Source organism: Pandoraea eparura (genome assembly GCF_902459725.1).
Lineage (GTDB): Bacteria > Pseudomonadota > Gammaproteobacteria > Burkholderiales > Burkholderiaceae > Pandoraea > Pandoraea eparura.
Genome location: NZ_CABPSH010000004.1, coordinates 114608 through 171291, shown reverse-complemented (window position 1 = coordinate 171291; position 56684 = coordinate 114608). Strand labels below are relative to the sequence as shown.

At 64.4% G+C, this 56684-nt stretch carries 50 protein-coding genes, 1 tRNA gene and 3 pseudogenes (2 of these 54 running past the window's edge); 24 read left to right on the top strand and 30 right to left on the bottom strand.

What is annotated here, in order from left to right; all coding sequences use genetic code 11:
- The 5 genes from PEP31012_RS11430 to PEP31012_RS11410 form a co-directional block, all read right to left on the bottom strand.
- Positions 1-907 carry the 5' portion of a hypothetical protein gene (locus tag PEP31012_RS11430; RefSeq protein ID WP_150589464.1) on the bottom strand. The gene continues 302 nt to the left of window position 1, outside the view, so 907 of the gene's 1209 nt are visible here — the first part of the coding sequence; its start codon is at positions 905-907; the stop codon falls past the left edge of the window.
- Positions 908-1049: 142 nt separating this feature from the next.
- Positions 1050-2651, bottom strand: a complete 1602-nt coding sequence (locus PEP31012_RS11425; protein WP_150589463.1) for an acyl-CoA synthetase — start codon at positions 2649-2651, stop codon at positions 1050-1052.
- Positions 2648-3817: an acetyl-CoA acetyltransferase gene (locus PEP31012_RS11420; RefSeq protein ID WP_150589462.1), complete on the bottom strand. Its 1170-nt coding sequence runs from the start codon at positions 3815-3817 to the stop codon at positions 2648-2650. Before PEP31012_RS11420 ends, PEP31012_RS11425 begins: the two co-directional genes overlap by 4 nt.
- Before the next feature lie 35 nt (positions 3818-3852).
- Complete coding sequence (locus PEP31012_RS11415; RefSeq protein WP_246171252.1) at positions 3853-4611, bottom strand: SDR family NAD(P)-dependent oxidoreductase; 759 nt, start codon at positions 4609-4611, stop codon at positions 3853-3855.
- 114 nt (positions 4612-4725) lie between these two features.
- On the bottom strand, positions 4726-5547 hold the full coding sequence (locus tag PEP31012_RS11410) for an SDR family NAD(P)-dependent oxidoreductase (protein ID WP_150589460.1): 822 nt from the start codon (positions 5545-5547) through the stop codon (positions 4726-4728).
- 253 nt (positions 5548-5800) lie between these two features.
- On the opposite strand from PEP31012_RS11410, the gene PEP31012_RS11405 reads away from it, so the two are divergent.
- The 7 genes from PEP31012_RS11405 to PEP31012_RS11375 all read left to right on the top strand — a co-directional run bounded on the left by PEP31012_RS11405 (position 5801) and on the right by PEP31012_RS11375 (position 15030).
- Positions 5801-6694, top strand: a complete 894-nt coding sequence (locus PEP31012_RS11405; protein WP_150589459.1) for an IclR family transcriptional regulator — start codon at positions 5801-5803, stop codon at positions 6692-6694.
- A gap of 70 nt (positions 6695-6764) precedes the next feature.
- Positions 6765-7667, top strand: a complete 903-nt coding sequence (locus tag PEP31012_RS11400) for a PCC domain-containing protein (protein WP_150589458.1) — start codon at positions 6765-6767, stop codon at positions 7665-7667.
- Positions 7664-10006 carry a molybdopterin-dependent oxidoreductase gene (locus PEP31012_RS11395; protein WP_150589457.1) on the top strand — a complete coding sequence of 781 codons (2343 nt, stop codon included), beginning with the start codon at positions 7664-7666 and terminating at the stop codon, positions 10004-10006. Before PEP31012_RS11400 ends, PEP31012_RS11395 begins: the two co-directional genes overlap by 4 nt.
- A gap of 55 nt (positions 10007-10061) precedes the next feature.
- Complete coding sequence (locus tag PEP31012_RS11390; RefSeq protein WP_150589456.1) at positions 10062-11081, top strand: TRAP transporter substrate-binding protein; 1020 nt, start codon at positions 10062-10064, stop codon at positions 11079-11081.
- A gap of 58 nt (positions 11082-11139) precedes the next feature.
- Positions 11140-13002: a TRAP transporter large permease gene (locus PEP31012_RS11385; RefSeq protein ID WP_150589455.1), complete on the top strand. Its 1863-nt coding sequence runs from the start codon at positions 11140-11142 to the stop codon at positions 13000-13002.
- Between the two features lie 145 nt (positions 13003-13147).
- Complete coding sequence (locus PEP31012_RS11380; protein ID WP_150589454.1) at positions 13148-14005, top strand: transketolase; 858 nt, start codon at positions 13148-13150, stop codon at positions 14003-14005.
- Positions 14002-15030: a transketolase family protein gene (locus tag PEP31012_RS11375; RefSeq protein ID WP_425494949.1), complete on the top strand. Its 1029-nt coding sequence runs from the start codon at positions 14002-14004 to the stop codon at positions 15028-15030. The genes PEP31012_RS11380 and PEP31012_RS11375 overlap by 4 nt, the downstream gene beginning before the upstream one ends.
- Positions 15031-15149: 119 nt before the next feature.
- Here the strand turns inward: PEP31012_RS11375 and PEP31012_RS11370 are convergent.
- From PEP31012_RS11370 to PEP31012_RS11345, 6 genes and pseudogenes are all read right to left on the bottom strand, one after another.
- A pseudogene (locus PEP31012_RS11370) lies at positions 15150-15344 on the bottom strand (linear amide C-N hydrolase); the annotation flags it as partial.
- Positions 15345-15438: 94 nt separating this feature from the next.
- Positions 15439-15933 (bottom strand): annotated as a pseudogene (locus PEP31012_RS11365) (gluconate 2-dehydrogenase subunit 3 family protein); the annotation flags it as partial.
- Positions 15934-16143: 210 nt separating this feature from the next.
- Complete coding sequence (locus PEP31012_RS11360; RefSeq protein WP_150589453.1) at positions 16144-17760, bottom strand: hypothetical protein; 1617 nt, start codon at positions 17758-17760, stop codon at positions 16144-16146.
- A 184-nt stretch (positions 17761-17944) separates the two neighbouring features.
- A complete protein-coding gene (locus tag PEP31012_RS11355) occupies positions 17945-18787 on the bottom strand; it encodes a helix-turn-helix domain-containing protein (RefSeq protein WP_246171251.1) in 843 nt (280 codons plus the stop codon).
- A 266-nt stretch (positions 18788-19053) separates the two neighbouring features.
- Entirely contained in the window at positions 19054-20514 is a 1461-nt protein-coding gene (locus PEP31012_RS11350) for a M20 family metallopeptidase (protein ID WP_150589451.1), read from the bottom strand.
- A gap of 203 nt (positions 20515-20717) precedes the next feature.
- Positions 20718-21758, bottom strand: coding sequence for a citrate/2-methylcitrate synthase (locus tag PEP31012_RS11345; RefSeq protein ID WP_174978205.1), 1041 nt, complete (start codon positions 21756-21758; stop codon positions 20718-20720).
- A 344-nt stretch (positions 21759-22102) separates the two neighbouring features.
- On the opposite strand from PEP31012_RS11345, the pseudogene PEP31012_RS23975 reads away from it, so the two are divergent.
- Together PEP31012_RS23975 and PEP31012_RS11340 are read left to right on the top strand one after the other, a co-directional pair.
- Positions 22103-22480 (top strand): annotated as a pseudogene (locus PEP31012_RS23975) (cupin domain-containing protein); the annotation flags it as partial.
- A 30-nt stretch (positions 22481-22510) separates the two neighbouring features.
- Positions 22511-23455, top strand: a complete 945-nt coding sequence (locus PEP31012_RS11340; protein WP_246171267.1) for a PDR/VanB family oxidoreductase — start codon at positions 22511-22513, stop codon at positions 23453-23455.
- A 133-nt stretch (positions 23456-23588) separates the two neighbouring features.
- On the opposite strand, the gene PEP31012_RS23645 is transcribed toward PEP31012_RS11340, so the two are convergent.
- The 6 genes from PEP31012_RS23645 to PEP31012_RS11320 form a co-directional block, all read right to left on the bottom strand.
- Positions 23589-23756, bottom strand: a complete 168-nt coding sequence (locus tag PEP31012_RS23645; RefSeq protein ID WP_174978204.1) for a hypothetical protein — start codon at positions 23754-23756, stop codon at positions 23589-23591.
- Positions 23757-24973: 1217 nt separating this feature from the next.
- Positions 24974-25255: a hypothetical protein gene (locus tag PEP31012_RS11335; protein ID WP_150589448.1), complete on the bottom strand. Its 282-nt coding sequence runs from the start codon at positions 25253-25255 to the stop codon at positions 24974-24976.
- 114 nt (positions 25256-25369) lie between these two features.
- Entirely contained in the window at positions 25370-26302 is a 933-nt protein-coding gene (locus PEP31012_RS11330; protein WP_246171250.1) for a DNA/RNA non-specific endonuclease, read from the bottom strand.
- 51 nt (positions 26303-26353) lie between these two features.
- Positions 26354-26515, bottom strand: a complete 162-nt coding sequence (locus PEP31012_RS23640) for a hypothetical protein (protein ID WP_174978203.1) — start codon at positions 26513-26515, stop codon at positions 26354-26356.
- Positions 26516-26643: 128 nt separating this feature from the next.
- Entirely contained in the window at positions 26644-27288 is a 645-nt protein-coding gene (locus PEP31012_RS11325; RefSeq protein ID WP_150589447.1) for an FMN-binding negative transcriptional regulator, read from the bottom strand.
- A gap of 108 nt (positions 27289-27396) precedes the next feature.
- Positions 27397-29019: a restriction endonuclease gene (locus PEP31012_RS11320; protein WP_174978202.1), complete on the bottom strand. Its 1623-nt coding sequence runs from the start codon at positions 29017-29019 to the stop codon at positions 27397-27399.
- Positions 29020-29414: 395 nt separating this feature from the next.
- Between PEP31012_RS11320 and PEP31012_RS11315 the strand changes: the two genes are divergently transcribed.
- The 3 genes from PEP31012_RS11315 to PEP31012_RS11305 all read left to right on the top strand — a co-directional run bounded on the left by PEP31012_RS11315 (position 29415) and on the right by PEP31012_RS11305 (position 31368).
- On the top strand, positions 29415-30101 hold the full coding sequence (locus tag PEP31012_RS11315; RefSeq protein WP_150589445.1) for a phosphatase PAP2 family protein: 687 nt from the start codon (positions 29415-29417) through the stop codon (positions 30099-30101).
- Positions 30102-30239: 138 nt separating this feature from the next.
- The gene (locus PEP31012_RS11310) at positions 30240-30770 is read left to right on the top strand and encodes a glycine cleavage system transcriptional repressor (protein WP_150589444.1); all 531 of its coding nucleotides are present in this window, start codon (positions 30240-30242) and stop codon (positions 30768-30770) included.
- Positions 30739-31368 carry an SRPBCC family protein gene (locus PEP31012_RS11305; protein WP_246171249.1) on the top strand — a complete coding sequence of 210 codons (630 nt, stop codon included), beginning with the start codon at positions 30739-30741 and terminating at the stop codon, positions 31366-31368. The genes PEP31012_RS11310 and PEP31012_RS11305 overlap by 32 nt, the downstream gene beginning before the upstream one ends.
- A gap of 93 nt (positions 31369-31461) precedes the next feature.
- Here the strand turns inward: PEP31012_RS11305 and PEP31012_RS11300 are convergent, their stop codons facing one another.
- The gene (locus tag PEP31012_RS11300) at positions 31462-32220 is read right to left on the bottom strand and encodes an IclR family transcriptional regulator (RefSeq protein WP_150589443.1); all 759 of its coding nucleotides are present in this window, start codon (positions 32218-32220) and stop codon (positions 31462-31464) included.
- Between the two features lie 244 nt (positions 32221-32464).
- Positions 32465-33373 carry an NAD(P)-dependent oxidoreductase gene (locus PEP31012_RS11295; RefSeq protein WP_150589442.1) on the bottom strand — a complete coding sequence of 303 codons (909 nt, stop codon included), beginning with the start codon at positions 33371-33373 and terminating at the stop codon, positions 32465-32467.
- Between the two features lie 289 nt (positions 33374-33662).
- Here PEP31012_RS11295 and ybgC point away from each other — a divergent pair, with 289 nt between their 5' ends.
- The 9 genes from ybgC (at position 33663) to PEP31012_RS11250 (ending at position 40722) form a co-directional block, all read left to right on the top strand.
- Positions 33663-34145, top strand: a complete 483-nt coding sequence (gene ybgC / locus PEP31012_RS11290; protein WP_150589671.1) for a tol-pal system-associated acyl-CoA thioesterase — start codon at positions 33663-33665, stop codon at positions 34143-34145.
- A 39-nt stretch (positions 34146-34184) separates the two neighbouring features.
- Positions 34185-34859, top strand: coding sequence for a protein TolQ (gene tolQ, locus PEP31012_RS11285; protein WP_150589441.1), 675 nt, complete (start codon positions 34185-34187; stop codon positions 34857-34859).
- A 21-nt stretch (positions 34860-34880) separates the two neighbouring features.
- Entirely contained in the window at positions 34881-35315 is a 435-nt protein-coding gene (gene tolR / locus PEP31012_RS11280; protein ID WP_026132193.1) for a protein TolR, read from the top strand.
- A complete protein-coding gene (gene tolA / locus PEP31012_RS11275; RefSeq protein WP_150589440.1) occupies positions 35312-36361 on the top strand; it encodes a cell envelope integrity protein TolA in 1050 nt (349 codons plus the stop codon). The genes tolR and tolA overlap by 4 nt, the downstream gene beginning before the upstream one ends.
- Before the next feature lie 102 nt (positions 36362-36463).
- Positions 36464-37756 (top strand): Tol-Pal system beta propeller repeat protein TolB, encoded by a 1293-nt coding sequence (tolB, locus tag PEP31012_RS11270; RefSeq protein WP_150589439.1) that lies wholly within the window; start codon positions 36464-36466, stop codon positions 37754-37756.
- A gap of 30 nt (positions 37757-37786) precedes the next feature.
- On the top strand, positions 37787-38284 hold the full coding sequence (locus PEP31012_RS11265) for an OmpA family protein (protein WP_150589438.1): 498 nt from the start codon (positions 37787-37789) through the stop codon (positions 38282-38284).
- 10 nt (positions 38285-38294) lie between these two features.
- Positions 38295-39038 (top strand): tol-pal system protein YbgF, encoded by a 744-nt coding sequence (gene ybgF / locus PEP31012_RS11260; RefSeq protein ID WP_246171248.1) that lies wholly within the window; start codon positions 38295-38297, stop codon positions 39036-39038.
- 386 nt (positions 39039-39424) lie between these two features.
- A complete protein-coding gene (locus PEP31012_RS11255) occupies positions 39425-40540 on the top strand; it encodes a YeeE/YedE family protein (RefSeq protein WP_150589437.1) in 1116 nt (371 codons plus the stop codon).
- Between the two features lie 106 nt (positions 40541-40646).
- Positions 40647-40722, top strand: a tRNA-Lys gene (locus PEP31012_RS11250).
- 154 nt (positions 40723-40876) lie between these two features.
- Here PEP31012_RS11250 and PEP31012_RS11245 read toward each other — a convergent pair.
- From PEP31012_RS11245 to PEP31012_RS11205, 9 genes are all read right to left on the bottom strand, one after another.
- Positions 40877-41248, bottom strand: a complete 372-nt coding sequence (locus PEP31012_RS11245) for a single-stranded DNA-binding protein (RefSeq protein WP_150589436.1) — start codon at positions 41246-41248, stop codon at positions 40877-40879.
- A gap of 122 nt (positions 41249-41370) precedes the next feature.
- Positions 41371-42090 carry an isochorismatase family protein gene (locus PEP31012_RS11240; RefSeq protein ID WP_150589435.1) on the bottom strand — a complete coding sequence of 240 codons (720 nt, stop codon included), beginning with the start codon at positions 42088-42090 and terminating at the stop codon, positions 41371-41373.
- 74 nt (positions 42091-42164) lie between these two features.
- A complete protein-coding gene (locus tag PEP31012_RS11235) occupies positions 42165-43502 on the bottom strand; it encodes an MFS transporter (RefSeq protein WP_150589434.1) in 1338 nt (445 codons plus the stop codon).
- A 30-nt stretch (positions 43503-43532) separates the two neighbouring features.
- Positions 43533-44549: a hydroxymethylglutaryl-CoA lyase gene (locus PEP31012_RS11230; RefSeq protein WP_150589433.1), complete on the bottom strand. Its 1017-nt coding sequence runs from the start codon at positions 44547-44549 to the stop codon at positions 43533-43535.
- A complete protein-coding gene (locus tag PEP31012_RS11225) occupies positions 44546-45355 on the bottom strand; it encodes an enoyl-CoA hydratase/isomerase family protein (RefSeq protein WP_150589432.1) in 810 nt (269 codons plus the stop codon). Before PEP31012_RS11225 ends, PEP31012_RS11230 begins: the two co-directional genes overlap by 4 nt.
- Before the next feature lie 54 nt (positions 45356-45409).
- Positions 45410-46615, bottom strand: a complete 1206-nt coding sequence (locus tag PEP31012_RS11220; protein ID WP_150589431.1) for a CaiB/BaiF CoA transferase family protein — start codon at positions 46613-46615, stop codon at positions 45410-45412.
- Entirely contained in the window at positions 46612-47823 is a 1212-nt protein-coding gene (locus PEP31012_RS11215) for a CaiB/BaiF CoA transferase family protein (protein WP_150589430.1), read from the bottom strand. The genes PEP31012_RS11220 and PEP31012_RS11215 overlap by 4 nt, the downstream gene beginning before the upstream one ends.
- Before the next feature lie 71 nt (positions 47824-47894).
- Positions 47895-49826 carry an acetyl/propionyl/methylcrotonyl-CoA carboxylase subunit alpha gene (locus tag PEP31012_RS11210; protein ID WP_150589429.1) on the bottom strand — a complete coding sequence of 644 codons (1932 nt, stop codon included), beginning with the start codon at positions 49824-49826 and terminating at the stop codon, positions 47895-47897.
- A gap of 56 nt (positions 49827-49882) precedes the next feature.
- Entirely contained in the window at positions 49883-51508 is a 1626-nt protein-coding gene (locus PEP31012_RS11205; RefSeq protein ID WP_150589428.1) for an acyl-CoA carboxylase subunit beta, read from the bottom strand.
- Between the two features lie 194 nt (positions 51509-51702).
- On the opposite strand from PEP31012_RS11205, the gene PEP31012_RS11200 reads away from it, so the two are divergent.
- Positions 51703-52479 (top strand): IclR family transcriptional regulator, encoded by a 777-nt coding sequence (locus tag PEP31012_RS11200; protein ID WP_174978201.1) that lies wholly within the window; start codon positions 51703-51705, stop codon positions 52477-52479.
- Between the two features lie 81 nt (positions 52480-52560).
- Here PEP31012_RS11200 and PEP31012_RS11195 read toward each other — a convergent pair whose 3' ends face one another.
- Together PEP31012_RS11195 and PEP31012_RS11190 are read right to left on the bottom strand one after the other, a co-directional pair.
- Entirely contained in the window at positions 52561-53373 is an 813-nt protein-coding gene (locus PEP31012_RS11195; protein ID WP_150589426.1) for an IclR family transcriptional regulator, read from the bottom strand.
- Between the two features lie 171 nt (positions 53374-53544).
- The gene (locus PEP31012_RS11190; protein WP_150589425.1) at positions 53545-54111 is read right to left on the bottom strand and encodes a VOC family protein; all 567 of its coding nucleotides are present in this window, start codon (positions 54109-54111) and stop codon (positions 53545-53547) included.
- Between the two features lie 145 nt (positions 54112-54256).
- Here PEP31012_RS11190 and PEP31012_RS11185 point away from each other — a divergent pair, with 145 nt between their 5' ends.
- The gene (locus tag PEP31012_RS11185) at positions 54257-55108 is read left to right on the top strand and encodes a fumarylacetoacetate hydrolase family protein (protein WP_150589424.1); all 852 of its coding nucleotides are present in this window, start codon (positions 54257-54259) and stop codon (positions 55106-55108) included.
- Positions 55109-55164: 56 nt separating this feature from the next.
- Positions 55165-56684, top strand: the 5' portion of a protein-coding gene (mhpA, locus tag PEP31012_RS11180) for a bifunctional 3-(3-hydroxy-phenyl)propionate/3-hydroxycinnamic acid hydroxylase MhpA (protein ID WP_150589423.1). 4 nt of this gene lie beyond the right edge of the window; the window shows 1520 of its 1524 coding nt (coding positions 1-1520); the start codon lies at positions 55165-55167; the stop codon falls past the right edge of the window.

The following is a 56684-nucleotide window of genomic DNA, read 5'->3' as shown; positions in this document are numbered from 1 at the left end:
TCGCCACCTCGAACATCCCCGCCCCCTTGGCAGCGGCAAACCATTTGCCCTCCGCGCCAGGCGTGCTGGCAACGAGGTCGCGCAGGATCGCTTCCTGCGGCTTATGCGGATACTTTCTGGCAATGGCGCGAAACGTGGCAAGGTGGGTCGTGCTCTGGTTGGCTTCCCTCGCGTAGCGGCGGTATGCTTCCTCAGCAAGACCAGAGGACAGAAGAATCTCCTCGCAAGCCTGCGCAATTTGCCAGCCTGGATCGTTGTCCCCCCGTGAGGTTTCGGCATAGCGAATCGCTTCGGCCTTCTGCCCCATCGCCGCCAAGGCTTTCACCCCCCAGCGCCGGTCATGCCACCACCGGAAGCGCGCCTTCTCCAACAGGGACAATATGTCTTCATACCGTCCTGCCGTATACAGCGAGGCAAAGCAGGCACCGGTTCCGTTGAAATAGCCATGACCGGCGCTCTGGGGGCTCCACACCCGTTCGACCTCCGGCATCAATTCATCGGCCCAGGTCGATGCCAGTTCCGGCCTCACGCACAGTTCCCCCCAATAATCGCCCAACGTTTCGATGTAGGGCATGTCATCGGCCTGGAGCGCCCGCCATAAACGTCCCAGCCAGCACTGGCGGATGTGCGGCTCAACATCCGCCTTGGCGATAATCGACACCAGGGTCTCAATGGCTTTGTTGACCGCTGAGCCCAAAGCGCCCGATGAACTGTCAACCTGTTCCAGTGCCGGCGACAGTTTTTCCAGCAGAGTGATCGCGCCCTCTGCTGCCAGGACGGGGTCCTTGCGGCCGACCTGCTTGATTTCGGCAAGCGCTTCCTTGATACGTGTGATTGGTGTGTCCGAGCGCCAGCCAAAGGCATGGCGTCGGAATCGGGCAGTGAACTGCCATTTGTGGGCGGCCATGATCGACGCTCCATTGCTATTGCACCGAGTCCTGACCACGACTACGGGCAAGTCTTCGATGATCTAGATTCAGGAAGCGACTTCGTGAGCGGAAACCCTTGGGACCCGCCGGCCCCCCCCTCAACCGCTTCGTCGCCCCGCTTCATCTCCCGGCTTCATCACGCCGCGTCAACTCGTCGAGCACCATCCGCTTCGGCACCTTGCCGTAGCCCGACTTCGGCAGCGCGTCCCAAAAGACAACTCGCTTGGGAACCTTGTACTTGGCGATACGGGTCTTGAGCCAATCCTGCAGCGCCGATTCGTCCAGACTCGCCCCGGCATGCAAAACGCAGACGGCCACGCCCACCTCTCCCCACTGCGCATCAGGCACGCCAACCACCGCAACCTCGGTGATCGCGCCGTGCGTCAGCATCAATTCCTCGATCTCGCGCGGATAGACGTTGGAGCCGCCCGAGATGTACATATCCGACGCCCGACCGGTCAAATACACGTAACCGCTCTCGTCCATATGTCCGATGTCGCCGGTGCGGAACCACCCCTCGCGGAACGACTTGGCGTTGGCTTCCGGGTTGCGGTAATAGCCGGCGAATACCGCTGGACCAATGACGCAGACCTCTCCCGTCTCGCCCGGCCCAAGCTCGTTGCCCTCATCGTCCTGAATCGTCACTTGCATGCCGCTGCGCTCGACCCCACAGGTCCGCGGCCGCAGCGCGATGGTCTCGTCGTTGTGCTCGTCCGGCGGCAGCACCGTAATGTTGCCAGTGACTTCGCCAAGGCCGTAATACTGTACCAGCACAGGCCCCAGCTTCGCCAGCGCGCGCTTCTGATCCTGCTCGTACATCGACGCGCCCGCATAGATCACATAGCGCAGACTTGTGTGATCGTGCGTATCGACAGCCGGGTGCTCGACGAGCATCTTGAGAATCGTCGGCACGGTGAACATATTGGTCAGCCGGTACCGCTCGATCAACGCGAACGCCTGCGCCGGATCAAGCTTCTGCGCCGGCATCATCACTGTCGTGCCGCCACGTGCCATCACGTTGAGCTGATGCATGCCCGCCCCGTGCGAAATCGGCGCGACCACCAGCGAGCCATCCTCGTGCGTCACGCCGGGCATGAGGTCGCACAGATGGTTGTTGATAACGAACGCCAGTTGCCCATGCGTGAGCACCGCCCCCTTTGGACTCCCGGTGGTGCCTGAGGTAAAGAACAGCCAGCACGGCGTGTCACGCTCGACCACCGCGTTAGCCATCGGCGTGGTCATGTGGCGATCGATCAGCGCGCTCACCTGCGGCAATTCGTCTGGCGCTGCGGTGTCGCCGGTGAACCAGACGATGTCACAGTCCGCGCGTTCGGCGACCACCGCGGCGGCGTGATCCGGGTAATCCGTCTGGCACAGAAATACCGTCGGTTCCGCCACACGCGCCATGGTAGCCACCTCGCCCGGCGCGAGCCGGAAGTTGGTCGGCACCCAGACCGCGCCCAGCCGAAACACGGCAACCATCGCCTCGATCATCTCGTTGCTGTTGCGCGAGTGGGCGAGCACGGTATCGCCGGCCCCGACACCGACCGCGCGCAAGCCCGCCGCGAGCGCCGAGACACGCGCGTCGAACGCTTGCCACGTCCATTGCCGCTCGCCGAAGACGATCGCAAGATGATCCGGGAAACGCCGCGCATTGCGCGTCGCAAAATAGGCCAGGTTCATCACCCGTGCCGAGGTCGGCGTCATGTTGACGAAACTCATTTGGCGCGCTCCATGATCGAGACGTAGTTGGCCACCGCTGCGCCCCCCATGTTGAACACGCCCGCCAGCGTGGCATCGGCAATCTGCATGTCGCCCGCGTCCCCCATGAGCTGCATCGCCGCCATCACATGTTGTGACACCCCCGTCGCGCCCAGCGGATGCCCGCGCGACTTGAGCCCGCCAGACGGGTTGACCGGCAGACGCCCGTCACGCATCGTCACGCCCTCCTTGATCACCCGCCAACCTTCACCGGGGGCGGCCAGCCCCATCGCCTCGTATTCGATCATCTCGGCAATGGTGAAGCAATCATGCGTCTCGACCAGACTCAGATCCCCCAGCGCCACCGCTGCGTGGTCGAGCGCCTGGCCCCACGCGCGACGCGCCCCCTCGAACGCGATTGGATCGCGCTTCGCGAGCGGCAGGAAGTCGTTGACCTGCACGCGCGCGCGAAATCGAATCGCGCGCGCCATCGTCATCGCAATCTCGGGCGCCGCGATCACCATCGCCGCAGCGCCATCGGAGACGAGCGAGCAATCGGTGCGACGCAACGGTCCGGCGACGAGCGGATTCTGTTCCGACGCGGTATTGCAGAACGCAAACCCCAGATCCTTGCGCAAGTGCGCGTAGGGATTGCGCACGCCGTTCGCATGGTTCTTGGCCGCGATCATCGCCAACGCGTCGCTGTGCTCGCCGTGGCGCTCGAAATACGCCTGAGCGATCCAACCGAAAATGCCGGCAAAGCCATCAGGATTACTCTCCTCGCGACGATAACACCCGCTCATCAGGATGTCCGGAATGGCCCGCCCCGGCACGGCGGTCATCTTCTCCGCCCCAATCACCAACGCGAGCTTGCCACGCCCTGCCGCAATGAAATCCATCGCCGCATGCAGCGCCGCAGACCCCGTCGCGCAGGCGTTCTCCACGTGCATCGCGGGGGCGAAGCGCAGGCCCGGCTGCGCGAGCGAAGCGAGGGCGCCCTCGAAGCCCTGTGGTGTGAGGCCGTTGTTATAGACGCCGACCATCACCGCGTCGATGTCTTCCGCCACGACACCCGCGTGCGACAGCGCGTCGCCGATCACGTCCCGCATCAGCGCTTCCACATCGGGCGCATCAAGCTTGCCGAAGCGCGAGTGCGCCCAACCAACCAGCATGGGTTGCGTATTCATCTTGTCTCTTCCTTAAGCTTGACCGTAGGCTGGCATCATTCGTCGAGGATGCCCGCGGCAACGAAGCCGCCATCGACCGCGAGCGTCTGGCCGGTCACGAAACTCGCCCCCTCCGACGCGAAGAACGCGACCGCCGCGGCAATCTCGCTCGGCTGGCCGTATCGTTTCATCGGCACCTGGCGCAGATAGGTCTCGCGCGCCTGCGCCGAGTGGTGCCGGGTGAGCGGCGTCTCGACCGGCCCCGGCGCGACCGCGTTGGCCGTGATTCCCGACTGCGCCAGCTCGATCGCGATCTGCCGCGTGAGCCCCATCATCGCCGTCTTCGACGTGCCGTAACCGGTGCGCCCGGCACCGGCACGGATGCCACTCGTCGACGCGATGTTGACGATCCGGCCCCATTGGCGCGCACGCATGCGACGCGCCGCGTGTTGCGCGAGCGCCAGCGGCCCCGTCAGGTTGATCTCCATGATGCGGCGGAACGTGTCGAGCGGAAAATCGAGGAACGGCGTCAGGCTGGCGATGCCGGCATTGTTGACGAGCACATCGCATCGGCCATGACGCTCGTCGAGCGCGGCGAAAAAACGTTCGATCGATTCACCGTCGCCGACGTCGAGCGACATCGCGTCGGCGCGCAGTCCGCGTGCCACGAGCGCCGACGCCACGCACTGCGCCGCCTCCGGCACCAGGTCGCTGACGATCACGGTGAACCCGTCCTCGGCCAGCCGTTCAGCGATCGCAGCGCCGATGCCGCCAGCCCCGCCCGTAATCACCGCGACCCGTGAATCTGCTTGCATGCCTTGCTCCGGTTTGGAATTCGATACGCCCGCGCGAAACGCCGCACGCGCCAATGAACTTGAAGCATCGATGGCGGGCATTCGCGCGACGTCGCGCATCGCCCACGTCTCGCGTCACTTGAGCGGGACCATCGCGCAACTCTGACCGCCATCGACGGGCAAACAAACGCCCGTGATGAACCTGGCCTGGTCCGAGGCGAGAAAGACCGCGGCGTTGGCCACGTCCCACGGGTCGCCCATGCGGCCCATCGGCACCATCTGGTTACGCGCCTCGATCATGGCGTCCACGCTGCTGTATTGCGATGCGATCTGCGTATAGATCAGCGGCGTATGTATCGCGCCGGGAAGCACGCAATTGGCGCGGATGCCGTGGCGCGCGTACTGCATCGCCATGCTGACGGTCGCTTGATTGACCGCGGCCTTCGAGGCCGAGTAAGCGAAATACGGATAGCCGGTCCAACCCAGCGATGCCAGCGACGAGATATTGATGATCACGCCGCTGCCGCGCTCGATCATGTGCGGCAAGACGGCCTTCGCTGTGCGATAGACCGAGCCCAGGTTCAGCTCGATGGCGAGATGCCAGGTCGCTTCGTCAAGCTCGACCGGGCCGCCCATGTGCGTCACCCCGACATTGTTGTGCAGCACGTCGATACGGCCCAGGCGCGACAACGTCTCGTCAACCGCCCGCGCAACCGACGCGCTGTCCGTGACATCGGCACGCAAGGCGAGCGCCGTGCCCCCTGCTCGCTTGATGGCATCGGCCGTGCCCTCGGCCAGTTCGCCGTCGAGATCGACACAGCACACATTCGCGCCGGCGCGCGCATAGGCGGCGGCCGCCGCCTTGCCATTGTTCCAACCCTCGCCGCGGCAGCCCGCACCGAACACAATCACGGTCCTGCCGTGCATCGACGCCGTGGCATTCATGGATTCGTTCATTCGCCGCCTCTCGATCTCGCCAACTTTATTAAATCCATAATGTGGACTTTAAATAAAAGGGAATACGTTGATCGAAGGATAGGAGATTACGCACATTTATGGATAGTGCTCGTTAACCACAATTCATAACAGATCGACAATCCCTATAATTTTCACATGGTTACGCACAACAAGCATCCACAATGTGAATTAAGTACCTGTTAATTCACACATGAAATCCAGAATCGATAGTCCACAATGTGGAGTTATTTGAATGATTCAATCTTCAGCCGATGAGAGACCGCCGCAAGGCGAAGAGACGACGGCCGCTGTGGTGTCGATCGAACGAGACGGTTCGCAAAGCATTGATCGCGCGATGGCACTGCTCAATCTGGTATCGGCACAGAGCCGGGTCGGCATGCCGCTGCGCGAACTGGTCGCGCAAAGCGGCCTGAAGCAGCCCACGGTGCACCGCCTGCTTGGCGCGCTCGTGCGAGCCCGCCTGATCGAGCAGGATCCGCAGAGCAAGCGCTATCACCTCGGCATCGAAAGCTACGTGCTGGGCACGCTGGCGGCCGAGCGCTTCGGTGCGCATCGCATCGCCGTGGGCAGCGTGGTGCGGCTCGCGCATCAGTCGGAAGACACCGCTTTCCTGACCGTACGTCGCGGCGATTACGCCGTTTGCCTCCACCGTGAGGAGGGCGCGTATCCGGTGCGCGCCCAGGTGCTGACGATCGGGGACTGCCACCCGCTCGGTGTGGGCGCGGGCGCCATCGCCCTGCTGGCCGCACTGGACGATAACGAGGTCGAGCAAACGTTGAGCGCGAACGCGGCGAGTTATCGCGAACATTACCCGTCGATCACGCCCGAGGGGCTGTGGGCGCTGGTGCACGAGACGCGCGAACGCGGCTACTCGATGCACCGCGGTTTGGTGCACCCCGGCTCATGGGGCCTGGGCATCGTGTTTCACGACGAATCGGGCACCCCGGCCGGTGCGCTCTCGATCGGCGCGATCGAGAGCCGCATGGGCGAGGATCGCCAGCCCAAATTGGTTCGCATGCTGCAGTCCGAGGTGCGCAACATCGAACTGCGACTGAAACAACGGGCAGAGGCCCACCCTGTCGACGCGTCGACGACGGCGGTCCGCGCCGCCCGCCGCGCGAAGTAAGGCGCATCGCCGCATAGCGACAACGACGAACCGCTCCCTCGCACGCGCCAACCCAACGCCTGGAGACACCGTGACCCTGCCCTCCCCTCGACGCCTGACGCAGCCCGGCCCCCCGGCTGCCGCGCGGATCGAATCCATCGCCGGCGATGCCCTGTCGCTCACCTTTACGCTGGCCAGCGGTGAAAACCTGCGCGATGCCATTCTCGGACCGCTCGAAGCGGCCGGCATGGCCGCGGCCACGGTGCGCATCGAAGGCCTGCGGCTGCGCTCGATGCACTACGTGCGCCCGGCGGCTTCGCCCGACGACGAACACGTGGCGTTCTACAGCGAGCCACACCGCATCGACGAACCCATCACCATCGAGCTGGCCTGCGCGACCGTGGGTCGCCGCGACGGCGGGCCGTTCATTCATTGCCACGCCATGTGGCGCACGGCCAACGGTCATTGGCAAGGGGGGCACATCTTTTCCGATCAGGTGATCGTCGCGCACGACGCCGTGGCGCGCGCGTGGGGCATCGCCAACGCCGAGATGCGCGCCGACTTCGATGCCGAAACCAATTTCACGCTGTTCCGCCCGGTGCCCGTTGATGCGCCGCGCGAACCGGTGTCGACGCCTACCGGCCGCCGATGCGTGGTCGCGCGCATTCGACCCAACGAAGATCTGGTGCAGAGCATCGAGCAGGTCTGCCGCGAACACGGCCTGCGCGCGGCAACGATTCGCGGCAGTGTCGGCAGCATCGTCGGCGCGCGCTTCGAGAACGCCGCACCCGTCGACGACATTGCCACCGAGATCTTCGTCCTCGACGGTGTCGTTGCCGAGGCGGCGAACGGTCCGCGCGCCACGCTCGACATTGCGCTGATCGACCCGCGCGGCAACATTCACCAGGGTCGCGTGGTACGCGGCGACAATCCGGTGCTGATCTGCTTCGAACTGTTCCTGGAGGAGTCTCGCGATGTCGGGACCGGCGCATGACGCGATACACGCTCTCGCACTGGGGCGTCTATGAGGCCGGCGTCGACGACACGGGCAAGACTTGTCTGCACCCCTATGCGAACGACAGCGACCCATCGCCGATCGGCACTTACCAGACCGCCGAGTCCCTGCGCGCCCTGCGCGTTCGGCGCCCCTCGGTGCGGCGCAGCTGGCTGGAGAATGGACCGGGAAGCGCCCCGCACCTGCGAGGCAAGGAGCCCTTCGTCGAAGTGTCGTGGGACGTCGCGCTCGATCTCGTCGCGAAGGAAATCGCACGGGTTCGCGAGACCTACGGCAACACGGCGATTTTTGGCGGCGCCTACGGCTGGGCGAGCGCCGGCCGGTTCCACCACGCGCAGAGCCAGGTGCATCGCTTCCTGAACTGTGTTGGCGGTTACGTCCGTCACCGGGATTCGTACAGCCTCGGCGCGGCGCATGTGATCATGCCGCATGTCGTCGACGACATGGACGCGCTGATCAGCTATCACCATTCGTGGGATGTGCTGGCCCAGCACACCGAACTGTTCGTCACCTTCGGCGGTGTGCCGCAGAAGAATGCGCAGTCGGCGCCGGGCGGCGTCGGCCGACATCGCGTCCCCGGTGGACTGCGCGCGATGCACGACGCCGGCGTCAAGTTCGTCAACATCGGCCCCGTCTCGGACAATCTCGACACCGGCGGCGAGGTCGAATGGATCGCGGCGCGCCCCGGCACCGATACGGCCTTGATGCTGGCCCTCGCCTGGGTGCTGCGTCACGAGAATCTGCACAACCGCGCGTTCCTCGCCTCGCACTGCACGGGATACGACGAATTCGAGCAGTACCTGCTCGGTCGTATCGACGGCATTCCGAAAACGCCCGCGTGGGCGGAACCGATCACCGGCGTGCCGGCAGACACCATCACTGCGCTCGCGCGCCGCATGCACGCGAGCCGCACGATGCTCAACGTCGCATGGTCGTTGCAGCGCGCACATCACGGCGAGCAACCGTTCTGGATGGTCGTCACGCTCGCGGCGATGCTCGGCCAGATCGGCCTGCCCGGCGGCGGCTTCGGCGTCGGCTACGGCTGCGTGAACACCCTGGGCACGCCGCATGACAAACTGGGCGGGCCAACGCTGCCGCAAGGCCGTAATCCGGTCGACGCGTTCATTCCCGTGGCGCGCATCGCCGACATGCTGCTCAAGCCCGGCGAGCCATTCGACTACGACGGCAAGCGCTATCACTATCCCGACACGCACCTGGTCTACTGGGCCGGGGGCAATCCGTTTCACCATCACCAGGACATCAACCGCCTGTTGCACGCCTGGCAGAAGCCGGACACGATCGTCATCCACGAGCAATCGTGGACCGCGAGCGCGCGACACGCCGACGTCGTGCTGCCGATCACCACGTCGCTGGAGCGCGACGACCTGGGCTACGCGTCGCAGGAAGCGATCCTGATGTGGATGGCGAAGATCGCCGAACCGGTCGGCGAATCTCGCGATGACTTCACCGTCTTCGCGGCGCTTGCGCAACGGCTCGGCGTCTTCTCGGCATTTACCGAGGGCCGCAACGCCGACCAGTGGCTCAGGCACATGTATGAGCAGACGCGCGAGCGCTATGCACGCGCCGACGTGGCGTTGCCGGACTTCGACACCTTCCGCGACACGGGCATGGTCGATCTTCATTCGCGCGCGCAGCCGGTCGTGATGCTCGAAGCGTTTCGCGCCGATCCCGCCGCCGCACCGCTGAATACGCCGTCCGGGCGCCTCGAGCTGTATTCGCGCCAGATCGCCTCGTTCGATATTCCCGACTGCCCGGGCCACGCATGCTGGCTGCCGCCCGCCGAATGGCTTGGCGCACCGCTCGCAACGACCTATCCGCTGCACCTGCTCTCGGACCAGCCGCGCAACAAGCTGCACAGCCAGCTCGACGGCAGCCCATACAGCGCCGCCAACAAGATCCAGGGCCGCGAGCCACTCTACCTTCATCCGCGCGACGCCGCCGCACGCGGCATCCACGACGGCGACATCGTCGAGGTGTTCAACGCGCGCGGTCGCTGCCTCGCGGGCGTGCGTATTACCGATCGCATTCTGCCCGGCGTGGTGCGCATGTCCACCGGCGCCTGGTACGACCCGGAACCGGACACCGGGCGCGACAAGCATGGCAATCCCAACGTCTTGACGGCCGACGTGCCGGCCTCGGGTCTGTCGCAGGGCTGCGCCGCGCAGTCGTGCCTGGTCGAGGTCAGTGCGCCGGTTGCCAACCCGCCGCCGGTGAGCGCCTTCGATTTACCCCGCTTCACTACCGCAATCACTACCGACATCACTGCTGCAACCGCCGTACCGACCGAGCGCCACTAGGGTCCGGTCGCATCAGGCCCCCAAATCCAAAAAAGCAATCTTCAGGAGACACATCATGCAGAGCCTTTCCCGCCGTTCGATGCTGAAGCTTTCTCTGGGTACGGCGATCGCAGCCCCGGCGATCCTCAAGCACACGCGCGTCTACGCGGCCGACTTCACGCTGAAGTACGCCAACAACGCGCCGCTCACCCACCCCCTGACAGTGCGCATCACCGAGGCCGCCGAAGCGATCCGCAAGGAGACGGGCGGCAAGGTCGACCTGCGTGTGTTCCCGAACAACCAGCTCGGCGGCGACACCGACATGCTGTCGCAGTTGCGGGCCGGCGCGCTCGACTTCTTCACGCTGTCGCCGATGATCCTCTCGACCCTCGTGCCGAAGGCCGCGATCAGTGGCGTGGGCTTCGCGTTCAAGGGCTACGACCACGTGTGGAGCGCGATGGACGGCGAATTGGGTAGCTACGTGCGTGCCCAGATTGAGCGCGGCGGCCTGCACCCGTTCCCGAAGATCTTCGACAACGGGTTCCGCCAGATCAGCTCGTCAACGCGAACGATCAAGGCGCCCGACGACCTGAAGAGCTTCAAGATTCGCGTCCCGCCGTCGCCGATGTGGACGTCGATGTTCCAGGGCTTTGGCGCGGCGCCGCTCACCATCAACTTCGCCGAAGTCTATTCGGCGCTGCAGACGAAGATCGCCGACGGACAGGAAAACCCGTTGGTCACGATCAACTCGGCCAAGCTCTACGAAGTGCAGAAGTACGTGGCAAAGACCAACCACATGTGGGACGGCTTCTGGTTCCTGTCGAACCGCGCCTCGTGGGCCAGGCTGCCGGCGGAAGTCCGCAAGGTGATCGAAGACCAGATCACGGCTGCCGCGATCAAGCAGCGCACCGACGTCACGGCGCTCAACGATTCGCTAGAGAAGGATCTCACCGCCAAGGGCATCGCCTTCAACTCGGTCGATGCCGGCGCCTTCCAGAACAAGCTCCAGAGCGCCGGCTTCTACAAGGAATGGCAAGGCAAGTTCGGCGAGGAGGCCTGGGCACTGCTGCAAAAGAGTGCGGGCCGCGCGCTCTGAGCCCCCGCAGACCTTTCGAAGGAGACCGGGTATGAACCGCGCCAGGCTGGAGACTCGCATGAACAAAGGCATATTGCCGCTGCCCCCCGCCGAGGGGGGCCTCATCGCCGCGCTGCAAACCACCGTGGCGAGGTGCGTCGAGTTGCCGGCCGCGCTGCTGGTGCTGGCCGAAATCGTCACGCTGTTCGCTGGCGTGGTCAGCCGCGCCGTGTTCCACAGCCCGCTCGTCTGGTCGGATGAACTGGCCTCGATCCTGTTCATCTGGCTCGCGATGCTCGGCTCGGTGATTGCCTTGCAGCGTGGCGAACACATGCGCATGACCGCCCTGGTCGGTCGCATGAACGCCGGCCGGCGCGCCTTCCTCGACGTGCTGGCCATCGCCACGCCGCTCGCATTCTTGCTGCTGTTCATGCCGAGCGCCTACGACTTCGCGGCGGACCAGGCCTTCATCACGACGCCGGCGCTCGAAATTGCTGACTCGTGGCGCGCCGGCGCCATTCCGGTGGGCTGCGCGCTGATGGCGTTGACCGCCCTGCTGCGACTGGCGCGTCACGGCAGCGCGCGCATGGTCGCCACCGCGGCGGTGACGATCGGCGCGATCTTCGGTGCGCTGTTACTCGCGCAGCCGGTGCTGCGCGGGCTCGGCAACCTGAACCTGCTGATCTTCTTCGTCGGCTTCGTGGCATTGATGGTGCTCACGGGCGTGCCGATCGCGTTTTCGTTCGCGCTCGCCACCTTCGGCTACCTGACGCTCGGCACCACCACGCCGGTCGTGATTCTGGCGGGACGCATGGACGAAGGCATGAGTCATTTGATCCTGCTCGCGGTGCCGCTGTTCGTGTTCCTCGGCCTGCTCATGGAGATGACAGGCATGGCGCGCTCCATGGTCGCGTTCCTCGGCAGTTTGCTCGGCCACGTACGCGGCGGCCTGCAGTATGTGCTGATTGGCGCGATGTATCTGGTCTCCGGCATCTCCGGCTCTAAGGCGGCCGACATGGCGGCGGTCGCGCCGGTGCTGTTCCCGGAGATGCAGCGCCGAGGCGCCAAGCCCGGCGACCTCGTCGCGCTGCTTGCCGCCACGGGCGCGCAGACCGAGACGATCCCGCCGAGCCTGGTGCTGATCACCATCGGCTCGGTGACGGGCGTCTCGATCGCGGCGCTCTTCACCGGCGGCCTGCTGCCCGGGGCGATTCTGGGTGTCACGCTGTGCACGCTGGTGTGGTGGCGCTATCGTCATGAGAAGGTGGACAATGGCGCGCGTGCCTCGGGCCGGGAGATCGCGAAAAGCTTCGCGGTCGCGCTGCCCGCCCTCGCGCTGCCGTTCGTGATCCGCGTCGCGGTGATCGAGGGCATTGCCACGGCCACCGAAGTGTCGACCATCGGCATCGTCTATTCGGCCGCGATCGGCGTGCTGATCTACCGCCGCTTCGACCTCAAGCGGCTCTATCCGATGCTGGTCGAGACCGCCTCGTTGACGGGCGCGATCCTCCTGATCATCGGCGCGGCGACCGGCATGGCATGGTCGCTCACGCAGTCGGGTTTCTCGACGATGCTCGCCGCGGCGATGCGCGACGTCCCGGGCGGATCGGTCGGCTTCATGGCCATCTCGATCCTGGCGTTCATCGTGCTGGGCAGCGTGCTGGAAGGTATTCCGGCCATCGTGCTGTTCGGTCCGCTGCTGTTCCCGGTGGCACAGAGCGTGGGCATCAACGAGGTGCACTACGCGATGGTCGTCGTCCTGTCCATGGGCATCGGCCTGTTCGCGCCGCCGTTCGGCGTCGGCTACTACTCCGCCTGCGTCATCAGCAAGGTCCATCCCGACGAGGGCATGCGGCCCATCGTCGGCTACATCGTCGCGCTGGCCATCGGCCTGGTGCTGGTCGCCGCCGTGCCTTGGCTCTCGACGGGCTTCCTCAGCTGAGCTTCCCAGATTTTCCGCGATTCGCACCACAAAACTCACGCCCCACGATTCGCCCCCAATCCGGACCTGCCAACACGGCGCGCGCTGCCATGCAGCGCGCTGTCCGACGCACGCCGGAACACGTTCACTTTGCACAGGAGACGTTATGAGCACCGTTGCATCCCCCCCCACCGATACCCTGAGTACGCTCGCTCAGCGCGCGCATCGCATCCGCCACAACGCCATCACCATGGCCGAGGTCCAGGGCCAGGGCTATGTCGCGCAGGCGCTGGGCATCGCCGACGTGCTGGCCGTCGCCTATCTGCATGCCATGAACGTTCGGCCGCATGAGCCGGAATGGGAGGCGCGCGATCGCTTCCTGCTCTCGGTCGGCCACTACGCCATCGCGCATTACGCCGTCCTCGCCGAAGCCGGCTACTTCCCGAGAGAGGAACTCGTCACCTACGGTTGCGACGACAGCCGCCTGCCGATGTCGGGCATGATGTCGTACACGCCGGGCGCGGAAATGTCGGGCGGCTCGATCGGTCTCGGCCTGCCGATGGCCGTCGGCATGGGACTCGGCCTCAAGCGCAAGCAGTCGGCGTCGTTCGTCTACACACTGATGGGCGACGGCGAGCTTGCCGAAGGACCGACCTGGGAAGCCGCGACGTCGGCCTCGGCGTTCAAGCTCGACAACATCATCGCCATCGTCGATGTCAACGGTGTGCAGGCCGACGGCCCGTCAACGGTCATCATGCCGACCGAGCCGCTGGTGCAGAAGTTCGAGGCGTTCGGTTTCTACACGCAACGGGTGAACGGCAACGACCTGGCCGCCGTGCTGCGCGCCTTCGACAATGCTCGGTCGCACGACAAGCCCGTGCCGCGCATCATCATCTGCGACACCAAGATGGGCAAGGGCGTCCACTTCCTCGAAGCCCGCGAAAAAAACCACTTCATCCGCCTCGACCCGCCCGAGTGGCAACGGGCATTCAACGCGCTCAGCGCGCAAGGGAGTGCAGCATGAACACGTCTGTAGCCGAAACACTCTCGACGACGCCCACCGGCCAGATGCCGGTGCCCACCATGCCGGCGATCATCGCGTCGTCGGTCGACGAGGGACACCGCACGCGCGCCACGCCCTTCGGCAAGGCGCTCGTCGCCCTGGCCGACGAACGTCCCGAGATCGTCGGCATGAGTGCCGATCTCGCGAAATATACGGACATGCACATCTTTGCGCAGGCCTATCCGGAGCGCTTCTACCAGATGGGCATGGCCGAGCAGTTGATGGCGACCGCCGCCGGCGGGCTGGCCAAGGAGGGGTTCATCCCGTTCGCTTCGACCTACGCGACCTTCGCCGCGCGCCGATGCTACGACTTCATCTCACAGGGCGTTGCCGAGCAGGATGCCAACGTCAAGATCATCGGCGGCCTGCCGGGCCTGACCACGGGCTATGGCCCCAGCCATCAGGCCACGGATGACATCGCGATCTTCCGTGCGATGCCCAACCTGACCGTGATCGATCCGTGCGACGCGCTCGATATCGAGCAGATCGTGCCGGCCATCGCCGACCACCCCGGCCCCGTGTACATGCGTGTGCTGCGCGGCAACGTCCCGCTGGTGCTCGACGAGTACGGCTACCGGTTCGAGCTGGGCAAAGCCAAGCCGATACGCGATGGCAACGATGTCCTCATCATCTCGACGGGCTTCATGACCATGCGCGCCCTCGACGCCGCCAAGGCGCTCGCGGCCGATCGCGTCGACGTGGCTGTGCTGCATGTCCCGACGATCAAGCCGCTGGATGAGGCAACTATCGTGCGCGAGGCCGCGCGTGGCGGGCGTCTGGTCGTTGTCGCGGAGAACCACACGGTGGTCGGCGGCCTGGGCGAGGCGGTGGCGGGAGCGCTGATGCGTGCCGAGGTCTCGACACGCTTTCGCCATATCGGTCTGCCCGACCAGTTCCTCGACGCGGGGTCCCTGCCGGTGCTGCAGGATCGCTACGGCATTTCGCGCAAGGCGCTCATCGCCTCGATCAAGCATTGGTTGGGGTGACGCGGCGCAAGTGAGGCGGGTCGGGCGAGCGTACTGCGGGATTCGGCGCTCGCCTTGCCTGCGCGCCAGGCATGCCCCGGTACGTGTCGGGCATGCATCGCTTCGGGACGGGTCGAAGGGCGCGGGATGCCGCGCGGCAGCACATAGAGATTGGTGGCGACATCGAGCTTCCAGTCCATCGAGCGCGCAGTGATGATGTCGTCTTTCGCTCCGAGATACACGACGCGCGTGCAGGCCAACGACGACAGTGGGGACAAGGCAAGCGCCGCGGCGACGGCGAGACACGGCAAGGTTCTGTCGAACTGACGGGGCATGGCGAAACCTCACGTTGGGGCAGACGGTTACGCAAGAACCGTCAGTATAACGATATGACGCATCCCCTCCCCCGCCCGCACGAAAGCGGCGAAGCACCAGCTTCCAGCCGACCATGTCCGTGTTGCCGCCGTGGATGGGATCCGAGAAGAAACGTTGCTTCGCATTGGCCAGCAGATACGAAAAGAAGGTGCGCGCCGGCACGCTGTCGAATTCGACCTTCGCATGCTCGAGATCGCCAAGCGCGGTCTCCTGCGTGGCGTGATCGAGGTCGGCGAACGCCTTGTTGTACTGCTTCTTGCAGTACGCGTCGCAGGCCGCGATGCCGTGACGATAGATGTCGCGCGGCACGAGGCTCAACGGGTAGCCCATTTCCGGCGGCTGATCGGTGTGGAACGGCCCCCGCCTGTACCACAACTTGCCGTGGCCGAAGGGCGTTTCCATCTGACGGTCAATGAACTGCGGCACATCGGCCTGAAGCGCTCCCGGGCCGAGATCGTCGGCGGGAATCAGGCGATCGACGGCGGCATTCACGAAACGCCATTCGTCAGCGGTATAGTATTTGGGTTCGTAGGGCGCACCCGACGCGGCCATTCTACTGACAAGCCCCGGCATGGCAAAACGAGAGTGTTGCGTAAGTCGCGCAAACTGTTGATTAAATAGGCTTGCAGATAATTAAAATATTTACTATCACGCGCGCACGGCGTGTTTCGCCAAATAACATAACTGCCGCGAATGTCTGCATGAAAAAGGCCGCTCCCTTGTCGGGTAGCGGCCCGGCTTGCCTAATGCAGCAGGGGATTACTCACGAATGGTCGGTAGTTCGGACAGGGGCGGCGCGGGCGGCGGCGACAGCGGCATCGCACCGGCTCGCCGGCCGCTGAGCCCCCCGCTCGCGTGCGCCGTCGGTTCACTCGACGACGGCGTGGACAGCATCGATCGTGAAAATATTTCCCGCAAGCTATGTTGCTGGCCCGGATGTGCCTTGCAAAATGCCTCGGCGAACTGCTCGCGCCGGGAGGGTTGCGACGTCGCACTGGCCGACGTCGGCGACAGTTCGGCTCGCGTGACGCGCGCGTATTCGCTGCCGTCCGGCGCGACATAGTGAGGGACGTCCGACGGGGTGTCCGCCCTCACGAGGCGGGCATAACCGCGCGCGTCCGTGTCAGGGGCCTCGGAATCGTCGGAATCGTCGGGCGACGGGCTGGCGGTCGGGTCAGCCGACGCGGGGCGAATGACATCGGCGAGCCGGATCGAACCGACCTGTCGGGTCACCGTCCGATGCGACCGCTCACGGTTCGGACTTCTTGGATCCGCACCTGCGGCGAGGTCATCGCCAAGCCGGCTGTCGTCATGCTCAGACGCCGGCGCTCGCCCCGTCGCGGACGGTGCGAGGCCGTCTCGCACCGCGCCGGTGGCGGCCTTCCATGTGTCGATGTCCAGCGCTCTCGCGGCGAGCCACGAACGCGCGGCCTCGCGGTCGCGAGACCTGGCGTCATTGAGCACCGTCGTGTACTCATGCGCGCCGAACCCACGGGCGCAAATCATCTTGAGCGTGACGGGCCGGTCGGCCGGATAGCCCAGGAGCAGGGCCAACCGGGCGGCATCGTTGGCCGCACGCGTCTTGTTGCGGGCGAACCAGGAAGTCGATGCGGCGGGTTTGAGCACCCAGTTGCCATCGCGCACGGCCAGGCGCAGCGGAACATCAGCGCCGCCGTTGGTCATTTCTCGCTGCGCCTCGCGCGCCATGTCGTTCAGCGCGACCAGGGCATTGAGTTCCGAGCGCAGCAGATCGTCCTTCCTGCCGTGCGAATTCAGGGTCAATTGCGCCATCGCGTCTCTGAGGGTAGCAAGGTCGTCACGATTTCTCAGGGCAATTTTCCTGGCGCTCCCGTCCGGCAACGCCGGAATGGTCGCAGTCAGCTTGCGGACCTCGTCGCTCAGACGCGCAATCTCGCCAAGCTGCGCGCGTACCGCGCCGGTGGCGAACGTCCGCACGAAAGCGGTCGGCTCGGCGGGAATACCGTGACGCACGCGCTGCATGGCGCTCGCGCGAGCACGCTCGAAGGTCACGTCGGCATCGACGGCGTCGACAAACCGGGCGCGCCAGCGCTCAAGCCCCTCACCGACGAACTTGGGCATCAGGGGGTCGGCGCGCAGGCGTTTGGCGTGAAGCACCTCCCGATCGCGCTCGGCGCACCAGGAGCCCAGTGCAATGCCGTTGTTGGCTTGCGTGCTTCTCGGCCGCACGGGATAGGACTGCCAAGGCTTGCCGGTCGATCCAAGCGCCGACGTTGCGACCGATCCCAGTCGCTGAAAGTCCGAGCCGAAGCTGTTTCCGTCGTCTGGCGGCTTCGACCGGTTGATGGAAATGAGGTGCACCGGCAAGCTGCGCGATGCGGCGAAAATGGTTCCCATGATCGTCTCCAAGGAATTCAGACCGGATGGTCTTCAGGCGCAAGGAGACTAGATCGGTTTGCCGGGAGGCGATGTCGATTGTGTGGGAAGTCTTCGTATTGTGGCACCGGCTCGTCGTTTTCCCGCACGCAATGCGCGTACACGACGAGGACGTTCGAGGGACGCACCTCCCTCGCCCGCGCGCTCAGAAACGCGCCAGCAGTTCACCGAGCAATGCCGCGCCTTCCCTGCCCTTGGCCGCGTCAGCCCAGAGCCGGTCAATCATGGCGCGATACATGCCGACGCCGTCGGGGGACGTTGTGATGGTGGCAATGCCGGTACGCAGGTTCGGTAGCTCGCCGAGACGGAACGGCGAGACCGCGACATAGGCTTCGCCCTGCGCCTCGAAGATCTGAAACGACTCATTGGGCATGTTGTCGCTCACGATGCCAATCTGCACGCCCGTCGTGTCGGTCTCCAGAAACGCGACGATACGCGCCACCTCGCGCCGCGCCGCCTGCCGCCGTTCGCGCTGCACCTCGGCAGGCAGTCCGAGGCGTCCGACGAGTCCGTGATGCAGAAACTGTTCGATCTGACGCAGGCCGATGAGACTCGTGACTGCCAGTCGCTGGCGCGAGAAGCTCGACTTGCGCTCCTGCAGGATGGCCAGCACGCGATCGATCGTGTTCGACCAGCGCTGGTCGGCAAGCGTGGGCGGGATGCTCTCGTCGAGCATGTGGCGCAACCAGACGTCGTAGTCGTCGGAGGTGAGCAGGAACGAAATCGGATCGAAATGCGCGACGATGCGCTCGGAGCGGCGCTCCAACTGGCGCATACGCTCGAAGTAGCTCACCGCCGAGTCGTGATACTCGACTTCCACGCCCAGCAGGTTCGCGAGCGACACCCCCAGCAGCGCCGCAAGCCGCTCGAGTGTATCGATCTTGACGATCTCGCCGCGCTCGAGCTTGTAGATCGCGGCGCGCGAGATGGCGAGCTGCTGCGCCACATCCTCGCTGCGCAGATCCGCGGCGAGCCGGTAGGCACGCAAACGTTCGCCGATGGCTCGGAAATTGAAACGCGCGCCTCTCGGCGCGCAGGATGTCGTCGCAACGCGATTCAAATCGTCCTCTCACGGATGCCCGCGTCCGGCGCGGGAGATGGCACCGCGCCCACATCGCAGCGCCGGGATTATACCGGGCGAGCGTACCTGTCCCGAGGCGGCTTGCGCGCTCGCCTGCGGCATGCTTGGCCCGTGGAAGGCCAGTGCCGCGCGCGCGTGCCAGGCATGCCTCGCCACGACGGCGCGGCTGCCGCTTACGGCGCCAGCGCGATGACCTCGGCCACCGCGGCGGTCAGCTTCGTCGCATAGGGCACGTGCAGGAACTCATTGGGACCATGCGCGTTCGACTTCGGTCCGAGCACGCCGCACACCATGAATTGCGCCGACGGGAAACCCGCCTGCAGTGTGTTCATCAGCGGAATGGTGCCACCCTGCCCGATGTATGCCACGTCCTCCCCGTAATGCCGTTGCGACGCCGTGTTCAGTGCCGAGGTGAGCCACGGTGCAACGTCGGGCGCGTTCCAGCCGGAGGCCGCACCGGCGTCGGGTTTGAACGTCACCTTCGCGTTGTACGGCGGATCGAGTTCCAGCAACGACTTGAGTTCGGCCACGGACTGCGCGGCGTCGACCAGCGGCGGCAGACGCAGCGACAGCTTGAACGCCGTGCGCGGACGCAGCACGTTGCCCGCATCCGACAGCGCCGGCAGGCCCGACGCGCCGGTGACCGACAGCGAGGGACGCCACGTCGAATTGAGCAGGGCTTCCTTCGGATCGGTGGTGGTCGGCAGCACCGACAGGCCGTCCTGGCCGCACGCCCACGGCAGCTTCTTCCAGACGTCGTCACCAAGAATGCGCGCCGTCGCTTCCGCCTCTTTCAGGCGCTGCAACGGAATCGGCGAGTGAAAGCCCTGCGGCAGCACGTTGCCGCTGCCCGCATCTTCCAGACGTTCGAACAATTGACGCATGATGCGAAAACTCGACGGCGCAATCCCACCATAGCCGCCAGAATGAATGCCCTCGTCGAGCACCTGCACCTCGAGACTGCCCGAGATCAGGCCGCGCAACGAGGTGGTCAGCCACAACTGATCGTAGTTGCCCGCCCCGGAATCGAGGCAGACGACCAGTCCGACGCGTCCCAATCGCTCGCGCAGCGCGTCGACGTAGGGCAGCAGGTCGTAGCTGCCCGACTCTTCGCAGGTCTCGATGAGACCAACACAGCGCGGGCGCTCCACGCCCTGGGCATCGAGCGCTGCGAGCGCCGTCACGCTGGCATAGATGGCGTAACCGTCGTCCGCCCCGCCGCGGCCATAGAGCTTGCCGTCTTCGAACTTGGGCGTCCACGGGCCCAGGTCGCGACGCCAGCCATCGAACTCGGGTTGCTTGTCGAGGTGGCCGTAGAGCACGATCGTTTCGTCGCTGCCCGAGCGCGTGGCGGGGGCCTCGAAGGAGATGACCGGTGTGCGTCCTTCAAGGCGAATGACCTCGAGCTTCAGTCCCTTGACCGGCTGGCGTTCGGCCCATTGCGCGGCGTCGCGCACGACGCGATCGATGTAGCCGTTGCGCGCCCAGTCAGCGTCGAAGCCCGGACTTTTGGCCGGTACCGCGATGTAGTCGGTCAGCGCGTGCAGGATTTCTTCATTCCACTTGCGTTCGACGAAGTCGCGCAAGGCGGCGGTGTCGAGCGCCGGCTGAGTCGGGGTGACGATGTCGTTCATAGGGGGCGTCCTTGAGGATGGCTTGTTTGATGTGGCAGTTCACGCCGTGCAGATTGAAGGGGGCGCGAGGCGCCATCCGGAGCCCTCGCCGGGAGCGGCAGTGGGCCGAATCCGTATCCGTATCCGTATCCGTATGGCGACATCATAGCCATTCCCGGGGGCGGTGGCGACCGACCCGAAGGCGCCCGTCGCGGCGACTGCCGTCACACGTCGGCGGGTCGGTAGGTCGCTCGGGGCCGCAGCATGAACGCTTGCTCCCGCTGCTCGATCGCGTGAGCACACCACCCACTGGTTCGCGCCACCATCCATAACGCGGCAGCGCTGCCGCCGGGCATGCCCACCGACTGCGTCAATGCTACGAGGGCAAGCGCCAATCCGGGGGAAAGCTGAAGGCGTTCATGCGCATCGGCGAGCAGTCGGAACATCGCTTTGGCCCGGCCGGCGTTGTGGGCGTGTTCAGCGGCCAATCCCAACAAGACCTGCGCGCGCGGATCTCCATTGGGGTAAAGCGGATGATTGAATCCGTACAGCGACTTTCCTTCGGCACGGATCTGGTCAAGATGATCGTCATGGGTCTCTCCAGACAAGTGGGCGACCAATGTCCGTTCCACGACATGTGTGGCACCTCCGACCGACGTCCCCAGATGCGTGCAGATCGCTGCCGCAACGCTGTTGAACAGCGGCGCAGACGTGGATGCTGCGGCGCGTGCGGCCAGTGTGGCAGGCGTGAGTTCGTGATCGGCGCAAACAATCAGCAAGGCATTGATCGCTTTGATCGCATTGCGCGTGGCTCTCGCGCCGCTGGCCCGCAATGCCCATGCGGCCATTCGCTCGTTCGGTCGACGGGGGACGTAGGCTCGCGCGTTCGATAGAAATCCAAGGCATCCGACGAGCGCATGGTAGACCCGTTGTACGCTACCCAAATCTTCTTGCGCGCCTTGCGGCGCATCCGGTGTCTCACGCCCACAAAGGGCGAGTACGCTCATCGCCATCAAATTTCCAATGTCGTCGGGCGGCCCCAGTTCCGCGTGCAGTTGTAGCAATGCGTGCAGGCGATCTGGAATCTCGATCAGAGGCCAAGGTTCCGCCGAGGGGTTCCACGCGCCCGTCACGAGGAGTTCGGCAACGGCCTCGAAGGGGCAGCCCTGCGTCGCCAATTCCAACGCGGCATGGTTGCGGTAGCGCGGACCGTGCTCGTCGATCCGGGTGATCGATGTGGCAACGATCGGCTCGCCCCAGTGCATCGACGTCGCTGCTGTCACGGCACGCGGCACTCGCCCGCGTCCGCGCACGACCATCGCGTCAACGTCAGCGCGGGCGTAAAGGTGTCGATGCGTCCCAGGGACCGGGATGCTTTGTATTTTTCCACGACTCACGTAGGAATAGAGCGTCTTTGCCGTCACGCCCAGCGCACTGAGGGTTTCGTCCCGAGACAAGTAGTCATGCCGATACTTCATGGTCGATTATCAGAATCAATCTTGAGGCAACAAGGGGGGGTACCTAGAATATTCACACATCGGCCACACCGCGCAACGGCCGGCAGAATAGTCCCGAGCGGGGACGAACGTCAATCGAAGGAGACCATGACATGCCCCCTGCAACCACAGCCTCGGCGGACAACGTCGTCGATGGCGAAAAGCCTGTAACGTGGAACGTCAACGATATTCCATGGATCCCCCTGACCGGCCTGTTTATCAACAAGTCCGGTTACAAAGCCGTCACCGAGCCCGCGTACACGAATGATGCCTACAGCATCGAGCTGACCAGTGTCGGACCGGGAGGGGCATCGCCCACCCACGTCGAGCCGCACGCGCATTTGTTCTATGTGTTGTCCGGCGTGGGCGAAGTCACGGTGGGTGACGAAACGTCCCCCGTCTGTGCAGGGTCCGTCAGCCCAATCTCTGCCGGCGTTGCTCACTCGTTCCGGAATCTGGGCGAATCGGCGTTGGAAATGCTGGTCATTTACCACCCGCCTCGCGTTCGCACAAAGCCACCGATGCCGACGCTAAGAACGACAGTGGCAGCACTTCGGCAAGAGGCCACGGGCGTCATCCGCATTGAATTGCGACCGGCAGACGGCGCTTCTTTTCCCGCGTTCACGCCCGGCGCACACGTTGACGTTCGACTGCCCAATGGCATCACCCGGAGCTATTCCCTGACCAATGCGCCTGACGAAACGCACCGATACGTGCTGGGCGTGCTTGAGGTTCCGGAGAGTCGGGGCGGATCGCGCTACCTGCATCACGAATTGGAAGTCGGCGCCGAATTGATCATCTCCAGCCCGCGAAACAACTTCAGCCTCGCCGACTCAACCGAGCGCGCCGTGTTGATCGCCGGTGGCATCGGCATCACGCCCCTGTTGTGCATGGCGCGTCACTTGCGCGCGCAAGGCCGCGATGTGGTGCTCGCATACTGCGCCCAGACCCGAAAACACGCTGCCTTTGTCGACGATATTCTCGCGCTCGGCATCCCGGTAATGTGGCATTTCGATGATGAACAGGGCGTGCAATTCGACCTCGAGCGATACATGGCATCCCAGCCGCGCGACGCTCATTTTTACGCTTGCGGCCCCGGCGGTTTTCTGGGTGCCTTCGAACGGGCTTGTCACGACCTGGGGATCCAGAACGGTCACATCGAGCGATTCTCGGGCGCCAAGCCTGCGGCCGAGCCTCGGTCATCGTACGCTGTTACGCTGAATCGGTCGGGACGAACGCTGAGCGTTGAGCCTGGTACAACGCTGTTGCAGACGTTGCTGAGCGCAGGGGTCGAAGTCCCGTACAGTTGCCAGGAGGGCGTGTGCGGCGCCTGCAAGACCGCAGTGTTGGCTGGCGAGCCGGATCATCGGGACTCGGTGCTAACGGCAACGGAACGCGCGTCCAACACCGTGATGACAGTGTGTGTCTCCGGTTGTCGCACGCCATCGCTGCGACTCGATCTGTAGCCGGCGACTGCGACCGGTGTTGCCTACCCCGTCAAACGCGGCATGCGCCAACGTTGTTGGGTGCATCGAGACCGCAGAGGCGCGCCAATCCATGGCGCGCCCGTCGCAACGCTCCCCGCGGCCGCGACACCCCTCAGAGCCAGCGCCACGCAATGGCCATGGCGCCGACGGCAATGCCAACGGAGATCACGATGCCAAACCACGCCAGTTGGGCACGCCGTGCCCGACGGCGGCTCGATTCCGAAGTGTCGTAAAAACGACCCAATCCGCCCGAGTACAACTTTTCCCAGCGAATTTCCATGGCGCACCTCACAAATCAATCAAACCGGCCCGCGTGACTATTTTTTTACTGTTTTATCGAAAATTCTGAGACGCAAGACAATTCGGATTAATCCGGGAAAATCCGGAACACAGGACTACCCAAAATTCCGACACAGCGCCGTCGTTTCAAGATGGCACTATTCTTTCGTAAACGCAATAGCGTGAACCCGAAGAATGCGGCACCATCGCCACGAGCGGCCACGTGATCGACGATGGATATCGACGCGGTTAACGCGCTTTATCGGCGGCGGCGTCGATGCTCAATGGGAAATGGCAGCCAATGACCGACATTCAGCCATGCGAACCGTTTGGATGCGAGCCGAGTGTGTAACAAAACGTTTCAAGACGGCAGGGTCGCGCGATTGAATCGGGTGATTGAAGTCGCATGACGAACGCGTTAAAGCCCCCGTGGCGCAAGCTCGGGAAGCGGCAACATCGTCAAGGAAGCGGGATCGGCGTCAGCCGAAGCAACGTGGCGCGGCCGTCCGCCGGAGGCGGTGCCGCGCACGAAAAGGAAGATGGGTGACTTTAGCGTCCCAGGAAGGCCGCGCCTACCGACAAGAGAACGAATCCGCCGACGCTACAGCCGATCGCGATTGCCAACAGGCGTTGAAACAGTTGCTCGCGCTCATTCGCGCTGCGATGGGAACGGGGTGCATCGTGATGAATCGTTCCCCAACCACTCGAATACACTTTTTTCCAACGGATGTGCATAAGTTACCTCGCGTTGTTTAGTGTTCGTAGCCTTGCCGTCATCGATTCACGCTATCGGAATCGACGAGACGCAGGGCTAGTATGCGCTTTGCCGAGCCGTCGTAAACCCCCTATCCGTGCTGCGTCGCCGCAAGCCAAATGCACGAATTCTTCGGATTTCGAGACGGGCGCGCGAGATGGTGAATCCCGTCAGCCCGACGCCATTCAGAATGAATGACAGGAGGTGTCAATGCGACAGAATGTCGCAGGTGCGACAAGTTGTCGCGCAACCCGCATGAATGCTGGAATTGGGTGTTTCGCCAAGTGCGACACGGCGAGTCGTGTCGCAGGTGCGGCAGCGGTGGCAGGCCGGACGACCAGGGGGATCGAGGCGACGTCAGACGGTCGGGCTCGTCCCATCATGCGGCGCAACATCGATTGTTCGGATAATCGACAAAGCTGGGGTAAATCCGGGGAGAGGGGGCGCCCGCTTCCCCGCCGGCGTCAAGATTCGAACGGATTTTTCACCTGTCGCGCCGTGGTGCCGTCCTGCGCGGCCGCCCGGGCTGGCAGATCGGCACGGGCCAGCGCCTCGACCACGGCGTCGAGCACCGCCTTGAGGGTCTGTGCCTGACGCAGTCCTTCGGCGTCGCGGCGAATCTCGAGATTGCCGAAGAGGGCAACGTGGTCCGTATGATTTTCGACGTTGAACTCGCCGAGCGTGAGCGCATCGGCATCGTTGGCAAACGGGGCAAACGGGGCATTGGCAGAAGACGAAGCAGACATCGGGGACTCCTGGAGCGAGGGAGAAAAACGGTCAGTTGCGGTCGGCCAATACGGCGACCATCGTTATCGCACGGCAACGCCTGCGGCGATCGGCCCTGCACGGTTGCGCCATGCCTAGCGAACGATCGTACGCAAGAAATCGAGCACCGTCTTCACCTCGCGATACGAGGGCATCTCCGGATCTCGCTTGCGTTTGCCGCCCGCCGCCTTGGGCGCGGGCAGGCGCATTGCCGTGCGCTTGATGTCCGACGCCATGCCGGGGAAGAAGTCAATGCCGGCGAGCGACTCGACTTCCGCCACGCTCACGACAGAATAGTCGCTCGTGGCCTCGTTCGCGACCAGGTAGGCGCCGGCCTGCTGGCGCTTTGGGTCGTAGACGATCTTGTAAAGCTGTGTAGGTACCATCACCCGATTGCCGACCTGCGTGATCGACTTGCCCTTGAAGAGTGGTCCCGTGATGACGAACACCTCCCCGCGATCCTGCGCGAGCTTGCGCACGCTCGACTCGATGCCCGCCCACAGATAGCGATTGTTCTCGCTGTTCTGCGGCACCATGTTCGACAACGAAAAGCTCTCCGACTGCGCTTGTGCGTCCGGCATATCGGCCGACGGCGCCATGTGTCCCCGGTCGTATCCCGAGCGCACGTAATCGCGAAGCTCGGCCCGCTCATCGACGGGAAGCCGCGATTCGGCGTGGAAATTGTTGACGCGCGAGATCTGACGCGCGTCGCGCAATCCCGCACGGGTGAGGTGCTCGGCGGACCAGAGTGGCGTGCGTGTCACACCCGAATGCATCACACCGAACGCGCTGAAGCAGACTTCGCGCGCGTCGCGCGACATGGCAGCTTGGGTGATGTCGGGGGCGGTGCCGCCCCAATAGTGATCGCCGCAGGCCGAGGCGGCGGCAAACGAATCGCCGGGGAAGGCCATGACGAACGTCACGGCCACTGCGCAGGAAAGGGTGGCCGGAGCGGCGGCCAACTGCCCGGTCATCGCGCGCAAACGGCTTGCGCGCACTGCGGTGACCGTCCATCGAGACTGCTTCATCGTACGGCTAGAGGTAAGACGTCAGGGGGTGCGATTGTAGCGGAGGAGCGCCTATTCGGGGACGACACTGCCCGCACCATAGGCGGCGCATTGCAGGGTCTGGGTGGGGCCGAGGTTATCGCACTCGTCGGCTTGTGCACTCGGCAGCAGCCAGTCCTGCGCCAGGAACAGCACACAGAGCGCCAGCGCGAGCACAAGGAGCAGTGTCTTCATTGCGGCATCCGAGTCGGGTTGCCGCATTGTATGCGGGGACGCCACCGCGCAACCTGTCCCGCGTGCCCGGAAATTGTTTCCTTCCGTTACGACGCAGCGGATCGTACCGTCGCCCCCATCCCGCAGCATCAGCGGCCGGGCACCTCGCCGCGCAGTGCAATGAGCGCCGCGAGCGGCTCGTTCATCGCGCCCTCCGCACGCAGGCCATCGACCACACCGACGCGATCGGGCATCGCGCGATTTTGCGACATCTTGAATTTGCCCTCGATACGGCGAATCGGAATTTCCACGCCGACGATGGCGCGCAGCATGCCGTCGATGAAATCGGCCGGCGCATCTTCCACCGCCCACGGCGCGGCACGCCGTTGCTCCTGCGACTGCGTGAGATCGCCGACGAGCCGCCGCAGCCACGAGGCATCGTCGATCACGCGCGGCTTCCCCCAGACGTGCACGGCAGCGTAGTTCCAAGTCGGCACGACTTTGCCGTGTTCCGCCTTGGCGGCATACCATGAGGGCGTGATGTACCCCTGCGGCCCCGTAAAGGCGACGAGGCAATCGCCGACATCGCGCAGCGCCGAACCGTGCGGATTGGCCCGCGCCAGATGCCCGCGCAAGGTGCCGAACTCGCCTTCGTCGGGGTACATCAGGAACGGAATCGAATCGGCGATCAGTCCCTGCGAACCGGCACTGACAAGCAGGCCAAGCGGTTGGGTGCGAATAAGTTCGTGCAAGACGTCAGGGCGATCCTCGGCAAAGGCGGCGGGCTGGTACATCGACGACTCCGGACAGAAACGACGGAAAGGGAATGACGCCTAGCGTACGTCTCGCGCGGCCCTTGGCAAAGACCCAAAACCGATCATTTTTTTGATACCACGGTGCCGTCAGAACATCGCGGCGGAGGTGGCGGGCGCCTCCGGCACCACAACGCTGGCATCGACACCCGCGTTCTCTTTGAGCAGGAAGATCAGGTGATGGCCAGCGAGCAGCTCGATGCGGCGATCGCGCGCAAACTCCTCGACCCCATCGTCGAACGCCCCCGTCGTGATCAGCATGCCGCGGGCGGCGCCGATCTTCTGCATCTCGGCGAGCAAGGTGCGGGCGGCGGCGACCTCCAGCCGCGCGTCCTTGTGCATTTCCCGATACACGTGCACGACGACGTCGCCCCCGAAAATCGGATGCGGATCCCAGGCGCGACAGGTCAGCATGCCTGCCGGCTCGCCGGGCAGCAGCGGCGGCCCCTCGAAACCGTGCGAGCGCAGCAGGTGGAACATCACCTGCGTGAAGTCCTTGTCGGTAAGCGTCATCAGATTGAAGCGACGATCGACGGCGACATCGGCGTCGGTGACGACCTTTGTCATATCGACGCCCGCCACCGGGACGACCGCCTCCAACGCTTCGGGACACGCCGACACGCGCGCACCGAGCGCCGCCAGATGCGCCGCCGGATCGCCGTCGGCCAAGGTGAGCGCCGCGAAGTCGGCACGCGTCACGTGAACGCTCGCCAGACAAACGCGGCTCTCACCATCGCTCGCGTACGCATTGAAAACGATGGCGTTCACCTGACGCAGCGGATCGGCCGAGAACAATTCGTGCAGCGAACGGAGCACGATCTGGCGCAGTGCGTTCGCGTACACCTTCGCGCGCACGGCCTCGCTGGCAGGTACGCCCTGCACGAGCCCCTGCGCGGGGTGATAGTGGTAGTCGAACGCGACGGGCACGGCGGCGTCGAGCGTCGGCACGTCATAGCCGATGGCCAGCAGCTTGCGGTTCTCGACGTAGTGCGCCGCGAGCGTCTGCGCGAACGCTTGCGGGTAAGGGCTGCGGCTGAGCACGATGCGCGCATAGCCCGTGATGGCGGCCGCCTCGCCGCGCAACAGCGCCCCTTCGAAGTCGGCCACGGCCGCGTTGTGACGTGCGCTCTCGGCCCGCGCCGCTTCCGTGGCCTTTTGCTGCGCGATCTGGAGAATCATCGAGCCTTGCGCCCGACGTATTTTCGACGCCTCGTGCTCACGTTCCGCGTGGACGAACTCGCCACGCGCCTTGGCGACGGCTTGCTCGTAACGCCCCGACGCGCCCGGCATGGCCAGCGCGAGCCGGCCCGGCTTCTCGGGCGCGAAGGCTTCCCATTCTGGCTTGGGCAAAATCTTCGGGAGATGCCGGGTGTCGAGCACCGGCGGCGTGCTGCTCGCGCGCAGGTCTGCCGGTGGAATGCGCAGATCGCGCGCAAGACCGTCGGCAAGCAAGCGCTCCAGCCGCGCGACCTCGAGTTTGGCCTTGGCGCCCTGCGCGGCCGCTTCCGCCTGACGCCACGCCACGTGCTTGCGCTCACGCGCGGCAGCGTCGGCGTCCGGCGCGGCTTCCGCGGCACGCTGTGCCTGATCCACGGCGCGAACTTCCGCCAGCGAACGCGCCTGCATTTGCGCATGCTGTTGCTCGCGCAAGTGCGCGGCGCGCCAGAACTCTCGCGCCAGACGATCGATGATGCTCTCGAATCCCCGGTTCACTACTGCCCCCGCAAGCGATATAGGTTTTTCTTTTATCAAGCGAACTACACCATCCAAAACAGCTGTTCCTTCGTTCGACGTCGGCCCGGAAACCGCCCGCCGCGCCTTGTGACATTGGGCTCGCACCCGACTTTTACGTAGGGGACGATTGTAGGACGATGGCCGCTCGCCAAGCAAAAAATCTTTCGTTTCCTTGCCGGGCGAGCATGTCATGCGCGCAACACGCGCCCTGATCGTCATCAAATCGCCATGACGACATCGACGCCTCCCGTCCGCGGAAAACGTTGCCCCCCCGTTGTCATCAATGACGGCTACCATGACGCGGTTTCCCCGATGGTCGATTCCGCTGGGATTCCCTTGGATCCGCCCGCCCCCTTCTCTACCCATGTCGCGTCATGAACGAGCCAGCGTCTGCCTCCGCCGCCCCTGCCACCGCCCTTGGCCTGCGCAATGCATGGCTGAGCGCGTTCGCGTGCCTGTTGCTGGCGTTGGTCGCCATTCCGTGGATCGACCGGCCGGTGGTGGACCTCGTGCATGTGCATACGCAAGGTACGCGGTGGATTCAGCACGTTGCGGAGTTGCCCTCACCGCTGTTTGCGCTGGCGTGGCCGACGTTTGGGATCGTTGGCGCCGCGTTCGTCTGGCGCCGAGACCTTCCGGCGTGGGCGGCGACACTGTGGCTCGCAGCCGGTGCGGTGGGCGTCGGCAGCGTATTCAAGCAAGGCCTGAAGTTCGCTTTCGGGCGGACATGGCCGGCCACGTGGATTCACGACAATCCGTCGTATCTGCGCGACGGCGTGTTCCAGTTCCGGCTGTTCGGCGGTGATGGTGCCGCTTACGCGTCGTTTCCCTCGGGGCACCTCACCGTCATGCTGGCGTTTGCGACCGTGCTCGCGCTGCGACACCGCGCCTTGCGCTGGCCGTGCGCCGTTGCGATTGCGCTGACGGGCTTCGGCCAGCTCGCCGCCGCCTATCACTGGACAAGCGACGCCCTCGCCGGTGCCGCGCTCGGCATCGCGGTCGGCACCACGTTTGTCTGGGCTTGGCAACGCTGGGCGATCCGGCGCGTGGTTGCGGTGTAGAGGGATGGGCGAGCATGCCGTAGCGGCGTACCGCGCGATTGCACTACACTGGAACCTGCTGCGCGCAACGCCTCCCATCGGAAATCGAGCGCGCTGCCTGCGCCGCCTCTTGCCCCCTCAGTTTCGACGGAGCCTGTGATGACGACGTCCCTGATTCTCAATGTGATTGGCCCGGATCGCCCGGGTCTGGTCAATGCGATCGCCGATCGCGCGAGCGCCTGCGGCGCCAACTGGCTGGAAAGCCGCCTGGCCAATCTGGCCGGCCAGTTCGCCGGCATCATCCATCTGCAAGTCCCCGACGAACACGCCGACGTGCTCACGCAAGCCCTGCAGGCGCTGGAGACCCAAGGCCTGCGCATCGCCGTCACGCGCGCCCAGAGCGCCGCCGCCGACCCGGCAGCCCGCACGCTTCAGCTAGATCTGGTCGGGCAGGATCATCCGGGAATCGTCAAGGAAATCTCGCACGTGCTCTTCTCGCGCGGCATCAGCATCGACGAACTCGCCACGGAATGTGTCGAAGGATCGATGTCCGGCGGCACGCTGTTTCATGCGACGGCCCGGCTTCATGTCCCCGCGAGCGTCAGCACGGAATCGCTGCGCGAGACCCTGGAAAGCCTGGCCGATGACCTGATGGTCGATGTCGAACTCGATTCGCCTTCCGGTGCGTGAGCGCGCGCCGATGAAGCGGGTCTTCCTGTTCATCCTCGGGGCGGCCGCTGTCGTCGCCCTGCTCTCGCTGCTGCCCCTGCCCTTCGAGCGTCAGACTCACATCGTGAACACGGTCACGCTGCGTGCACCGCCGCAAGCCGTCTACGCATTTGTCACTACCCCGGCCAACTGGCCGAAGTGGCATCCGGCGTCGCTCGCCGTGCAGGGTGCGACCGATCACTCGCTCGCCGTGGGGGAAAAAGTCGCCGAGGAATTTCGCCTCGCCGGACGTCACGGCATCGTCCACTGGAAGGTCGTCGAGGCGAAGCCTCCCTTCGAATGGCGTATCGAGGGCGAAATGAACCGGCGCCCGTCGGGCGAAGTCCGATACACACTCACGCCCGACGGCACGGGCACGCGCTTCGAGCGCGACGTCACCTATCGCACGCCGAATCTGCTGTTCCTGATGCTCGACCCGATCTTCATCGGACCACGCATGCGCGCCGACTCGGCGCAAGCTACGAAGCAACTCGAACACCTCTTCGAGACCGCGACGGCCGACATCCCCGCGCCAGCGTCGATGTCGTCAGTCGCCACGCGTCCTGCCAATGCCCAATAGCGGCGGGTGGCAAGGTGTCGCGATGTCTTGGTGTCGTGGTGTCAAGGTGACGCTGCGCCGCGGCATCCTAGTGTCTAAGCGCCGGGCTTGCCCTTACTCGTTGAACGTGGCCGCCATCGCCTCGGCGGCGGCCTGAAGCTCCGGCAAGAACGTCATGAGCGCGTCGAGCGTGCGGCGCTGCGCGCTCGCCTGCACCGCGATGGCAGCGCAAGCACGATTGCGGTCGAGCATCACGGGCACAGCCACGGCGATCATGCCCGGCACATGCTCTTCGTTATTGGTGCCGACCCGGCGCTTGCGCGTCTCGCCCAACTCCTCGCGCAAGTCCTCGAGATCGGTGATGGTGTTCTCCGCACGCGGTCGCAGCGGCAGATGGGCGATCAACTTCTCGCGACGCGCGCGCGGCAGGAACGCCAGCAGCAGCTTGCCGCTCGCCGTGCAGTGCAACGGCACACGCGAGCCCGGCGCGAGCTTGAGCTGCCGCGACCAATCCGTCTCCACACGATCGAGGTAGACCAGGTCGTCCCCCGAGAGCATCGACAGATTGCAGGTCTCGCCCAACTTGTCGACCAGTTGCTGAAGGATGGCGTGGCGCGCGGCCGCAGGCCCGACGTGCATCAGCGCATTGACGGCCATCGCGCGCACCCGCGACGACGGCTCGTAATGCCGGCTGCCAGCTTCGCGCGATACGAGAAACGCCGCTTCGAGCTGCTTGAGAATGCGATGCACCGTCTGCTTGGGCAGACTGATGGCGGCGACGATCTCCGCCAAGGTCATTGGCGTGCCTGACGCACTGAGAATTTCGAGAATGCGAAATGCGCGGACGGCCGCGGCGTTCGACTGATTGCTCATGTCGGTACTGGGGTCTCGGGGTCGAGTTGTGTTCTGGATCGTTATCGCTCGCGGCGGTCTCCCTGCTGCTCAACGTCGACACGCCACCGCCCCAGCCCGCTCCCAAGCTGCCACGCCGCCATGCCGTCGCACCGCGACGTCCCGTTTTCCGCATTCTAGTGCCAATCGGCACCCGCTGACGATTGGAGACAAACCCGCAGATATGCCAAATACCGGATATCGGCCAGAAGCCCGCGGGTGCCACTCAAGCCTTGCCCGACAGCACGCGCAACCGATGAATCAGGCTGGAGGTGTCCCAGCGCGACCCGCCCAGCGCCTGTACGTCCCCGTAGAACTGGTCGACGAGCGCCGTGACCGGCAGTGAAACACCGTTGCGCTGCGCTTCGGCCAGGCAGAGACCCAGATCCTTGCGCATCCAGTCCACCGCGAAGCCGAAATCGAACTTGCCGTCGATCATCGTCTGGCCGCGATTGTCCATCTGCCAGCTCGCCGCCGCCCCTTTGTTGATGACGTCGAGCACGAGCGGCATGTCCAGCCCGGCGCACTGGCCGAAGTTGATCGCCTCGGACAACCCCTGCACCAGCCCGGCGATGCATATCTGGTTGACCATCTTGGCAATCTGTCCCGCACCGGCCTCGCCAACACGCGTGACGGCACGGCCGTAGGCACCCAGCGTCGGCGCAGCCCGGTCGAACGCCGGGACGTCGCCGCCGCACATGATCGTCAGCGCGCCATTCCTGGCACCGGCTTCGCCCCCCGAAACGGGAGCGTCGACGAAGTGCAGCCCCTTCGCGCGCGCGGCCGCATAGAGTTCACGCGCCACGTCGGCCGAGGCCGTCGTGTGATCGACAAAAACGGCATCTGCCTTCATGCCGGAGAAGGCGCCCTGCTCGCCGAGCACGATGCTGCGCAGGTCGTCATCGTTGCCCACGCAGGCGGCCACGATATCGGCATCACGCACCGCTTCGGCCGGGGTGGCGGCGGCCGCGCCACCATATTCCTTGGCCCATTGCTGCGCCTTGGCGGTCGTACGGTTATAGACCGTGACCTGATGACCGGCGCGTTGCAAATGACCGGCCATGGGATAACCCATCACACCCAGGCCGAGAAACGCGACACGCACGGAGGTTGCTTGCGATGAAGGGGAAGTCAATTCGAGGGCCTCGCAGGTTGATTCGCTAGGAGGGACCCCAGGGACGCGTGATGCAGGGGGGCGCCGATGGGGATCCAGTCTGAAATTCAGGGGGCTTGCGAGCCATCATTATAGAGACGGGCGGCGCCCGGACGCCAGCGCAATCCCCCGCCACACGGGGGATTCGTACAAATTCGCCCTAGTTTGGTGCGGCGCCGAACGCCAAGTAATTCCTCGTAAACAGGAGGCCATCGCTCCGGTTTGAAAAATTGTGTTTCCGTGGCTGGCGTTGGTGCCGGGTTCCGATACAATGCGCGGCATGGCTGATTTTGATACTTGTTGGTCAATTCGCGTTTACTACGAGGACACGGACGCCGGTGGCGTCGTCTTCTACGCCAACTATCTGAAATTCTTTGAACGGGCCCGCACCGAGTGGCTCCGTTCGCTCGGTATCGAGCAACTCGCGCTGGCCGGCGATACCGGCATGATTTTCATCGTTCGCGCCACCGCGCTGGACTATCTGGCGCCCGCCCGGCTGGACGATCGGCTCACTATCAAGAGCCGCATCGAGCGCCTTGGCGGCGCCTCTGTCGATTTTCACCAGGAAGCCTGGCGAGACGCGCCGGACGGCAGCAGCGAACTGTTGGTGCGCGGCAGCATCAAAATCGGCTGTGTGGCGGCCGACACCCTGCGCCCGGGCAAGATTCCCAAGCACGTGCGCCTCGCCATGCAATCGGCCGCCAAGGTGGTCAACGCCGCAGCGGGCGAGCCCGCCCGTCCGGCAGCCGCCTGAAGCCAACGACAAGAACTCCGGTCAGTCAATAACCACACCATGCCCGATCAAGACCTTTCCATTATTTCGCTGGTCATGCATGCCAGCGTGCTCGCCCAGGCCGTCATGGGCCTGCTGCTGGTACTTTCGCTGCTCTCGTGGACACACATCTTCCGCAAGATCTTCGCGATTCGCCGCGCCCGCACCCAGACCGAGCGCTTCGAGCGCGATTTCTGGTCGGGTGGCGATCTCCAGGCGCTCTATCAAAGCGCCCTGAACAACCGCCATCAGACGGGCGCGCTCGAACGTATCTTCGAATCGGGCATGCGCGAATACATCAAGGCGAGCGAGAAAGGTCTGCACGATCCGAATGCCATTCTGGACGGCGCGCGCCGCGCCATGCGCGCTTGCTACCAACGTGAAATGGACTCGCTCGAAGCCAATCTGCCGTTCCTCGCATCGGTCGGTTCCGTGAGCCCGTACATTGGTCTGTTCGGTACCGTGTGGGGTATCATGAACGCTTTCCGCGGCCTGTCGAACGTGCAACAAGCCACGCTCGCCAATGTGGCGCCGGGCATCGCGGAAGCACTGGTGGCCACGGCCATCGGCCTGTTCGCCGCTATCCCTGCCGTGGTTGCCTACAACCGCTTCGCCAACGATATCGACCGGCTTTCGATCCGCTTCGAAAGCTTCGTCGAAGAGTTCTCCAACATCCTGCAACGGCAGATTCACTAAGCACTCCGGGAGCGCCGAGACATGGCAGGTTCTATGCGCAACGCTCGCCGCGGCCGTCGCGCCATGGCGGATATCAACGTCGTACCGTATATCGACGTGATGCTGGTGCTGCTCGTCATTTTCATGGTGGCCGCACCGCTGGTCGCGCCGTCGATCGTCAATCTGCCGAGCGTCGCCAACGCGAGCCCGCAGCAACAGACGCCGCCCGTGGTCGTCAATATCGAAGCCGACAACCGGATGCTGGTGCGCTACAAGGACGGCGAGAACACCATCGAGCAGCGCATGGGCGCCGCCGATCTGACCGGTTTCCTTCAAGGACGTCAGGCCGCCAATCCGGATCAGCCGGTCGTCATCGCCGCCGACAAGTCGGTGCGCTATGAAATCGTCATGAACGTGATGTCCGATCTCAAGGCCCAGGGCGTCAAGCGCGTGGGTCTGCTCGTCAAGCAGAAATGAGCCGCACCGCAGCCCGCCCCGACCGCCCTAACCGCCCCATCGGCCCGCGCAACGATGAGCGCGGCACGGGACGGGCATTTCTGCTTGCGCTGTTCATGCACGCGCTGCTGTTCGCGCTGCTCTTCTACGGTATGCGCTGGCAGAACAGCTCACCCGCCGGCTCCGAGGCCGAGCTGTGGACGCCGTCCGAAGTCGCGGAACCGACATCGCCCGTGGTGACGCCACCGCCGACGCCCGCACCGCCCGCCGTGGCCGCGCCGACGCCGCCGGCCGAGGACGCCGACATCGCCCTCCAGCAGAAAAAGCGCAAACAGGAACAGCAAGCCGCCGAGCAGGCGCGCCTGCTCGAGGCGCAGCAGGAGAAGGCGCGCCAGGAAGCCCTCAAACAGAAGCAACTTGCCGAGCAGCAGGCGGCAGCCGAAATCGCCCGCAAGAAGGCAGCGGCCGAAGCCGCTCAGCAGCAGAAACTCGCCGATCAGAAGAAGGCTGACGAGTTGAAGCGCCAGAAGGATGAAGCCGCGAAGAAGGCCGAACAGTTGAAGCAGCAGCAACTGGCCGACGCGCAGAAGAAAGCCGACGCCGAGAAGAAGGCTGAGCAGGACAAGGCGGCCAAGGCCAAGGCCGCGAAGGAAGCGGCGGCGCAAAAGGCGGCCGACGCGGCACGCGCGCAGCGTCTGGCAGCGTTGCGCGGGATGGCCGGCGGCACGGCGGGTGCGACCGGCAACGGCCTGGGCTCGCAGGCGGGCGGCACGGGCGCGGGGAGCGGTGGTACCGGTGAGGCTGGCTATGCTGAACGCGTGCGTGCCAAGGTCATGCCAAATATTGCCTATGCCGGCGATACGACGGGCAATCCGCAGGCCATCGTCGCCGTGCGCATTGCGCCGGACGGCAGCATCCTGTCGATGCAGTTGACGAAGTCGAGCGGCAATCCGGCGTGGGACGCCGCAGCCATGGCCGCCATCAAGAAATCAGACCCCTTGCCGCGCGGTGTCGGCGGCAAAGCCCCGCCCCCGACGCTCGACATCCACCTCCGGCCAAAGGGCTGAGGAATGTTGTCAAACGGGAACGAAAACCGAGCGATGCAAGTCCATTTTCATCAAGATATGGTAAAAATGGCGGCTGCACCGCGTAACTGACTAATCGAACGCATGCGAATTTCCAGTCAATATGCATGGCGTGCGCTGGTAGCCACCTGGCTCACTGCGGCGTGCACGATCGCCCATGCGCAGACCCCGCTCACCGTCGAGATCAATGGCGTGGGCACCAACCGTTATCCGATCGCCGTGTCCAACTTCAAGGGCACCGCGCCGACAGACATCGTATCCGTCGTCAAGGCCGACCTGAGCAACAGCGGGCGCTTCAATCAGATCGATACGGGCGGCGCCGCGGTCGGCGTGGACGATTCGGTCGATCTCGGCACGTGGCGCGCCAAGGGGGCGAATGCGTTCGTCTCGGGCACGATCGTGCCGGCAGGCAACGGCAACTTCCAGGTCAGCTTCCGTCTGTACGATGCCGTGAACGGTCAGCCGCTTGGCGGCCTGGCGCTCACCTCGTCCGCGGCGAACCTGCGTCTGACGGCGCACAAGATTGCCGACTATATCTACCAGAAGTTGCTGGGCGATCGCGGTGTGTTTGCCACGCGTCTGTCCTATGTCCTGCACAGCGGCAACCACTACCAGTTGCAGATTTCGGATTCGGACGGTCAGGATGCGCGCGTCGCGCTCAACAGCCGCGAGCCGATCATCTCGCCGGCGTGGTCGCCGGATGGCACGAAGGTCGCCTACGTCTCGTTCGAGAAGCGCAAGCCGGTCGTGTACATCCACGATCTGCCGACGGGTCGTCGTGCCGTGCTGGCCAACGAGAAGGGCAATAACTCGGCGCCCGCGTGGGCGCCGGACGGCAGCAAGCTCGCCGTGGCCCTCTCGCGCGACGGCAACACGCAGATCTACCAGGTCAACGCCAATGGCGGCGGCCTCAAGCGTCTGTCGCGCAGCGGCGCGATCGACACCGAACCGCAGTATTCCCCGGACGGCAAATGGATCTACTTCACGAGCGATCGTGGCGGTGGTCCGCAAATCTACAAAATGCCGGCCGGTGGCGAAGTGGCAGGCGCTGCGCAGCGCGTGACCTTCAAGGGGAGTTACAACGTCAGTCCGCGAATCAGTCCCGATGGCAAGTTGCTCGCGTTCATTGCGCGTCAAGGCGGCGGATTCAAACTGTGCGTGCAGGATATGAGTACTGGCGATGTTACGGCGCTGACCGACACCAGCCACGACGAGTCACCGAGTTTTGCCGCGAACGGCAAGTACATTCTTTATGCAACGCAATCCGGGGGCCGCAAGGTTCTCGCGGCAGTCTCGGTGGACGGGCAAACCCGGCAGATTCTTCAGGTTCGGGGAGGGGAAGTTCGCGAACCCTCCTGGGGCCCTTTCATGCAATAACGTCAACAGCAACATCAATTGGAGGCTCAAATGAGTTCCCTGCTTCGTAACATCCTCGCCATCTCTTCGCTGGCCGCGCTGGCCGCTTGCTCGTCGGGCGTGAAGCTCGACGACCAGGCTAACGCCAACAAGGGTCAAGCCACGGACGCCCGTGCTGTCGCCCCCGTCGACGCTTCGGCTGACGAACTGAACAACCCGAACGGCCCGCTCGCCAAGCGCAGCGTGTACTTCGGCTTCGACCAGTACAGCGTCGATGCCCAGTACACCCCGATGCTCCAGGCGCACGCCGCCTTCCTGAACAAGTACTCGCAGCGTCACGTGCTGGTGCAGGGCAATACTGACCCGCGCGGCACGAGCGAGTACAACCTGGCCCTGGGCCAGAAGCGTGCTGAGGCCGTCGTGAAGGCCATGTCGGCCCTGGGCGCCAACACCAGCCAGATGGAAGCCGTTTCGCTGGGCAAGGAAAAGGCCACGGGTACGGACGAGGCCAGCTGGGCCCAGGACCGTCGCGCCGATCTGGCTTATTGATTGAATCGTCATGACGTCTCGTTTGCTTAAAAACATGATCTGCGCGGTGACGCTCGGCACTGCGGTGCTGAGTCCGCTGGCGCATGCCGGATTGTTCGATGACGACGAGGCGCGCAAAGCGATTCTCGATATCCGCAGCCGTCTGGATTCAGACAAGCAGCGGATCGAGGGGCTCACGCGCAACGTACTGGATTTGAACAATCAGATTCAGCAGTTGCAGCGTGATCTGGCCGACCAGCGCGGTCAGAACGAGGATCTGAAAAACCAGCTTGCGAACCTGCAACAGAGTCAAAAGGATTTCTACAACGACCTCGATGGTCGATTGAAGAAATTCGAACCGCAGCAGATGACCGTCGGCGGCGTGACCGGCACCGTCCAACCGGGCGAGAAAGACATCTTTGATGCCGCACTGACGAAATTCCGCAATGGTGACTACAAGGGTGCGCAGACGGCGTTTCGAACCTTCGCGGCCAAGTATCCCGACAGCCCGTATCAACCTGAAGCGCAGTTCTGGCTTGGCAATGCGCAGTACGCCAACAAGGATCTGAAGGGGTCGACTGCGACGCTGCAGGGAATCGTGACGAAGTATCCGACGAGCCCGAAGGCCGCCGAGGCGATGCTGGCGATTGCCAGCAACCAGGCAGAATCCGGGCAGGTGACGGCAGCGAAGAAAACGTTGCACGATTTGATGGCCAAGTACCCGGACAGCGAATCGGCAGCGGAGGCCAAGAAGCGTGCGGCCAAGCTGAAGTAAGCGGTCTCACGGGAGTCTGCGCGAACCAGCCCTCCGTGCAACCTGACGCGTCAAACGCATAACGCCGCCTTTGGGCGGCGTTGTCGTTTCCGGCGCTGGCACGCACCTGGCACTTTCCGGGCTTTCCGCACTTTCCGTGGGCTACTGAGCTTTCCGGAGACCGGGCGCGACCTCAAGTAGAATACGGGCTTTGCAAGCGTTCGAAGCGCGGTGTCTCAGGGGATGTGTACGGACCCAAAACGGTCCGCAGCGCATGACGACCGCACTCGCGATGTGATCGCGCACCGACTGCGCGGCACCTCCGATAACCACAAAGCTGGCTGCGCCCCGTGGCTCGCGACAATGAATCGAACGGCCGGGCACGGCCGCCATCGCCTTCTCGCCTCATGACCGACGTCGATCTCACTGCCCTCTCCCACACCGTGGTGTGGTTCACCTTTGCGCTGGCCTTCGTGTTTGGCGCTGTGCTGCAGCGCACGCATTTCTGCACGATGGGCGCACTGTCCGACATCGTGAACATCGGGGATTGGAACCGCATGCGCATGTGGTTGCTTGCCATCGGGGTCGCGACCATCGGCACCGGGGTACTGGCGTCGCAGGGCATCATCGATCCGGTCAAGGCGATTTACACGACGCCGCGCTTTACCTGGCTGTCGTATCTCGTTGGCGGCTGGCTGTTCGGTTTCGGCATGGTGCTGGCATCTGGTTGCGGCAGCAAGACGCTGGTGCGCATTGGCGGCGGCAATCTGAAGTCGCTGCTGGTTTTCGTGATGATCGGGTTGTCGGCCTACATGACGCTCAAGGGCGTGTTCGCGGTACTCCGTGTGACGGCCATCGATAGCGTGCAAACGACGTTTGCGACATCGCAGGATCTGCCGACGTTGTTGGGCGGCCTGTTCGGTGGCGACGTGCATCGCGCGCAGCTCGTGCTCGGGTTGGGGGTCGGCGGTGCGTTCGTGATTGCGGCGCTCGCACGACGCGAATTCTGGACGTTCGACAATCTGCTGGGCGGCCTCGTCGTGGGCGCGATCATCGTGGCACTGTGGTACGTCTCGGGCAAGCTCGGTTACGTGGCGGAGAATCCGAATACGCTGGAGGAGAGTTTCGTCGCCACGAATTCCGGAAAGATGGAAGCGCTGTCGTTCGTCTCGCCGCTGGCTTATACGATGTATTGGCTGATGATGTGGAGCGACACGAGCAACGTCATCACGTTGGGTATTGCGAGCGTGTTGGGCGTGATTGCCGGGTCGTTCGTCTACGCGCTGGTGTCGCGCAATTTCCGTTGGGAAGGTTTTCAGGGCACGGAGGACACCGCGAATCACATGGCGGGTGGCGTGCTGATGGGCTTCGGTGGCGTAACGGCGCTGGGCTGTACGGTGGGGCAAGGATTGTCGGGCGTGTCGACGCTGGCGCTGGGGTCGTTCGTTGCGACGGCGGCGATTCTCGTGGGCGGCGTCTGCGCGTTCAAGTACCAGATGTGGCGCATTGAGCGCAGCGTTTGAGCGTAATGCGCGCGCATATGCGGGCAATGGCGCTGAAACGGACCTATCGACGCCACGCAGTTCTTGACACTATGGCGATGGCGTCGCTATAATCTTTTTCTTCGTTGGGTCGTTAGCTCAGTTGGTAGAGCAGCGGACTTTTAATCCGTTGGTCGCAGGTTCGAGTCCCGCACGGCCTACCAAACGAATTCGAGGGGTTACAGGCGTTTCGCTTGTAACCCCTTTCTCTTTTGCGGCGTCATGGAACCGCCTTGCAGGCGGATTGCGTCACGATGAGGCGCTGACGCAACCGGCGTCACGCGCTCGCCTACCACGACGCCCCGCCCCGCATCTCCTTCAGCGATCGTCGTCCCCGAGCGGGTCGCCACTCGTCGGTGCAGCCTCTCGTTGGACGGCTTGCCGTTTGCGGTTGACGTCATAGGCAGTCAGCACCGCATGCGCCACCATGTCTAGCGCCGGGCGCGCCTCGCCGTTCTTGTCAGTCCATACCTTCGGCGTGAGCGCGCCAGACAGAGAAACGGAATCCCCGTCATCCAGCGCCAATAGCACGGCCCGCGCATCGTCAGTAAACGCAATCACGTTCACGAACAAGGACTCACCATCGGCCCCAGCGGCGAGAACCTTCGCCGTGACATACGCCGTGCCGCCTTGCCCTTGGCGCTCAGCGGGCTTTCCGTAAACCTTGCCACCAATCAGGCCATCAATCATCTTTCACCTCGTTATCACAGGCGACTGCCGCCCACGCTTCAATTAACCCCACGAACGTCGAACCATACCCGTTCCACAGGTCGGTGTGTTGGATATTCGTGAAGCCGGCGCAGGCAAAGCACCTACCTTGAATCCGCCTCCACCGAAGCGCTCCGAGCGTCCGCAGCGCCCACGTCGAGCAGCGCCAGCAATTCGTCGGATGTGCGTACGTCCGCAAACCACAGCACCATGTTGCACAGCGTCCCGTTGTGCTCGTCGTCGGTACGGGCCGCATTCGCGTCGGCGACAAAGTGGACCTTGTAGTCGAGCATCATCGCGTCGCGCGCGGTCGATTCGCAGCAGACATTCGTCACGGTGCCGGTCACGATCACCGTGTCGATGCCGCGAGCGGCAAGGCGTTGATGCAGATCCGACGAGCCCTGAATGAACGCGCTGAACCGCGTCTTGTCGACGATCTCGTCCGCATCGCAAACGTCGAGCGACGAGTACAACGCATGGCCGGCGTGCCCGTCGACCAGCGTCTCGCCGAGACTGGCCGCCCAGCTCGCGCCGAACTCGTCGAAGCGCTGCCAAGGCGCTTCGCCAGGCACGACCTGCGTGTGACGAATCCAGTACACATGACCGCCCGCCTGGCGCAGCGCGCTCGCGAGGCGATTCACGTTCGGCACGATCTCGCGCGCCATCGGCAACTCGCCGGGAAAACCCGGCGCGACGAAGCCGTTCTGCAGGTCGATGACGAGTAGCGCGGTCTTCGACGCATCAAGGGTCGGATAGACGTGCCGCCGGCCGCGCCGCGCCACGGCGCGATCAACGACGGATTGTGGAATTTCAATGTGATGCATGGCTGGAACTCAGGAAACGTTGCAAATCACTCACTGCGCCGTGCCAGCCGGACTGCGCCGGCACGGCCACTGCCCTACTGGTGCGCGGCCCCCTCGCTGCCGCCCGACCTTTGGAAGGAGAAGAAGATCGCGATGGCCGCCACGAACAACAGGCTGGCAATCGCGTCGAGTCCGCCCGCGACACTACCGGTCAGCGTCTTCGACGCATTGATGATCATCGGGCTCGCGAACGAACCCAACTGGCCGATCGAGCTGACCAGCGCCACGCCGACGGCCGCCGTGCTTATGCGGAAGTGCTGACTCGTCAGCGCCCAGAACACAGGGTAGCCCGACAGATTGCCGACCAACACGAGCGAGAGCGCCACCAGCAGCATTGGAAGATTATGCGCCGTCAGGCCAGCCAGAACGAATCCCAGGCCCGTAAGCGCAAGCAGCCCCGCGCAGAAGCGTCGCCGCTCCGCCAGAAAGTCCGAGCCAATGCCGAACAGCAGCATGCCGACACCTCCTGCCGCATACGGTATCGCGGTCAACATGCCGACGAATACCGACGACGTGTTGTGGGACGCCTCGCGCAGAATCTGCGGCATCCAGATACCGATACCGATGACCGACGCGTTCAGCGCCGAGTAGCCGAGGATCAGCACGTAGATGCGCCAGTCCGTCAACAACGTGCGCCACACCCCATGATCGTGGGAGGCCGCCGGTACGTTCGAGTGCGCCAGATCGCCCTCGATCTGTGCAATCTCGCTCGGCGTGAGCCAGCGATGGGCATCGCGCGGCCGATCGGTGAGATATTTCAGCACGACGGCGCCGAGCACCACAGACGGAATCGCCTCCAGCAGGAACATCCATTGCCAGCCGTGCCACCCGTTCGCGCCATCGAGCGTCTGCATGATGAGCCCCGACAGCGGGGCGCCGAAGAAGCCGGCGAAAGCGACCGGCAACATGAACAACGCCACGATCTTCGCGCGCCGCTGCGGGGGAAACCAGTACGTCAGATACAGCACGACGCCAGGAAAGAAGCCCGCTTCCGCCGAGCCCAGCAAAAAGCGCAAGACATAGAACTGTTCGGGTGTGCGCACGAACATCGTGGCCGCCGAAATCAGCCCCCACAAGACCATGATGCGCGCGAGCGTCTTGCGCGTACCGACACGCTCCAGATACATGTTGCTGGGCACTTCAAACAGCAAATAGCCGATGAAAAATACGCTCGCCCCAAAGCTGAACGCGGTACCGGAAAATGCGAGGTCGGTACGGATCGCCGCCTGCGCGAAGCCGATGTTGATACGGTCGAGATAGGCCGCGATATAGCACAGGAACAGCAGCGGAATGATCCGCCACGTCACCTTGCGATAGATCGCGTCCGCGCCGCTAGCCGGCGCCCGCCCGACCAAGTGTGTGTCTGCCTGCATGGTTGTCTCCGTTGTTGTAGTGTTGCCCTGTTACCCGTTGATGCCGCGGACGCTCGGGTCCGGCGAGCCCGGGGCGTCCAGCGGTTGCATGCACGCGCCGAGCAGCGGATTGAGCCCCGAGCGTGTGACGCGGCCGTTGAGCTGTCGGTCCAGCGCAGCCTCGCAACGCGCCGCCAGGTCGAGCAGCAGTGCGAGATCAATGCCCGTCTCAACCCCCATCGTCTCGAACAGATTGACGAGGTCTTCGGTGCATACGTTGCCGGTATAGCCGCCGCCGTAGCGCACCTTCGCGGGATGTCCGCCCACACCGCCAAACGACGCGTCGAAGTAGCGCACACCAGCCTCGTACGCCGCCACGCAATTGGCCAGCGCCGTGCCTCGCGTGTCATGGAAGTGAGCGATCAGCGTCACTTCGGGAAACTGTCGCGCAATACGTGCGGTCAGTGACGAGACGCTCGCGGGCGTCGCCATGCCGGTGGTATCGCCGAGCGTGACCCACTTGACGCCGCGTACGAGGAACGACTCGATTGCGTGGATGACCGTGGCCTCTTCCACCCGCCCTTCGAACGGGCAACCGAACGCGACCGAGACGGTGCCGATCACGCGGAACGCCGAGCCGGCCCGTTCAACCATCGCGTCGATGTTTTGCCACTGCTCGGCGCGGGTGCGTTTCAGGTTCTTCAGCGAATGCGACTCCGACGCCGACACGAGCACGCTGATTTCATTCGCGCCAATGCCGGCTTCGCTATCGAGGAGCGCCCGCTCCACCGCACGCACGTTGGCACAGGTCGCCTTGTAGAACACACTGGGCCGGCGCGGCAACAGGCGCAGCACCTCGCTCGCGTCGGCAAACTGCGGCACGATCGCCGGGTTCGAGTACGAAGTCGCCTCGACGCGCATGAAGCCCGCACCGGCAAACGCGTCGATCAATTCGGCCTTGTGGGCGGCCGGCAGGATCGTGGTCTCGTGTTGCAGCCCATCGCGCGCGAAGCATTCGCAGATCACCACGTCGGGCGACGGGGGCGCGTTGCGTTCAATCGAGATCATGCGGCCTCCGTTGCCGTTTGCGCCGCGTCGGACGCCGCGCGCCCACGCGAAAATCCGCGCATCAGGATATTGGTGTCGCGCCCGGCAAGCAGCCCCTGCTCCAGCGACAGCTCGCTCACGCGATACAGCAGGCGCTTGGTCGCCGCCATCGCTTCGGGACGATGGGCGGCAAGTGCCTCGGCCAGTTGCAGCGCGTAGGGCAATACCTCCGCGCCCGGCACGCTGGCCGTGGCGATGCCAAGACCCAGCGCACCGGCGCCGTCGAGCGTCTGGCCGGTCGCGACCAACCGAAACGCGACTTTCTGCCCGACCTGGTGCACCAGATTGGCCATGACGATCGCCGCGACAATGCCGTGCCTGAGTTCCGGATAGCCGAAGCGCATATCGTCGGCGGCGACCATCAGGTCGCAGGCAAGCGCGAGTCCCGCGCCGCCGCCCAGCGCAAAGCCGCGAACAGCCGACACGATCGGCTTGCTCACCTGCGTGAATGCGCGGTGCAGCGCGCAGGTCAACTCGGCGCGTTCGCGCGCGAAGGCGGTCTCGTCGCCCGACAGCGCCGCGAATTCGCCGGTATCCGCCCCAGCGCAGAACGACCGGCCCGCGCCAGTCAGCACGATCGCGCGGCATTCACTGTCATGCTGCGCCGCGTTGAGCGCGGCGAGTAGCGCGCGCGTCAGCGTGTGATTCAACGCGTTGTGCCGCTCCGGACGATTCATCGTCAGCACGCGCACGGGGCCGTGATTGTCGACGAGCAACGCGTCGGCGTGTCGCCCGGCGTCTGAAGGGTTTTGCTGCGGTGTCTCCATACTTCACTCCATTGCTTCCAGATCATTGTTCGCACACGCCGCTCGGTAGCGCCGTCATGCCCAGCCACTACCGGTCTGCGCTTCGATCACGACACCTGTCGTCAGTAGCGCATCGACCTCGCTATCCGACCATCCGAATTCGACCAGCACGGCCCGGCTGTGCTCGCCCTGTCTCGGCACCGGTCCGATCTCGCCGCCAGCCAGTCCCGGCACGCCCGCGAACGGCAATCCGGGCGCGTCGCCGAGCACCAGATCGCGAAACACACCGGCGTGCTCGACCTGCGGATCGGTGACGAAATCACCGTAGTCATTCACGGCGGCGCACAGCACGTCATGGGCGTGCAGGCGTTCGAGCCAGTCGTCGCTGTCGCGCTCGCGCAGCACTTGCGCGATGGCCGCATTGATCTCGACACGCTGTGCGAGCCGCTTCGCATTGGTGGACCACGCCTCACGCGATCCCCATTCGGGGTGCCCGAGCGCATGCGCTAGGCGGACGAACATCTCGTTGCGCAGCGCCACGACGTTGATGAAACCGTCGCGCGTGCGGAACGTGCCCGAGGGCACCGTCGCCGGCAAGCGCTCACGGCCCGCACTCATGAAGTGGTCGAGAATCGGGATCGTCTGCAGCGCCGCCGTCACTTCGAGCAACGACAGCTCGACGTGCTCGCCCCGGCCGGTCGCGCGCCGACCGATCAGCGCCGCGCCCACACTTTGTGCGGCGTACACGCCGCACACCGCGTCGACGATCATCATGCCGATGCGGCGCGGCACGCCCTCGCCATCACGGTTCATCGCCATCATTCCGCCCAGCGCCTGCAGCACCGAATCGGAGCCCGCCTTGTCGCGGTACGGCCCGCTGGGCCCAAAGCCCGTAATCGACAAATGAATCAGTGCGGCATTGAGCTTCGATGCGGTTGGGTAGCCGAGCCCGAGGGTGTCCATCACGCCAGGGCGAAAGCTGTCGATCAGCACGTCGGTCCGCTGGATCATTCGATGCAGCACCGCGCGTCCCTGGGCACGCGTCGCATCGATACATAGCGCACGCTTGCCGGCATTCGCGCCGATGCTGATCGCGGTCAGGCCGTTCGCGCCGTCGCCCATCAGACGGCCCCAGTCGCCGGCCGGCGGTTCCACCTTGACGACATCTGCGCCCTGCCGTGCGAGCAATGCGCCGCACGATGGCCCGGCGATGCCCTGGCTCAAGTCGAGCACGCGAATCCCTTCATACGGCAGACGAGTCCGCTTCGTCGTGGTGCTCATGGCGCGACCTCCTCGCGTGCGAGCCTCAGCACGCCATCGCCGGCCAGCGCGTCGATGCGTTCGTCGGCGTAGCCAAGCTCCTGCAACACCTCACGTGTGTGCTCGGCAAAACGCGGCGGACGCCGCTGGATCCGAGCCGGCGTGCGCGAGAGCTTCACCGGAACCCCGACGCCTTCGTAATCGTCTACCGCGACACGCATCTGGCGATGCGCCGTGTGCGCATCGCAAAGCGCTGCACCGACGTCGCGCACGGCGCCCGCGGGAACGCCTGCGCGTGTGAGACGGCGACATAGCGCGTCACCCTCGACGCTGCGCAGGCGCTCGGCGATCATCTGGCGCAGCAGGTCGCGATGTGTCATCCGCGCCCCGTTCGAGCAGAAGCGCGGATCGTCGACCCATTCCGGATGCCCGACGTGCTGCGCAAAGATCGCGAACTGCCGGTCGTTTCCCACGCCGAGGAACACCTCAACCGTCGCCGTCTGGAACTTGTCGTACGGCACGATGTTCGGATGGCCATTGCCGAGCAGCGGCGGCACACGGCCCGACATAAACCAGTTGGCGGCAGGCGGATGCAGCAGCGACAGCGCAACGTCGTACAACGCGATATCGACGAACTGACCTCGGCCCGAGCGCGTGCGCTCCAGCAGGGCGAGCAGAATGCCATTCACGCTGGCCTGCCCCGACGCGAGATCGACAATCGGCACGCCGATGCGGGTCGCACCACTCTGCGGGTCGCCATTGATGCTCATCAGCCCGGACATCGCCTGAATGACCGCGTCGTACCCGGGCAAGCCCCCGAGCGGGCCATCGGCACCGAAGCCGCTGATGCGGCAATGCACAAGCCGCGGGAACCGGCTGGCGAGCGTGTCCTGGTAGCCCAGGCCCCAGCGCTCCAACGTACCCACCTTGAAGTTCTCGACGAGCACGTCCGCCTGTTCGAGCAGATCGAGCAGCACCTCGCGTGCGTCGGGTTGATTCAGATCGAGCACGATGCCGCGCTTGTTGCGATTGACGCCCATGTAATACGAGGCCGCACCGTCGCGAAACGGCGGCCCCCACAGCCGGGTGTCGTCGCCGGCAGGCGACTCGACCTTGATGACCTCTGCCCCATGATCGGCCAGCGTCTGCGCGCAGGCCGGGCCGGCCAGCACGCGCGATAGATCGACGACCCTGATGCCGGCGAGGGCACCGCTTCCGGTATTCGACATGTCAAGCGTTCCTGATTGCATTTGCATCGTATGAAGGGGTTTGGCGTGCGGCATGGTCGCTGTCCAGACGCTCAAGCGGTCGGCTCGAATTCGAGCAGCACCTTGCCTGTCGCCACCGACTGCCCGACGTCGATCAACACGCTGCGCACGATGGCGGCTGCCGGCGCAATCACCGTGTGCTCCATCTTCATCGCCTCGATGGTGAGCAGCGCATCGCCCTCGGCAACACGCTGGCCAGCGCTCGCATACAGCGCAACGACCCGGCCGTTGGATGGCGCGCGCAAACGGCCGTCGCCCTCGCCATCGCTGGCCGTCGCCCCCACATACGTGCGATCGGCGAACGACCACGCATGGCCGTCGATCTGCACGTGGACCTGAGCGCCGGACTGCGTCCAGAACGCCTCGCGATCGACGCCGCCGAACGAGAAGCGCACGCGTGGGTGCTCGACCTCGCAGGCGTCGAAGGTGATCGAGTGCGCATCCGCCTCGATGCACAACCCGCGCTCGCCGCAGGGCGCGACAGACAGGCAGTACGCACCACCGGTGTCGTCGGCGAGGTGGATGACCGAGCCGCGCCAGCCGCTCGCGCGTGTGCCCGGCGAGAGCACGGCGCCGGCTACCGCGAGCGCGAGCCACGGACTTTCGTCTTGTGGCACGAGCACGTCGTCCTTGTGTTCAATCAGAAAGCCGGTGTTCACGCCGCCCGCGACGAACGCAGGATGCTCAAGGCAGCGAATCAGCGCCTGCCGGTTCGTGCGAATGCCGAGCACGACCGTGTCGCGCAGTGCCTTGACCAGCGAGCGCCGCGCGTCCTCGCGCGTCTTGCCCGACCCGATCAGCTTTGCGAACATCGAGTCGTAATACGGCGAGACGACGAAGCCACTGCGCACCGCATGCTCCACGCGGATGCCGTCAGGCGGCACCCACAGGTCGATCGAACCGCTTTGCGGCAGGAAGCCGTTGCGCTCGTCCTCCGCGCACAGCCGCACTTCGATCGCATGACCGGCCAGACGCACGTCCTGTTGATCAAAATCGAGGGCTTCGCCCATCGCGACGCGCAGCTGCCATTCGACGAGATCGATGCCGGCGATGCATTCGGTAACCGGATGCTCGACCTGCAAGCGCGTATTCATCTCCATGAAATAGAACTCGCCCGACGCGTCGAGCAGAAACTCGAAAGTGCCCACACCCTCGTAGCCAAGCGCGATCGCTGCCGATACGGCCGCGCTGCCCATGCGCTCACGCGTTTCCACCGGTAGGCCGGGCGCGGGCGCTTCTTCGATCAGCTTCTGATGGCGACGCTGCACGGAGCAGTCGCGCTCGCCGAAATGCACGCCGTGACCGTAACGGTCGATGAGCACCTGGATTTCGATATGGCGCGGCTCACGCACCACCCGCTCGACGATCATGCGCTCGCTGCCGAAGGCCGCAAGCGCTTCGGATCGCGCCGACTCGAGCGCGCGCTGAAATCCGCCCGCCTCCTCGACGACGCGCATACCACGCCCGCCACCGCCCGCCGTCGCCTTGACAATCACCGGATAGCCGATTTGCGCTGCCGCTTCGGCAAGCGTGTCGGCATCCTGCTCCTCGCCGTCGTAGCCTGGGATGCAAGGCAGCCCCGCTTCGCGCATGAAAACCTTTGCCTCGGCCTTGTCCCCCATCACGCGAATGGCGTGCGCCGACGGGCCGACGAACGTCAGACCGGCGTCGGCGCAGGCCTGCGCGAACCCGGCGTTCTCCGACAGGAAGCCGTAGCCCGGATGAACGGCATCGGCGCCGGCCAGTTGCGCCGCCCGAAGGATCGTCGCAATGTTCAGGTAGGAAGCGGCGGCCGACGGCGCGCCGATGCCCACCGCGCGCGTCGCCATGTGCACGTGAGGTGAGTCCGCATCGGCATCGGAATACACCGCAACGGTTTCGATACCCATTGCGTGGGCGCTACGGATGACACGCGCGGCGATTTCTCCGCGATTGGCGATCAACAGCCGTTTGATACTGCTCATGGATTCCGGTCTCTGGATAAATTGGGTAGCCTGGCGGCGTGGCGCACCGACGGCCCTCATGGACGTGCGACGCCGAACTGCATCGGCACCAGCTGCCGGTGCTCGGCCGCCTCGCACAGCTCCAGCACCTGGGCCAGCACGCGGCGCGTATCGCGCGGATCGATGACCCCGTCATCGAGCACGTGCGCGCTCGTCGCGAACACGTCCATCTGACCTTCAAAGTTCTCGATCACCTTGCGGGAAATGGCCGCGAGCTTTTCTTCGTCCACCTCGCCGGTCTTGCGGAGCATTGCCGCGCGACTCACACTGACCATCGTCTGTGCGGCCTGCTCTGCCCCCATCACCGCGGTCTTCGCGTTCGGCCACGAAAAGCTGAAGCGCGGATGAAAGCCCTTGCCACACATTGCGTAGTGACCGGCCCCGAAGGACGCGCCGCAAAAGATCGTGATCTGAGGAACACTGGCGTTGCTGATCGCCTGGATCATCTTCGAACCGTGCTTGATGCTGCCCGCCTCCTCGAACGCGCGACCGACCATGAAGCCGGTGGTGTTGTTCAGATAGAGCAACGGCGTACGCGACTGACAGCACGCCTGAATAAAGTGTGTCGCCTTGGACGCGCCCGCCGGCTCGATCGGTCCATTGTTGGTAATGATGCCGACGGGCCGGCCTTGCACCGACGCGTGACCGCACACGGTCGCCGAGCCGTAGCGCGCACCAAATTCGCGGAAGTCGGAGTCGTCGACGATCCGCGCGATCACTTCGCGCATGTCGACCGGGCGGCGATGGTCGTCGGGCATTACGCCGAGCAATTCCTCCGCGCTGTAGCGCGGTTCGCGGAAATCCATCCGCTGCGACAACGGGGCGCGCGACGGCCAGTTCAAGGAACCGACGATTTCGCGCGCAAGGCGCAGCGCGTCCCGATCGTCTTCGGCCAGATAGTCGCCGAGCCCCGACACCGACGTATGCATCTCCGCACCACCGAGTTCTTCTTCGGTCGCGACCTCACCGGTCGCCGCCTTAAGCAACGCCGGCCCGGCAAGAAATGCGCGCGAGCGTCCGCGCACCAGCACGATGTAGTCCGACAACCCGGTCTGATACGCGCCGCCCGCGGTGGACGGGCCATGCGTGACCGTCACCACCGGAATGCCTGCTGCGGACAGGCGCGCGAGATTGCGAAACTTCTGCCCGCCGTTGACGAAATTTTCGACGCGATAGGCCAGCAGATTGGCACCGGCGCTCTCCACCAGTTGCACGAACGGCAGCCGGTTTTCCAGCGCGATTTCCTGAATGCGCAGCAGCTTCTCGAGGCCCTTCGGCTGGAACGCCCCGGCGTCAATGCCCGAATCGGTGACGCTCAGCATGCAGACAGTGCCCGCGATCGAGCCGATACCCGCGATCAGGCCGCCGCCCGCGATTTCCCGACCGTCCGCGCGCGCGGCGCCAAGACCGTAGCCGGCGATCGAACAAAGTTCGAGGAACGGCGCGCCCCTGTCCAACAGCAGGCTCAAGCGCTCGGCCGGCAAGAGCTGCCCGCGTTTGCGGAAGCGTGGCGCGGCGGCGGCCGACACCTCGCGCGTTGTCGCTTCAATGGTGCGGAGCCGTTCCAGCCGATCGATCATTGACCGCCGATGACGGGCAAAGGACTCGCTGGATGGCGCCAGAGTGGATTCAAACACTGACATGGGATCGCCTGCTGTGGATTTGATCTAAGTACATTTGCATCTGATGCAAACATGAGATATTCTTTTGTTTCGTTGAATTCTACGTATACCCACCTTAATTCCAAGATAAATCTGCAAATTAGCGGGTTAACACTGGTGCAAATAAAATAGAATCGTGATTTTGTTTGCAACTGATGCAATTAAAGGGAGAGCACATGAAAGCCAACTCACCCAATCCGATCGGAGCGATCGAAAAGGCCTGTCGGGTGCTCAAGGCGATGAGCGACGGCCGTAATGTCCGACTCGTGGACATCGCGGACTATTGCGGCCTGGATCGCTCGACCACGATGCGCGTGCTCGACATCCTGATTCGCGAAGGCATGGTGGCGCGCGACGCCGATTCCCGGCACTACCGGCTCGGTGCCGAGATCGTCAGAATCGCTAATGGCGTGGAGGAAGAGATCGACTGGCGCGCGATGGCGCGCCCGAGTCTGCTCAGGTTGAGCGGCGAGTTCGCGGACACGTCGCTGATGTCCGTGTTGAGCGGACTGGAGATGGTGTGCGTCGACCTGCAGATTGGCGAGTATCCGGTGCGCGCGAATTTTCAGGCGCTCGGCAGCCGCCGCACGTTAGGCGTGGGATCGAGCGGGCTCGCGGTGCTTGGCGCCATGCGCGACGCCGAGCGCGAGGCCGTGCTGGCGCAGATCGCCCCGCGCGTCACGCACTACCCGATGCTAACGGATACGTTTTTGCGTGAGGCGATCGCGCGCGTGCAGGAGAAAGGTTATGCCGTGTTGATCGATGCTGTCGTGCATCGAATGGGAGGGATCGCGGCGGCGATCCGCTCCCCGGACGGCGAGGTCATCGCCGCGGTGGCAATTTCCGCGTTATCGGAGCGCATTCTGGAGCGGGAGACCAAGCTTGCGACGGCGGTGAAAAAGGAGGCGGCTGCCATCGAGGCAGCACTCGCCAGCGCGAAGGCGCGCTTGTGAAGCACGACGTCGAGGAGATTGTGACGCCGGCGAGCGAATGGCACCGTCAAGCGTCCCTCCCCCATGACCGGCGGCCTTCGCTCACGCAGACCGTCTCGGGCGCGACGCCCCGTGCGATGACGCGACAGCTTCGGTCTGGTGACGCTCGATGACATCCCGCGTGCGCTGCGAAATCCGCGCCGCTGCCTCCTTGATCGATTCAACGAGCCGGTCGAGATTGGCGAACTGCAGACGTGGCGTCGGCACGATCACCGCGAGCGCGCCGACCGCCTCCCCTGAGTCGTCGGTAAACAGCGGCGACGCCAGCGCCGAAATCCCGACTTCGAGTTCGTCTTTCGAGAGATAAAAGCCCGCGCGCCGAATCTTGAGCAGCGATGCGCGAAAATCTTCCAAGGTCGCACCAAGTCCGCTCTGCCCGATGTCCTCGGGATATTGATCGAACAACACGGCGAGCTTCGCCTTGGGAAAGGTCGACAGGATCGCCTTTGACGCTGCACCGAGGAAAAGTGGGCGTGGACGCCCCCGACCGTATCTGAGATCAAGTGATGCGTCGTGCGTCTCCCGATGGGTGTCGACAAGCTCGTTCCCATACCACCGAGACATCACGATATCGAAGCCCGAATGCTCGCTCAGTTCGCGCATGATCGGTTGACCGACCGCGAGCAGCGGATCGGATACGCGCAAGTGATAGTCGAGCTTGATGATGCGAGGCCCAAGCCCGTAGTCTCCCCCCGCAAAACGCACGAGCAGGCCCGCATCGACAAGCTCTCGCACATAGCGGTAAGCCGTCGGAATCGAGCAATCGAGTTTCGCGCCAACGTCTTCGGCGGACAGAAACGGCCTGGTCTCGGAAAACAGATCAAGGATGGATAAGACTTTGGTGATGCTCGACATCGGGACAATGGATCCTGTGGACGTGAGTGAATTATAGCCAGAGCCCGCTGCCGCACGACCCTGCGCGTGCTTCGTCAAAGCACGCGCAGGGTCGGCACCTTCCGCCAGCGGCAACGGAAGTTCGCCCCCCTCCGGGCGGCAACGCCTATCACCATGCGTCCCGTTGCGCGATCACACAAGCCCCATGCGCGCAGCCATGTCCGCTTGCCAGACGCTTCTTGGCCGGAAGCCGGGCAGCGTACGGGCATGACGCTCGACATCCGCCATCAACTCGGCGTCTGCCAGACCGAAGTCGACCGGCACGCGCATCGGCTGGTCAACGTACCACGGCGTGTCGACGAACAGTTCCAGCCGATTGCCTTCCGGGTCCCGCGCATAGATCGAGACTGCATTGCCGTGGGTCACGGGACGGATTTCGTCGAGCCCCTCGGCTACGAACTTCTCGTGAAACTGCCGCAGCGTCGCGAGACTGTCCGCCTCCAGCGAAATCTGGTTGATCGGATTGAACGCCAGATGCGCCGGACGGCCGCTCGCCAGAACGATCTGATGGTGCACCGCCGGATCGCGGCTCAGAAACACCAACCGCACTTCGCCATTCGGCGTCTGTAGCTTGCCGCGATCAGTCACCGTGAACTCCAGCACCCGCGAATAGAAGTCCTCGACCCGCGCCATGTCGCTCACGTAGAAGCCCATGTGGCTCAACGAGAGACCCCGCCGCTTCTGCTTCATCCCTTCCATGCTTGTCTCCGATAGTGATAAACCCTGACGAAAAACACGTTGTTTCATTCGTTAAATATAGTTTATTCTCAAAATACGATAAACACACTAGTTTTTTATGGCGGTGTGCGGATCAAAACTACCGTTATTTATCATCGGAGCATCAATGAAACTCGTCAGCTTCTCCACCTCGCAGGGGTCTTCGTTCGGCATGGTTCGCGACGACGTTATCTTCGACCTCGGCAAGCGCCTTGACGGGCGCTTCGCGGATCTCAAGGCGCTGATTGCCGCCAACGCCTTCAGGGAAGCGGCCCAGTCCATCGAGGGCGCGCAGGCCGACCACGCGCTCGCGGACGTGACGTTGTTGCCGGTCATTCCCAATCCCGAGCAGATCTTCTGCGTGGGTCTGAATTACGCCGAGCACGTCAAGGAAACGCACCGCGAGGTGACCGAACAGCCCGTGATTTTCATGCGGCTGCCCGCCTCCCAGGTCGGCCACGCTCAGTCGATGCTGCGCCCGCCCGAGTCGCAGCAGTTCGACTACGAGGGCGAGATCGCGGTCATCATCGGCCGCGGTGGACGGCGCATCGCCGAAGCCGACGCGTGGCAGCACATCGCGGGCTATGCCTGCTACAACGATGGCTCCGTGCGTGACTGGCAGCGTCATACGACGCAATGGGGACCGGGCAAGAACTTCTACCGCACCGGCGCGTTCGGGCCGTGGATGGTCACCAGCGACGAGATCGCGCCGAACGCGCTGATGACGCTCGTCACCCGCCTGAATGGGCAGGAGGTGCAGCGGGCAACCACGGAGATGCTCATCCACGGCATCGCCAAGCAGATTGCCTATCTCTCGACGTTCACACCGCTTTTCGCCGGCGACGTGATCGTGACCGGCACGCCGGGCGGCGTGGGTGCAAAACGTAACCCGCCGCTGTTCATGAAACCGGGCGACGTGGTCGAAGTGGAAGTGGATCGCATTGGCGTGCTGTCCAATCCGATCACCGACGAGGCATAAGCGTCGTTGCCGGGTGCGGGGAGCCGCCCCCGGTGTCTCATCTGCAGGAAATGAACATGTCAAATCAAACGATTTCACCCCAGGCGTGCGACTACGATGTCGCGATCATCGGCCTCGGCCCCACCGGCGCCACGTTGGGCAATCTGCTCGCGATTCAGGGGTTGCGGGTGCTGGTGCTGGAGCGCGACAACGACATCTTTGCGCTGCCCCGCGCGGTGCATTTCGATGGCGAATGCATGCGCGTATTTCAGACAATCGGGATCGCCGATACCCTGCTCCCCAACCTGTTCGTCGGCCCGGGAATGAAGTTCGTGAACGCGCAAGGCAAGTTGCTGATCGACTGGCCGCGCCCGACCCACATTGGACCTCACGGCTGGTGTGCCAGCTACAAATTCCACCAGCCTGACCTGGAGAATGCACTGCGCGAGCGCCTGGCGCAGTATCCCAACGTCGAAGTCCGCCTGCGTCACGAGGTGTTTTCCCTCGATGAGACCACGCACGGCGTGCAAATCCGCTTCGAAGACACGCGTTGCGGCAAACTGGGGCGCGCGACGGCGCGATATGTCGTCGGGTGTGACGGCGCGCGCTCGATTGCGCGGCGCTTCATGGGCACCGAGCTGACGGATCTGAAATCACATGAACGTTGGGTCGTGGTCGACGTGATGCTCAATGCGCCGCGGCCTGAACTGGGCGACGTCTCGATTCAGTATTGCGATCCGGCGCGGCCGACCACCTATACGCGAGGCCCGGGCAACCGTCGTCGTTGGGAAATCATGGTGATGCCTGGCGACGATTCGACGCAACTCACGACCCCGGAATGGCTGTGGGACAAGCTCGCTCGCTGGATCTCGCCCGCCGATGCACGGCTTGAGCGCTCAGCCGTCTACACGTTTCATTCTGTCGTCGCCAACGGTTGGCGCCGTGGCCGCTTGCTGCTCGCAGGAGATGCCGCGCACCAGACGCCGCCCTTCATGGGCCAAGGCATGGCCGCCGGCATTCGTGACGCGTCGAATCTCGCCTGGAAGCTTGGCGTCGTGCTTCGCGGCGAAGCCGCCGACGACCTTCTCGACACATACGAATCGGAACGCTCGCCGCATGTGCGCGAGTTTATCGAGACCGCCGTTCAGCTCGGTGCCGTCATACAGACCACTCACCCGGAACTTGCAAACGCGCGCGACGACGAGATGGCCGACGCCATCCGCAATTTTGTCACGCCGCAACCGAAGCTTGGTCCTGGCGAGTGGGTGGACGACGCCTCGGGCACGGCGGGACAGATTGCACCGCAGCCGCGTCTGCATGACGGCCGTCGGCTTGACGACATCGTCGGCTATCGATTCGCACTGATTGCCTTACCGGAGTTGCTCGGCGAATGCCCGGACCTGCCCGACCAGGCGGCCCGCGCCGATGTCCAGCTCATCGCGAGCGAGGATGCATCGATCCGAGCGTGGCTCAGGTCGACCGGCGCCGTCGCCCAATTGGTGCGCCCCGACCGATACGTGTTCGGTGTCGCGCCTGACCGGCATGCCCTGAGACACCTGCTCGAACAAGCACGGCCCCATCAGCACACGGCAACCGC

What these genes read in the sequence shown, in the direction of transcription:
- PEP31012_RS11425 (WP_150589463.1), bottom strand. Translation starts at nt 2,651, where the DNA reads ATGAGTTTCGTCAACATGACGCCGACCTCGGCACGGGTGATGAACCTG.
- PEP31012_RS11420 (WP_150589462.1), bottom strand. Translation starts at nt 3,817, where the DNA reads ATGAATACGCAACCCATGCTGGTTGGTTGGGCGCACTCGCGCTTCGGC.
- PEP31012_RS11415 (WP_246171252.1), bottom strand. Translation starts at nt 4,611, where the DNA reads ATGCAAGCAGATTCACGGGTCGCGGTGATTACGGGCGGGGCTGGCGGC.
- PEP31012_RS11410 (WP_150589460.1), bottom strand. Translation starts at nt 5,547, where the DNA reads ATGAACGAATCCATGAATGCCACGGCGTCGATGCACGGCAGGACCGTG.
- PEP31012_RS11405 (WP_150589459.1), top strand. Translation starts at nt 5,801, where the DNA reads ATGATTCAATCTTCAGCCGATGAGAGACCGCCGCAAGGCGAAGAGACG.
- PEP31012_RS11395 (WP_150589457.1), top strand. Translation starts at nt 7,664, where the DNA reads ATGACGCGATACACGCTCTCGCACTGGGGCGTCTATGAGGCCGGCGTC.
- PEP31012_RS11390 (WP_150589456.1), top strand. Translation starts at nt 10,062, where the DNA reads ATGCAGAGCCTTTCCCGCCGTTCGATGCTGAAGCTTTCTCTGGGTACG.
- PEP31012_RS11385 (WP_150589455.1), top strand. Translation starts at nt 11,140, where the DNA reads ATGAACAAAGGCATATTGCCGCTGCCCCCCGCCGAGGGGGGCCTCATC.
- PEP31012_RS11380 (WP_150589454.1), top strand. Translation starts at nt 13,148, where the DNA reads ATGAGCACCGTTGCATCCCCCCCCACCGATACCCTGAGTACGCTCGCT.
- PEP31012_RS11375 (WP_425494949.1), top strand. Translation starts at nt 14,002, where the DNA reads ATGAACACGTCTGTAGCCGAAACACTCTCGACGACGCCCACCGGCCAG.
- PEP31012_RS11360 (WP_150589453.1), bottom strand. Translation starts at nt 17,760, where the DNA reads ATGGGAACCATTTTCGCCGCATCGCGCAGCTTGCCGGTGCACCTCATT.
- PEP31012_RS11350 (WP_150589451.1), bottom strand. Translation starts at nt 20,514, where the DNA reads ATGAACGACATCGTCACCCCGACTCAGCCGGCGCTCGACACCGCCGCC.
- PEP31012_RS11345 (WP_174978205.1), bottom strand. Translation starts at nt 21,758, where the DNA reads ATGCACTGGGGCGAGCCGATCGTTGCCACATCGATCACCCGGATCGAC.
- PEP31012_RS11340 (WP_246171267.1), top strand. Translation starts at nt 22,511, where the DNA reads ATGCCGACGCTAAGAACGACAGTGGCAGCACTTCGGCAAGAGGCCACG.
- PEP31012_RS23645 (WP_174978204.1), bottom strand. Translation starts at nt 23,756, where the DNA reads ATGGAAATTCGCTGGGAAAAGTTGTACTCGGGCGGATTGGGTCGTTTT.
- PEP31012_RS11335 (WP_150589448.1), bottom strand. Translation starts at nt 25,255, where the DNA reads ATGTCTGCTTCGTCTTCTGCCAATGCCCCGTTTGCCCCGTTTGCCAAC.
- PEP31012_RS11330 (WP_246171250.1), bottom strand. Translation starts at nt 26,302, where the DNA reads ATGAAGCAGTCTCGATGGACGGTCACCGCAGTGCGCGCAAGCCGTTTG.
- PEP31012_RS23640 (WP_174978203.1), bottom strand. Translation starts at nt 26,515, where the DNA reads ATGAAGACACTGCTCCTTGTGCTCGCGCTGGCGCTCTGTGTGCTGTTC.
- PEP31012_RS11325 (WP_150589447.1), bottom strand. Translation starts at nt 27,288, where the DNA reads ATGTACCAGCCCGCCGCCTTTGCCGAGGATCGCCCTGACGTCTTGCAC.
- PEP31012_RS11315 (WP_150589445.1), top strand. Translation starts at nt 29,415, where the DNA reads ATGAACGAGCCAGCGTCTGCCTCCGCCGCCCCTGCCACCGCCCTTGGC.
- PEP31012_RS11310 (WP_150589444.1), top strand. Translation starts at nt 30,240, where the DNA reads ATGACGACGTCCCTGATTCTCAATGTGATTGGCCCGGATCGCCCGGGT.
- PEP31012_RS11305 (WP_246171249.1), top strand. Translation starts at nt 30,739, where the DNA reads ATGTCGAACTCGATTCGCCTTCCGGTGCGTGAGCGCGCGCCGATGAAG.
- PEP31012_RS11300 (WP_150589443.1), bottom strand. Translation starts at nt 32,220, where the DNA reads ATGAGCAATCAGTCGAACGCCGCGGCCGTCCGCGCATTTCGCATTCTC.
- ybgC (WP_150589671.1), top strand. Translation starts at nt 33,663, where the DNA reads ATGCGCGGCATGGCTGATTTTGATACTTGTTGGTCAATTCGCGTTTAC.
- tolQ (WP_150589441.1), top strand. Translation starts at nt 34,185, where the DNA reads ATGCCCGATCAAGACCTTTCCATTATTTCGCTGGTCATGCATGCCAGC.
- tolR (WP_026132193.1), top strand. Translation starts at nt 34,881, where the DNA reads ATGGCAGGTTCTATGCGCAACGCTCGCCGCGGCCGTCGCGCCATGGCG.
- tolA (WP_150589440.1), top strand. Translation starts at nt 35,312, where the DNA reads ATGAGCCGCACCGCAGCCCGCCCCGACCGCCCTAACCGCCCCATCGGC.
- tolB (WP_150589439.1), top strand. Translation starts at nt 36,464, where the DNA reads ATGCGAATTTCCAGTCAATATGCATGGCGTGCGCTGGTAGCCACCTGG.
- PEP31012_RS11265 (WP_150589438.1), top strand. Translation starts at nt 37,787, where the DNA reads ATGAGTTCCCTGCTTCGTAACATCCTCGCCATCTCTTCGCTGGCCGCG.
- ybgF (WP_246171248.1), top strand. Translation starts at nt 38,295, where the DNA reads ATGACGTCTCGTTTGCTTAAAAACATGATCTGCGCGGTGACGCTCGGC.
- PEP31012_RS11255 (WP_150589437.1), top strand. Translation starts at nt 39,425, where the DNA reads ATGACCGACGTCGATCTCACTGCCCTCTCCCACACCGTGGTGTGGTTC.
- PEP31012_RS11245 (WP_150589436.1), bottom strand. Translation starts at nt 41,248, where the DNA reads ATGATTGATGGCCTGATTGGTGGCAAGGTTTACGGAAAGCCCGCTGAG.
- PEP31012_RS11240 (WP_150589435.1), bottom strand. Translation starts at nt 42,090, where the DNA reads ATGCATCACATTGAAATTCCACAATCCGTCGTTGATCGCGCCGTGGCG.
- PEP31012_RS11235 (WP_150589434.1), bottom strand. Translation starts at nt 43,502, where the DNA reads ATGCAGGCAGACACACACTTGGTCGGGCGGGCGCCGGCTAGCGGCGCG.
- PEP31012_RS11230 (WP_150589433.1), bottom strand. Translation starts at nt 44,549, where the DNA reads ATGATCTCGATTGAACGCAACGCGCCCCCGTCGCCCGACGTGGTGATC.
- PEP31012_RS11225 (WP_150589432.1), bottom strand. Translation starts at nt 45,355, where the DNA reads ATGGAGACACCGCAGCAAAACCCTTCAGACGCCGGGCGACACGCCGAC.
- PEP31012_RS11220 (WP_150589431.1), bottom strand. Translation starts at nt 46,615, where the DNA reads ATGAGCACCACGACGAAGCGGACTCGTCTGCCGTATGAAGGGATTCGC.
- PEP31012_RS11215 (WP_150589430.1), bottom strand. Translation starts at nt 47,823, where the DNA reads ATGTCGAATACCGGAAGCGGTGCCCTCGCCGGCATCAGGGTCGTCGAT.
- PEP31012_RS11210 (WP_150589429.1), bottom strand. Translation starts at nt 49,826, where the DNA reads ATGAGCAGTATCAAACGGCTGTTGATCGCCAATCGCGGAGAAATCGCC.
- PEP31012_RS11205 (WP_150589428.1), bottom strand. Translation starts at nt 51,508, where the DNA reads ATGTCAGTGTTTGAATCCACTCTGGCGCCATCCAGCGAGTCCTTTGCC.
- PEP31012_RS11200 (WP_174978201.1), top strand. Translation starts at nt 51,703, where the DNA reads ATGAAAGCCAACTCACCCAATCCGATCGGAGCGATCGAAAAGGCCTGT.
- PEP31012_RS11195 (WP_150589426.1), bottom strand. Translation starts at nt 53,373, where the DNA reads ATGTCGAGCATCACCAAAGTCTTATCCATCCTTGATCTGTTTTCCGAG.
- PEP31012_RS11190 (WP_150589425.1), bottom strand. Translation starts at nt 54,111, where the DNA reads ATGGAAGGGATGAAGCAGAAGCGGCGGGGTCTCTCGTTGAGCCACATG.
- PEP31012_RS11185 (WP_150589424.1), top strand. Translation starts at nt 54,257, where the DNA reads ATGAAACTCGTCAGCTTCTCCACCTCGCAGGGGTCTTCGTTCGGCATG.